Below are 48,321 nucleotides of genomic sequence, written 5' to 3'. Positions count from 1 at the left end.
CCGGTCCGGCAGCAACGGCTCGATCCGCGCCCACTGCGCGTCAGTCAACGACACACATCAACCAACGATCAGATGATCCGAGAGAAACGCCCTAGCCTGCCGTCATGACCGATCTTGAGATACGCCGCGCCACTGCGGACGACATCCCGGCCGTCGTGGCGATGCTCGCCGACGATCCCCTGGGCGCCCTGCGTGAGACCCCGGACGATCTCACCCCGTATCTGGCCGCCTTCGAACGGCTGGCCGGAGACCCCCAGCAGCATCTGATGGTGGCCGTCCGCGACCGGCGGGTCGTGGGGACGCTTCAGCTCACCGTCGTCCCCGGGCTCTCCAGGCAGGGCGCCACCCGGTCGATCATCGAAGGGGTACGGATCCACACCGATGAGCGCGGCGGCGGACTGGGCAGCCTTCTCATCGAGTGGGCCGTCGCGGAATCCCGCCGCCAGGACTGCCGGATGGTTCAGCTGACCTCGGACGTCTCCCGCAAGGACGCCCACCGCTTCTATGAGCGGCTGGGCTTCGAGGCCACCCATCTGGGTTTCAAGCTGGCCCTCTGACGGCACCGGAGGACGGACCCGTACGACGCGGGGTCGTCGTTTCACGTGAAACGACGACCCTGGCCGTCTCATGGCCGACGGCCGGGGAACCGCCGAGCGCGCGTTCCGTCAGGGCGTCCCCCGCCAGCCGCCGGGGTCGACTCCGCCCGGCACTCCCGCGTCCGGCTCGTAGGGCTCCCGGGTGAAGACGAACGACCCGAGGTCGAGATGCCGGACCGAACCGTCCTCCCGGCGGACCACCCGCAAGGTCTCCCCCGCGTAGTAGCCGTTCAGACCGGTCCACGAACCGTCTCCCTCCGCCCGGAAGTACGCCCCCCGACCCGGCCCGTCGACCGGTGCGAGCGACAATCCGCGATCGGGGAGGAGCCGTACGACATGCGCCCGGGGTCCCCAGTACCAGCTCCCGGTGAGCGCCAGCAGCTCCGGATCCACCTCGGGCAGCGGGCGCCAGGCCGGCGGGATCCCCGGCTCGGCCTCGGCCACCGTCCCCAGCAACTGGGCGGCGACCATCCACGGCTGAGGCCCCGCGGTGGCATTGGCCAGGGCCGCCGCCGCCACCCCGTCCGCCGGGCTCACCCAGAGGGCGGCGAGATAGCCGGGCAGGGAACCGCCGTGCCCGATCAGGGTCCGGCCCTGGCCGTTCACCAGCTGGACGCCGAGACCGTAGGTGCCCTCCCACTCCCCGGCCTCCAGCGGGGCCGCCGGGGTCGCCATCTCCTGTACGGTCGCGGCGCTCAGAACCCGGTCGTCGCCCATGGCGAGGAACGAGCCGAACCGGCAGAGGTCCCCGGCGGTCGACCACATCTGCCCCGCCGGGGCCATCAGTCCGAGGTCCTCGACGGGTTCGGGGAGCAGCGCGTCGGCGTGGGGGTGGACGGCCCAGCCCTCCGCGTAGGGAGCCTGCGGCCCCACACTCGTCCGGTCGAGGCCCAGGGGCTGAAGGATCTCGGTCCGCACCATATCGGCCCAGCTCTGCCCGCGGATCGCGGCGACCAGGGATCCGAGCACCGTATAGCCGGGGTTGGAGTAGTGGAAGCGGCGTCCGACGGGGTGCCGGAACGGCTCGTCGCCCAGTACCTCCGCCAGGCCCGGACGGAGTTCGGCGGGGGTCCGCTCCCACCAGGGGCCGGGGGTCTCGGCCGCCAGGCCCGCCGTATGGGCGAGGAGCTGGACGATGGTCGCCTCGCCCAGCTCCGGGACGGGCAGATGCTTCGCCACCGGATCGCCGAGGTCCAGCAAGCCCTCGTCCCGGAGCCGCAGTACCAGAACGGCCGTAAAAGTCTTGGTGATCGAGCCGATGCGGTACTGCGTATCGGCGGCCGGGCCGCCGTCGGCCGGGCCGGGCCTGGTGGCGCTCCAGACGACGCCCCCGTCGCGGGCGACCGCTGCGGAGAAGGAGGGCGCGCGGCCCTCCGACTGGGCCACGGCCAGGGTGCGCAGCAAGGACCTTTCGGTGGTCGGCAGCAGACGTTCCGCCGGAGATGAAGAGATCATGGTTCCAAGGTCTACCCCAGACCGCTCCGCGCGCGGCACCGAGTTACCCCCGATACGACCCCGACTTGATTCCCTGATGCGTCCCGGCCCCCGGCCGTGCTAACTCATGTCCATGAACGATCTCGTGACCGAGCGGCTCGTCCTCCACCCTCTCACCCCCGACGAGGCGGGGCGGTTGGCCGAGGGTGTCCCGGCCGCCGACGCTCCGTGGGGGCCCGGCTATCCGATGGACGACGACCGTGCGGCGGCCCGCCGTTTCCTTGCGACGCATACCCGGGCGACCCCCGGCTCCCCGCATCCCGGTGCCTTCGAGATACGGCTCCGGTCCGACGGGCGGGCCATCGGCGGGGTCGACTTCCACGGGCCGGCCGACGAGACCGGCGGTGCGACCGTCGGCTACGGCCTGATCCCATCGGCCCGTGGCCGGGGCTATGCCACCGAGGCGCTGCGGGCGGTCCTCGCCCATGCACGTGCCATCGGGATCAGCCGCGTCAAGGGCGACGCCGACCACGCCAACATCGCCTCCCAGCAGGTGATGACGGCCGCCGGGATGCGCCTGGTGGGCGAGGACCACCGGGTGCGGTACTACGAGACCACCTGGACCTGACGGCCCCACCGCCCGGGAGACCGCACGAGCGACCCCGGACGAGGACTTCGTCCGGCCTTCGGGGCGTGCCTCGGCCGACGCGCCGTCACCGGCCCTGCGGAGAGGGTCCCGGACGGCTCCGTACCGGTGCCACGCGCTCCAGCCGGGTCCAGCCGGACCAGCCGCGCTCGCGCAGCAGGCCGGCCAGCCGGCGGGCCGGTGGCGCGGTGTCGAAGGCCAGCGTGTCCATCAACGCCGCGACAGGCGGCTCGATATCGGCGTCGTCGACATACTCTTCACCCCGCTCGTCGGCCGTCCGCGTCAGATAGTCGGCCAGCTCGTCCGCCAGCCGTACCAGGGACGGATCGTCGTCGGCGCGGTCGAGGGCCCGGCCCAGGGTGAGATAGAAGTCGCGGACCCGCGGTTCGTCGAGCTGGGCGCGTTTACGGGCCACCAGCCGAGGGATCCGCTGCGGCGCACGGGCGACCAGCGGGATCCAGCCGTCGCGCTCCATCCGGACGATCCGTTCGTCGACCCCCAGCTCCCGCAGCCGGTCGAGGAAGCCGACGACCTCCGGCGGCAGGGTCAGCCGGTCCCCGGCGGCGAGCCGGGCGATCCGCTCCCGGTGCCGCCGCCGTTCCCGGATCTCGGCCAGCAGCCGCCGGTCGATATCGGCGATCGCCGCCGTGAACTCCGCCTCACCGGCGGAGAGCAGCTCCCGTACCCGCGCCAGCGGCACCCCCGCCCCGGCCAGCGTACGGATCCTGATCAGCTCGACGACGGCCCCGCCGCCGTATCGGCGATAGCCGGAGTGGTCCCGCTCCGGCTCCGGGAGCAGGCCCTTGGCGTGGTAGTGCCGTACGGTCCGCACCGTCACGCCCGCGTACGACGCCAGTTCGCCGATGGTCAGCATGCGCTCAGTCTCCCGGGTCGTGCCCACGGTGTCCCGGGGGCCTCAGCGCGACGCGCGCGTCCGGTAGAGACAGCGGGCCCACAACAGACCCGTGCCGCCGATCACCAGGCACCAGACGACCGCCAGGAGCGCGTCCCCGCCGTCCGGCGATCCGGCCAGCAGACCGCGGAAGGCGTCCATCACCGGGGTGAACGGCTGGTGTTCGGCGAAGGTCCGCAGTCCCGCGGGCATCGAATCCACCGGGACGAACCCGCTACCCACGAACGGCAGGACCACGAAGACCATCGGCAGATTGCTCGCGGTCTCCGGATCCGGGCTGGCCAGCCCCAGGGCCACGGTGAACCAGGTCAGCGCCAGGGACAGCAGCGCGAGCAGCCCGGCCAGGGCCAGCCATTGGGCGGCCGACGCGGCGGTCCGCAGACCGAGCAGAAACGCCACCACGAGGACCACCGCCAGCGCGTGCGCGGTCTGGATCATCGCCCCGAGGACATGGCCGGTGAGCACCGAACTTCTGGTGATGTCCATCGTGCGGAACCGGTCGATGATCCCGTCGGTCATATCGTTGGCGACCAGCACGGCGGTGCCGATGGAGACGCTGGCGACCGTCATCATCAGGATCCCGGGAGTGATGTAGGTCAGATAGTCGCCGCGGCCGCCCGCCGGCGCGCCGGGCAGCCCGGCGCCCATGGTGCCACCGAAGACGTAGACGAAGAGCAGCAGGAAGAGCAGCGGCTGCCCGATCAGCATCACGGTCATCGAGGGGTACCGGACCATATGCCGCAGATTGCGGCGCAGCATGGTCGTCGCGTCCCGCACGGCGATGCCGACGGCGCTCATCGGGACACCTCCCCGGCGCCCCGACCCGCCGGGCCGGCGCGGTTCGCCTCTCCGGCGGATCGGCCCGTGAGGGCGAGGAACACCTCGTCGAGATCCGGGGTGTGGACGGCGAGCCCGGTGACCGCGGTGTCGTCGAGACCGCCCAGCAGTCGTCGCAGCCCGCCGACGCTGCCGTCGTGCGGCAGTGTCACGGTGAGCGTCGCGGGGTTCGGGGTCGCCCCGGGCCAGCGGCGCGCGAGTTCGGCCACCCGCTCGCCGTCGGCGGCCCGTAGCTCGATCCGGCCGCCGGGCACGAGCCGCTTCAGCTCGGCCGCGGTGCCCTCGGCGACGAGTCCGCCTCCGTCGAGCACGCCGATCCGGTCGGCGAGCCGGTCGGCCTCCTCCAGATACTGGGTGGTCAGGAAGACGGTGCTGCCTTCCGCCACCAGTTCGCGGACGATGTCCCACAGCGCGCGGCGGCTGCGCGGGTCGAGACCGGTGGTCGGTTCGTCGAGGAAGATCAGCCGAGGCCCGGAGACCAGGGTCATCGCCAGATCCAGCCGCCTTCGCATACCGCCGGAGTACGTCGCGGCGCGGCGTCCGGCCGCCTCGGCCAGGTCGAACCGTTCCAGCAGCCGCTCCACCACCGCCGCGGCGGTGGTCCGGCCGAGGCGGGCGAGATCCGCCATCAGCCGCAGATTCTCCCGCCCGGTGAGCACCCCGTCCACGGCGGAGAACTGCCCGGTCACCCCGATCGAGGCACGGACCCGGTCGGCTTCCCGGCGGATGTCGTACCCGGCGACGCGGGCCTCACCGGCGTCCGCCGGGAGCAGGGTGGACAGGATCCTGACCGTGGAGGTCTTGCCCGCGCCGTTGGGTCCGAGCAGGGCGTAGACGGTGCCCGCGGGGACGGTCAGGTCGATCCCGGCGATCACCTCGCGGCCGCCGTACGCCTTGCGCAACCCGCGGGCCTCGATCGCATGGATCGCACTGGTTGTCGTCGTCATACGGACCATGCTGGAAGGCTGCCCCTGCGTCAGGGTCAACCCGCCCCCGCCCCCGGCCTCCCGCACCACCGGGGTTCCGCCTGCTACGGGTGCCGCCGGCCGAGGACGCAGAACTCGTTCTCCTCGGGGTCCGCCATGACGACCCACGACTGGCCGCCCTGGCCGATATCGGCACGCCGGGCGCCGAGAGCCACCAGACGAGCCACCTCGGCGTCCTGGTCGTCGGGCCTGAAGTCGAGGTGCAGCCGGTTCTTCACCGTCTTTCCGGCCTCGACCCGGACGAAGAGCAGCCCCGGCAGACGGTCCGGCTCCTGCCGGATCTCGAACTCGTCGGCGGAGGAGTCGACCACGACCCAGCCGAGCGCGTCGGCCCACCACTGCCCCAAGGCCACCGGATCCGCCGAATCGACGATTACCTGCTCCCATTCCAAAGTCATCCGCCGAGCCTAGACCGGGTGTGCCGGGCTGTCTCGCGGTATACGGGCTGCTCCGCAGGGCGCACCGATGAGTTTCCCGCGCCGCGCCGGTCCGTACGTATGAGACCGACTCGTGGAAGGCCGACGGCATGCGGAGACTGATCTACGGCATGAACCTGAGTCTGGACGGCTATATCGCCGCGCCCGGCGACGACATCGGCTGGAGCGTGCCGAGCGACGAGCTGTTCCGGTTCTGGTCCGACCAGTTGCGGGCGACCGAGCTGACGCTGTACGGGCGCAGGCTGTGGCAGACGATGAGCGACTACTGGCCGACCGGCGACCAGCGGCCCGACGCCACTCCGGCGGAGATCGAGTTCGCGCGCCGCTGGCGGGACATGTCGAAGGTGGTGTTCTCCTCGACGACCGGCAAGGTCGACTGGAACACCCGCCTGGTCACCGGCGACGCGGTCGCCGAGATCACCCGGCTCAAGGCCCAGGATGGCGGCGCGATGGACATCGGCGGCGCGACGCTCGCCGGGGCCGCCATGCGGGCCGGGCTGATCGACGAGTACATGATCGCCACCCATCCGGTCCTGGTGGGCGGCGGCACGCCGTTCTTCTCCGCGCTGGACAGCCGGGTGGACCTGAACCTGGTGGAGACGCGGACGTTTCCCGGCGGTGTGGTCCTGACCAGGTACGAGACGAGGCGCTGAGCGGCTTCAGAACCCACGGGCTCGTGTAGGTTCTCACTTTCGGTGTCATGTGCCGACGCTCTGACCTGGACGTTCCCCTCCAGTCTCACGACGTGTCGGTAGGCGGCTGTCTCAGATCGATGTCATTTCCTCAGACTGCCCAGCCGGCTGCGCCGGACCTCATGAACCTGCATCGGCGGCCGTCCGTTCCATCCACTCCCGCACCTTCACTGCTTGCTCGATGCGGTTCACGATGTCCTGCTTGGACGCCGTGTCCAAGGTCTCCGGGATCTTGTCGAAGGTGTCGGGAAGGACGTCGAGGAGACCCCAGATCTGCTCGCCGGTGCTGACGGTCAACAGTTGCTGGCACCTCCACTGCAGCGGCACCTCGGGACGGTGCGTGAGCCGCTGCACGAGTGTCGGGAACAGGTAGTGCGTCGCTTCTGCGGCGAGGTGCTCCCGTAGCCAGTCGACCGGGAGCCGCTGGCTGAAGCCATGCATGGCCGCCTCCAGGGCCAGGTCCAGGAGCTGAGCGGTGTCGACGGCTCGGACGGTGCGGGGAAGAGTCGGGGTCATGTCGCGATGATGCCAAGAAGCCCTCGGAACACCGAGAGGTCGGCGGGGGCGGGTTGAAATCTGTCAAGGAACTCGGCCCAGGCTTTCTCGAACTCGCCGGAAGGCACCCTTCCACGGACGGCTCGCCTTTATGCGGATCCATTCGTGGATGGTTTCGATGGCGTCGAGGAGGTCCTGGAAGGTGCAGAGATCCCGGTGCTGTCGTCAGACCTGGCCTGTTGCCATGTCCCCGTAACTCAAGCTCGGCTTCCCCGCTGCTCCAGACGATGAGCACGGCGACGGAGTCATCATTTTCGAGCGTCATCCAGGTGCTGTTCTTGGTTCGGCCGTCCTCGGGCGACTGCTGGACCGCACCCGTGATTCCGCATGCTCGGCGAACCAGGCCTGGAGCCTCTGCGGCAGTTCGACCGAGATGGGATGCTTTTCTTCGCTTTGTCTCATAGCTGGGCGATGAACCCTGCGGATCGGTCGAGCTGGAAGGGAGATCCGGCCTTAGTTGGTTCCCAGCCTTGGTCCCGTGCTTCTCGGATGCTGGCAGCAACCCGGGCTGGGCGGATGGGCACTGCCTCGGCACCCACCCAGTTGCTGGGATGGGCCTGGCCGCTGGTGACGATCAAGGTCGTGCCCGGCTGGCTGTCGCTGGCCGCTTCGACGGCGTAGGTCATCGGTGTCCAGCAGAGTCCCTGCATGTAGGAGGGCTTTCTGCGGATCCGCCAGCGGTACTCGATCCCGTCAACGGTTATGCGCCGGGAACCCTTCTCGTTCAGCGTCATCTTCGCCTCCTGCGCCGTTGGACTCTGATGTGTCGCCGCGGTCGCGAAAAGCAGGTTGCACGCGAACGTACCGAACGTTATCGCCGACAAGCACCTTCGGGATTACGGATGGGTTGATCAGCCCATAAGTTGGTGTCAGTGCCGAGCGACCCGGCGCATCGCACCCGCCCCGGGTGCACTCACCGCGATCGGAGAGCACCGTGAAGAACAGGGCGTTGTGGCGTGTAGTTGACAACGAGAGTGGTAGCCAGTCCATCGTCAGCACGCCCTCCGAGGCGGTCGCGTTCGTCAACAGCCGGTTCGACACCGATGACGACGACGAGCCATTCAGCATCACCGAGGTCGGTCCTCTCCTTCCGAAGCCGCTCGGGGTCATCACCGCATGGGCCGCCGAGAAGGACGGCGAGCGAACCGACGGGCGCACTGCCCCGATCACCATCAGGCCGGTTGTGACGGACAACGCCGGCGAGTGCGATGACGTCGTGCTCTGGGGCGACGTGTACGTCTCCTGGGACCACGACATGTACACCGTCGAAGAGCCGGACAGCTCCGAGTACAGCGAGGCTTACAGCGCAGCCGAGTTGAGCGCAATCCTCGACGAGTACGCCGACGACTACGAGTACGCGCCTGAAGGGCCTGAAGGGCCCGACAGCCACAGGTGGCCGAAACCGGAAGAGTTGATCACCTACGGCGCCCAGGAGTGTGCCAAGCGGTTCGGGCACCTCGACGACGACGCCCTGCTGTGGCTCGCTGCCACCCGCATCACGCTCGCCGTGTGGCGCAACACACCCGTCGAGAACTGGCATGCCGGGAAGAGTCCGCTCCACGACGGCACAATGATGCGGATCAACACGGCAACCACCCGACTCGTGCGCTCGATGCTGTCGTTCGACCATGTCGACTGGATCGGTCTCGGTCTCGCGATCGTCAACCCGTCCCGGGTTCTACCGACCGGGCAGTCCGTACTCGAGCTCGGGCTGGCCTGCCACAACCCTGACGACCCGGCACACGAGGTTGATCCGCGCGTAGAAATCGCGGGGATGGCACAGGCCGCGATCTCATGGGGGCGAGGGTACTGCCTTCACGAGAAGGAGTTCGGCCTGCGAACCCTGATCGAATCCTTCTGTGTGTCCGACAACGGCTGGTTCGGAGCACCGAGTTGGGGGCGCATCGTCGATCGGTTCCTTACGGCTGTCAACGACCGGGAGAATGCGCACTGGCACATATACCAGGACAAGCCTTGGTTCAACGAGTGGTTCACCAACCGGCCGGCCGACATTGCGGACACCGCGGAATTTCGTCGGCTGCTCCTTGCCGGGCCCGACCTGCTTTCCGAGGAGGCCGCCGAATGGTGCGTGGATGGCGCCATCGGCTACGTCTGCCAGGACGACCACGCGAACGACTGCTGGCGGTGCGGTATCCCGCTGGCAACGGAGTCCCCCGACGAGTGAATGCGTACACCAGCGTAGAAAAGCAGCAATCCACTGACCGCACTCTCTCCCGCCTACTCGGCGGCCTCCCCTGCTTGGGGAGCCAGTCGCGGCTCCACTCACTGGAGATGTGCGGGTGCTTCTGACGGATCTGTGGCAGTAACGCCGGCCCGGCTGCCCGCCGGTCGGCCACAAGCTCCGTGAGCCCTACCGGAATGTCTGGGTCCGCTTCCACAGTCCGTCGGGTCTTTGACATCAATATCACCGGCCTGCCGGTTTCTTGATAACCACGGCTTCCACGACACGGAGGTCGAGCAGGTCGCCGGCCCTCCGGGATCATGACGCCATGCAACTCCGATACTTCAATCAAACGATGCTCAGGGGCATGTGGAGGACGCCGACAGCGCCGACGCCTTCATACCTCCGGGTGAGGAGCTTCAGTGACGGCGCCGATGCCGCAACAGGCGGGCCCGGCGTCCGAGGGTCGGGCTTCTGATGCCGACTGGGAGGCTCCCTACTACCGGGTTCGGGCCGCCGGCTTCCAGGTGTTCTTCCTCGTGGAACCGGACGAGGCGATCGAAGAGGTCTGCAACGTCGATGCCGAGGTTCATCTTGCCGACGGGTCGCGCTGGAGTTCCACGATCTTCACTCTCGCCGAAGTGGATCGGCTCATGCGGAGCTGGGAGGCGAGCGGAGAGGCGGTCTCCGGGCAGTGCTTCTTCTGCGCGGACGGGCTGATCGTGCGGAATCCCGGCATCGGCAGCATGGTGCGCGTGATTGCCGGGCTCGTGGCATCCGGCGAGTTCGACGGGGTGTTCCGACGCATTGTCGACCCGTCATGATCATCCCGCGTCTCAGGGCATCGTGTTGTCCTGCATCTTTCGAATGGCCTTGAGCACCTTCTTCCCCAGGGGAGTGAGCGTCATGGGCCTACCGCGTTCCGCCCGGACCAGGAGTGGTCCACTCTCGACACGGGATTTGAGAACCCGCACTCGCGCGTCAGGTCTGGGCCATGTCCACGAAGCGCGAGTAGTGGCCCTGGAAAGCGACGGTGATCGTCGCCGTGGGGCCGTTACGGTGCTTGGCGACGATCAGGTCGGCCTCGCCCGCCCGGGGGGACTCCTTCTCGTAGGCGTCCTCCCGGTGCAGCAGGATCACCATGTCGGCGTCCTGCTCGATGGAGCCGGACTCACGGAGGTCGGAGACCATCGGCTTCTTGTCGGTGCGCTGTTCGGGGCCTCGGTTCAGCTGGGAGAGCGCGATCACCGGGACCTCCAGCTCCTTCGCCAGCAGCTTGAGGTTTCGGGACATGTCGGAGACCTCCTGCTGGCGGCTCTCGGCGCGTTTGGAGCCGCCGGACTGCATCAGCTGGAGGTAGTCGATGACGACCAGCCTCAGATCGTTGCGCTGCTTGAGCCGGCGGCACTTCGCGCGGATCTCCATCATCGACAGATTGGGGGAGTCGTCGATGTAGAGCGGCGCCTGGGAGACATCCGGCATCCGGCGGGCGAGCCGGGTCCAGTCGTCGTCGGTCATCGTGCCGGAGCGCATGTGGTGGAGCGCCACCCGGGCCTCCGCCGACAGCAGTCGCATGGCGATCTCGTTGCGCCCCATCTCCAGGGAGAAGATGACGCTCGGCAGGTTGTTCTTGATCGAGGCGGCGCGGGCGAAGTCCAGCGCCAGGGTGCTGTTGTGCGTCGGCACCATGGAACGGGTGGCCAGATAGAGGTGCGCGGGGTTCTCGACCTGCACACAGCGCACCGGCACGCTCGGCACCTCGCGCACATCCGTGATGAAGCGCCGGAACCCGGTGTCGTCCGTGGTGAAGGCGATGACGTACGGGACCGGAGACGCCCCGGCGGAGTCCCCGGGCCGCCGGGCCGGCGGGCCGCAGCGGTAGCCGAGACCCACCACCAGCTCGCGGACGTCCTCGGCGAGTTCGCGGTCGGCGACGGCGACCTCCGCGGAAGCGGTGTCCGTGGCCGCCGTGCCTGCGGTGTCCAGCAGCCCCGCCAGCAGCGCGCGGCGCTGTGCGACGGACCCCCGCAGATACTCCCGGGGTACGCGCCCGCCGTGACCGGCACCGAGCCGGGCGCCGAGGGTGCGGGGCTCCACGGGGAGGTCGCGGCCGGGGAGGTCGAGGGGAGCGGTGTTGAGGACGCTGTGGTTGAACCCCCGTACGGCGGTCGGGCTCCCGGCTGCGGAGCTCTCCGCGGGGGACGTCTCCGCGCCCGGGCGGAGCAGCGTCCCGGCGATCTCCCGGGTCGTCCTGACGGCCGGACCGGCCCCGGTTCCCGCGCCGGGCGCGGTACCCGGGGAGGCGCACGTCTCCGTGACCCACTGGTGTTCGGCGTCCGCGACGACGGTCGTACCGTCGTCGAAGGTGATCTCGTAACAGGGCCGCCCGGTCATCACCCCGGTCGCGGCGACCACCCGGTTCGGGGTGCCGTCGTGGGCGAGCAGCAGATCGCCGACCCGTACCCCGCCCATCGTCGTCCAGCCGTCGGGCGTGGGCAGCGGGGTGTCCAGGGCGAGGGCCTTGCCCATCGCGGGACGGGCCGCGATGACGATCATCTGCCCGGGGTGCAGCCCGTTCGTCAGCGAGTCGAAGTCGGTGAATCCGGTCGGTACCCCGGTCATCTCCCCGCTGCGGGAGCCGATCGCCTCGATCTCGTCGAGCGCGCCCTCCATGATGTCGCCGAGGGGGAGATAGTCCTCGCTCGTCCGCTGCTCGGTGACGGCGTAGATCTCCGCCTGGGCGGAGTTGACGATCTCGTCGACGTCCCCGTCCGCCGCGTATCCCATCTGGGTGATCTTGGTGCCGGCCTCCACCAGCCGGCGCAGTACCGCCCGCTCGTGGACGATCTCGGCGTAGTACGAGGCGTTGGCGGCGGTCGGGACCGACTGGACCAGGGTGTGCAGATAGGAAGCGCCGCCGACCCGGGTGATCTCGCCCCGTTTGACCAGCTCGGCCGCCACGGTGATCGGGTCCGCGGGCTCGCCCTTGGCGTACAGGTCGAGGATCGCGGTGTAGACGGTCTCGTGGGCGGGCCGGTAGAAGTCGTGGCCCTTGATGATCTCCACGACGTCGGCGATGGCGTCCTTGGAGAGAAGCATGCCGCCGAGGACCGACTGCTCGGCGTCGAGGTCCTGCGGCGGTACCCGCTCGAAGCCCCCGCCGCCGCCGCCGTCCCAGCCGCCGCCGTCCCTTCCGCGGTCGTGCTGGTCCTCCCGGCCGCCGCGGCGGTCACCCCCGCGGTCGTCGCGGCGGGAACGGGAGACGGGCAGACGGTCGCCGGGGATTCCGTCGGCCGCCCACGGGTCGTCCAAGGGCTCGGAAATGCTCACCCGGGCCACCTTCCTCCCGTCCGCGCAGCGGACCTCGCCGTGCCCCTTCTTTCTACGGCACAGCACTGACAAATCGAGTGGCCCGACCCGGCTTCCGGCGCGTCGAGCGACGGTCCACGTTAGGCCGCTCGCCACCGTCAGCCAATCTGGTTATCCACAGGCCATGTGGATGAGCGGCCAGATGCTGTGGAGAACCCGCCGGAACCTGTGCACGGAGCGGGGGACAGTGCTGTGGACAACCTTGGCACCCGACTTACACACAGGACCTGACCTGCACTTTTCCCATCCACCGGCTGTGGGGGAGAAAAAATTTCCCGACTGGAGCACGAACGGAACAAACAACCCGGCCGCCGACCGTCACCCTCCGCATAGGTAAGGATCACAGAAGAGTTGCGTCTATTACCTGTGGACGATTAACCTAGCCCGATGACCCAGGCCCCCGTGTCACCGAAAGCACGACGGCGGCGCCACGACCGAGAGATCGTCGCACTCGCCGTCCCCGCCTTCGGCGCCCTGGTCGCCGAGCCCCTCTTCGTCATCGTCGACAGCGCGATCGTCGGCCATCTCGGCACCCCGCAGCTGGCCGGTCTCGGCATCGCCGCCGCCCTGCTGCTGACGGCCGTCAGCGTCTTCGTCTTCCTCGCCTACGCGACCACGGCGGCCGTCGCCCGCCGGGTCGGCGCGGGCGATCTCCCCGGGGCCATCCGCCAGGGCATGGACGGCATCTGGCTCGCCGTTCTCCTCGGCATCGCGGTGGTCGCCGTCACCCTGCCGTTCGCCCCCTGGGTCGTCGATGCCTTCGGCGCCTCCGACACCGCGGGCCCGTATGCCGTCACCTATCTGAGGATCTCCGCCATCGGCATCCCGGCGATGCTGATCGTGCTGGCCGCCACCGGCGTACTGCGCGGGCTCCAGGACACCCGCACCCCGCTCTATGTCGCCATCGGCGGCTTCACCGCCAACGGCGTACTGAACCTCCTGCTCGTCTACGGCGCCGGATTCGGTATCGCCGGATCCGCCTGGGGCACCGTCATCGCCCAGTACGGCATGGCCGCCGCCTATCTCGTGGTCGTGGTGCGGGGGGCCCGGAAGCACCGGGCGTCCCTCCGTCCCGACGCCGCCGGGATACGCGCCAGCGCCCGGGCCGGGGTCCCCCTGCTGATCCGTACGCTCTCCCTGCGCGCCGTGCTGATGATCGCCACCGCGGTCGCCGCCCGGCTCGGGGACACCGACATAGCCGCCCATCAGATCGCGCTCTCCCTGTGGAGCCTGATGGCCTTCGCCCTCGACGCCATCGCGATAGCGGGCCAGGCCATCATCGGCCGCTATCTGGGGGCGGGCGATACCGAGGGCGCCCGTGAGGCCTGCCGCCGGATGGTGCACTGGGGCATCGCCGCGGGAGTGACCCTCGGACTGCTGCTGGTCGTCAGCAGCCCGCTGTTCCTGCCGCTGTTCAGCAGCGACCCGGCCGTCCACGACGCCCTGCTGCCCGCCCTCCTGGTGGTCGCCGTCACCCAGCCGATCGCCGGGGTCGTCTATGTCCTCGACGGCGTCCTGATGGGCGCGGGCGACGGCCCCTATCTCGCCTGGGCCATGGTGGCCACCCTGGCGCTCTTCGCCCCGGTGGCCCTGTTGATCCCCGCCCTGGGCGGCGGTCTGACGGCCCTCTGGTGGGCCATGACGCTGATGATGACCGTACGGCTCGTCACGCTCTGGCCCCGGACCCGCTCGGGCCGCTGGATCGTCACCGGCGCCACCCGCTGACCGACCGCCGCGGGGGTCACCGTCGCGAGCGCGCACTCGACCGGCGGCGGAAGAGGGTGTTTCACGTGAAACGGTGACCGGTCGATCACCTCGGGTCACCGATGCCGGACGCCACCGGACAGCACGAAGGGCCGTATCCGAGGGATACGGCCCTTCGCCTACTCAGTCGTCAGCTGCCGTCAGGCGGCGACGACCTCGATACCGAGCTTGGCGTCGACCTCGGGGTGCAGACGCACCGAGATCTGGTGCGAGCCCAGGGTCTTGATCGGCGCACCGAGCTCGACCCGACGCTTGTCGACCTCCGGGCCACCGGCGGTCTTGATCGCCACGGCCACGTCGGCCGGGGTCACGGAGCCGAAGAGGCGGCCGGCGTCGCCGGAGCGAACGGCCAGACGGACCTTGACGGCCTCCAGCTTCGCCTTGACCTCGTTGGCCTGCTCGATCGTCGCGATCTCGTGGATCTTGCGGGCGCGGCGGATCTGCGCCACGTCCTTCTCGCCGCCCTTGGTCCAGCGGATCGCGAAACCGCGCGGGACCAGGTAGTTGCGAGCGTATCCGTCCTTGACCTCGACGACGTCGCCCGCGGCACCGAGGCCGGAGACCTCCTGGGTGAGGATGATCTTCATATCGCTGTCACCCTTCCCTTATCGCGCGGTGGACGTGTAGGGCAGCAGCGCCATCTCACGGCTGTTCTTCACGGCCGTGGCGACGTCACGCTGGTGCTGTGTGCAGTTGCCGGTCACGCGGCGGGCACGGATCTTGCCGCGGTCGGAAATGTACTTCCGCAGCATGTTCGTGTCCTTGTAGTCCACGTAAACGGTCTTGTCCTTGCAGAATGCGCAGACCTTCTTCTTAGGCTTGCGCACAGGCGGCTTCGCCATGGTGTTTCTCCTGTGTGATCAAGAAGTGGGGATAACGAACCACCCCGGGGCCCGGAGAGGGCCTAGAAGGGGGGCTCGTCCGAGTAGCCGCCACCGGAGGAGCCGCCGGAACCGCCGGAGCTTCCGCCCCAGCCGCCTCCGCCGCCTCCACCCTGCTGCTGCTGTCCACCGGACGGCGCAGCGGTGGCCCAGGGGTCCTCGGCGGGAGCCCCGCCGCCCTGCTGGCCGCCGGGACCGGAGCCCCAGTTGCCGCCACCACCCTGCTGACCGCCGCCGAAGCCGCCACCGCCACCCTGACCACCGCGACCGGCGGTCTTGGTGACCTTGGCCGTGGCGCTCCTGAGGCTGGGGCCGACTTCCTCGACGTCCAGCTCGAAGACCGTGCGCTTCACACCTTCGCGGTCCTCGTACGACCGCTGCTTGAGCCGGCCCTGCACGACGACACGCATGCCGCGCTGGAGCGACTCGGCGACGTTCTCCGCCGCCTGCCGCCAGACCGAGCAGGTCAGGAACAGGCTCTCGCCGTCCTTCCACTCATTGGTCTGACGATCGAAGGTGCGCGGGGTGGACGCGACACGGAACTTCGCGACCGCCGCACCGGAGTTGGTGAAGCGCAGCTCGGGGTCGTCGACGAGATTGCCGACGACCGTGATGACGGTCTCGCCTGCCATGGGTGAACCTCTCGGCGGGGATTGCTTGGCTGCTTGCTGCTACTCGAACCCGATGACCTCTGAGCGGATGCTCAGTGGGTCTCGGGACGGAGGACCTTGGTCCGGAGGACCGACTCGTTCAGGTTCATCTGGCGGTCGAGCTCCTTGACGACCGCAGGCTCGGCCTGCAGGTCGATGACCGAGTAGATGCCCTCGGGCTTCTTCTTGATCTCGTACGAGAGACGACGACGGCCCCAGGTGTCGACCTTCTCGACCTTTCCGTTGCCCTCACGGACGACGGAGAGGAAGTTCTCGATCAGGGGGGCGACAGCGCGCTCCTCCAGATCGGGGTCGAGGATGACCATCACCTCGTAGTGACGCATGTGGAACCCACCTCCTTTGGACTCAGCGGCCACGGTCGTTCCGTGGCAGGAGGGTCGTGATGCGTGATGCAACGGTGTCGAGTAAAGCAGGGCCCACTGACATTCACCGGCCTACTCGGCGGGATCGGCCCGTGGCCTGGGCAGACACCGGTGCAGACCGTACAGAGTACCCGCCCGGACCCTTCCGGTTGAAATCCGGTGCCCGTCGGGCGCAATCTGTACACATCGGGTGTGCGCGGCACTACCGTGCGCCGCGCGCGGCAACGCCAGGAGGTGCCAGATGGCCCAGGCAGCGCGACGACAGACGTCCCTCTTCGCCACGGACGGCAAACCCCATCCCCTTCAGGACACCCTGGCCGGGACGACGCTGGTCCTCGGCGTCCTCGCCTTTGTGTCGTCCTGGTTCCCGGGGCTCCATCTCCTCAGCTCGTGGGCCGGTCTGATCGGCATCCTCACGGGTGGCTACGGACAGTTCATCTCGGTGACGACCCGAGAGCGCTTCATCCTGATCCTCGGTCTCGGGGCGTCGGCGGCGGGCTTCTACCTCGGCCTGGCCCACGGCGGTCTCTTCGGCGGGGTCATCGGCTGACCCCGGGACGACGGCCACTGGTCCGCCGGCCCCTCCGAGGGGCCGGCGGACCTCGTCGGCGGATCTCGTCGGCGGATGACCTGCGGGTGATCGGCAGGGTGATCGACAAGGTGATCGGCGGGGCCGGGGCCACGGCGAACAGCGGGATCGAACGCGGCCATTCGGGGCACTGCCCCCGCCCAGTAGGCTTTCGGCGCGAGAGCCGGAGCCCCTGACCCATGGGGACACACCTGCCGAGGAGCGCCCCATATGAGCCTGACACTGAGGACCATCAGCCGAGAGCAGCATCTGGCGTACATCCAGTCCCTGCCGTCGGCAAGCCACTGCCAGGTCCCCGCGTGGTCGGACGTGAAGACCGAGTGGCGCTCGGAGAACCTGGGCTGGTTCGACAAGCACGGCCAGCTCGTCGGCGCCGGGCTGGTCCTCTACCGCCAGCTGCCCAAGATCAAGCGGTATCTCGCATATCTCCCCGAGGGCCCGGTGATCAACTGGTACGCCCCCAATCTGGACGACTGGCTCCAGCCGATGCTCGCCCACCTCAAGCAGCAGGGCGCCTTCTCCGTGAAGATGGGTCCCCCGGTGGTGATCCGCCGCTGGGACGCCCCCGCGATCAAGTCCGGCATCCAGGACCCGGACGTCAAGCGGCTGCGGGACGTCGAGGCCACCCATATCGAGCCGCGCGCCTTCGAGGTCGCCGACCGGCTGCGGAAGATGGGCTGGCAGCAGGGTGAGGACGGCGGCGCCGGGTTCGGCGACGTCCAGCCCCGCTACGTCTACCAGGTGCCCCTGGCCAACCGCTCCCTCGACGATGTCCTCAAGGGCTTCAACCAGCTGTGGCGCCGGAACATCAAGAAGGCCGAGAAGGCCGGGGTCGAGGTGGTCCAGGGCGGCTACTACGACCTCGAGGAGTGGCAGCGCCTCTACGAGATCACCGCGATCCGGGACCGCTTCCGCCCGCGCCCCCTCTCGTACTTCCAGCGGATGTGGACCGTCCTCAACAACGAGGACCCCAACCGCATGCGGCTCTATTTCGCCCGCCACAACGGCGTCAACCTCTCCGCGGCCACGATGCTCGTCGTCGGCGGCCACGTCTGGTACTCCTACGGCGCGTCCGACAACATCGGCCGTGAGGTCAGGCCCTCCAACGCGATGCAGTGGCGGATGCTCCGCGACGCCTACGCCATGGGCGCCACCGTCTACGACCTGCGCGGTATCAGCGACTCCCTGGACGAGACCGACCATCTCTTCGGTCTGATCCAGTTCAAGGTCGGCACCGGCGGCGAGGCCGTCGAGTACGTCGGCGAGTGGGACTTCCCGCTGAACAAGCTGCTGCACAAGGCCCTCGACATGTATATGTCGCGCCGCTGACCCCGGCCCGGACGCCGCCGGGCCCGGGCTGCTCCCGCCCCGGCGGCCACCACCCCGTAACCTCGTAGATTCCGCACGCTTTCCCCGTTCTCGTCCCTGTCTTCCCTGTCTTCCATACACCGCAGCCACCAGAAAGGTTCCGGGCCGGCCATGGCGCTCTCCCTGTACGTCGACACCAATCGCTGGCGGGCGCACCAGAAGTCCGTGACCGATCAGTTCCCCGGCCTCGTCCCGGTCTGCAAGGGCAACGGCTACGGCTTCGGCCACGAGCGGCTGGCCGAGGAGGCGATCCGCTTCGGCTCCGACATGCTCGCCGTCGGCACGACCTACGAAGCGGCCCGGATCAAGGACTGGTTCAGCGGCGATCTGCTCGTCCTCACCCCCTTCCGCCGGGGCGAGGAGCCCGTCCCGCTGCCGGACCGGGTGATCCGCTCCGTCTCCTCCGTCGACGGCGTACACGCCCTGGTCGGCGCCCGGGTCGTCATCGAGTGCATGAGCACCATGAAGCGCCACGGCGTCTCCGAGCAGGACCTGGCCCGGCTGACGACCGCCATCGACGACGTCCGGCTGGAGGGCTTCGCGATCCATCTGCCGCTCGACCGCACCGACGGCTCCGACGCCGTCGAGGAGGTCATCGGCTGGATGGACCGGCTGCGGGCCGCCCGGCTGCCGCTGCACACGATGTTCGTCAGCCATCTGCGCGCCGAGGAACTGGCCCGGCTGCGCCAGCAGTTCCCGCAGACCCGGTTCCGGGCCCGGATCGGGACCCGGCTCTGGCTCGGCGACCACGACTCCACCGAGTACCGCGGCTCCGTCCTCGACGTGACCACGGTCGCCAAGGGCGACCGGTTCGGCTACCGCCAGCAGAAGGTGGCGTCCGACGGCTGGCTCGTCGTCGTCGCCGGAGGTACGTCCCACGGAGTCGGCCTGGAGGCGCCCAAGGCGCTGCACGGCATGATGCCGCGGGCCAAGGGCGTGGCGCGGGCCGGTCTCGCGACCGTCAACCGCAATCTGTCGCCGTTCGTCTGGGCGGGCAAGCAGCGCTGGTTCGCCGAGCCGCCGCACATGCAGGTGTCGATCCTCTTCGTGCCGTCGGACGCGCAGGAGCCGCGGGTCGGTGACGAGCTGGTGGCGCATCTGCGCCACACCACGACCCAGTTCGACCGTCTCGTCGACCACGGCTGACCACGGCTGACCACCGGCGGTCTACACACCGTCCGAGCGCTCCGGCGCGTCCTCGTGACGCCCGGGGCGCTCCGTCGTTGCGGACCCGTCCCCGTACGCCCCCCACCGCACCTTCGCGCCCTCCGGCTCGCCGTGCGCCTCCTCGTACGCCTCCGTACGCCCGAGGACGAAGACATCGTCCGCCCGGTCGAGCACACCGCCCGACGGGTCGTCCGTCCCGTCCTGGCGTACGACGTCCCGCTCCGGCCGCAGGATGTCCCGGACGACCACCGCGCAGAGGTAGAGCGTCCCCAGCAGATGCAGGGCGATCGCCAGGTGGTACCCCTCCGGTGGCAGCCCCTGCCGGGCGTCGCCGCTGGTGGTGTAGGCGAGGTACATCCAGATGCCGACGAAGTAGGCCGCCTCGCACGCCTGCCAGATCAGGAAGTCCCGCCAGCGCGGCCGCGCCAGCACGGCGAGCGGAATGAGCCACAGGACGTACTGCGGTGAGTAGACCTTGTTGGTCACGATGAACACCGCGACGACCAGGAAGGCGACCTGGGCGAACCGCGGCCTGCGGGGCGCGGCGAGGATCAGCCAGCCGATTCCGGCGCAGCCCACCACCGCCAGCATCAGGGAGTAGCGGTTGACCTCATCGGGGGTGATCAGGACGTCGAACCGCTGGACGAGGATCATCCAGAAGGAGCCGAAGTCGATGTCCCGTTCCTGGTTGAAGGTGTAGAACTTCTTCCACCCCTCGGGCGCCTCGTACATCACATAGAGGTTGACCACGAGCCAGGAGGCCGCGGCACCCAGGACCGCGGTGCCGTACTCCCGCCATCTCCCGGCCCGCCAGCAGAGCACCAGCAGGGGGCCGAGCAGGAAGAGCGCGTAGAGCTTGGCCGCCGTCGCCAGGCCGATCAGTACGCCGAAGGCCAGTGGCCTGTTCCGGGACCACATCAGCATCGCGGCGGCCGTGAGGGCCACCGCCAGCAGATCCCAGTTGATGGTGGCGTTGAGGGCGAAGGCGGGCGCCAGCGCGACCAGGAGGGCGTCCCAGGGGCGGCGCCGGTGGGTCCGGGAGACGCAGACCGCGATGATCACGGCGCAGATCATCAGCATCAGGGAGTTGGCCATCCAGTACAGCTGCTGCTGTTCCTGGAGCGATCCGCCGTCGGGCGTGAGCCAGGCCGCGATCTGCATGAAGAGCCCGGTCAGTACCGGGTACTCCAGATACTCCATGTCCCCGGGGAGCCGGTCGAAGTACGGGGTCAGCCCGTCCGAGAAGCCGCGGCCCACGAAGAGGTGCGGGATGTCGGAGTAGCAGGCGTGGGTGTACTGGGAGCTGGCGCCCCGGAACCACGCCCATTCGTAACAGGGCATCTTCTGCGCCATGCCCAGCGCGAACATCCCGATGGCGGTCAGCGCGACCACGCGTACGGGCGTGAGATAGCCGCTGCGGACCCGCAGGGCCCAGCGGCCCGCCGGTCCGCCGATCAGCTCGCTGCCGGCCGCCGCGACCGGGTCGCGCCGGGTGGGACGGACGTCGGGCCGGTCGTCGTACCGGTCGCGGCTCGTCGTCTGCGGCCCCTCCCGGGGCACGGTCGTCTCTTCTGCGCTGGGCATGGTGCACATCCTGCCGTACGGCCGTGGTACGCCACGAGGGCCGAGGGATCCGGGGGGCGGCCGTGTACGGGACACGGACCGCGCCGCCGGATGCCTCGGCCCTCGTGCGATACGGGGGTACGGGCGCGGGCGCGCCGGGCGCTACTCCTCCCGGCCCGCGATCACCGCGCCGTTGTCCGCGCCACCGTTGTTGTTGCCGTTGCCGCCGTTGTTGTTGGCGCCGTTGGCTCCATTGCCGCCGTTGGCCGCGTTGCCGCCCGCGCCACCGTTGGCTCCATTGGCCCCGTTGCCGTTGGCGCCGTTGGCTCCATTGGCCCCGTTGCCGTTGGCGCCGTTGGCTCCATTCGCTCCGTTGCCGTTGGCGCCCTCGTTGTCGCCACCGTTATTGGTGCCGCAGGTCCAGTCCTCCCACGGGTTGCAGGAGGCGGACGCGTCGGGGGAGCTTCCGCTGGAGGCGGGGGACTCGGGCTTGTCGGAGGTGGACTCGTCCTCGGACGGCTTCTTCGTCGTCTCGTCGTCCGAGGGCTCCTTCGACTTCGACGGCGGCGGGCTGGAGGCGCCACCGCCCCAGTACGCCTCGCCGACCGGGCCCGGAGCCGTGAACTCGAGCACCTTCTTGCCCTTCATGGCCTTGCCCATGAAGTCGGCGAAGATATCGGACGGGAACGACGAGCCGTGGATCTTGTCCTGGCCACCGGTGCCGAACATCTTCTCGAACTCGCGCTTGGTGTTCTTCTCGTTGTCGTCGAGCCGGTACATATCGATCGCGGTCGACAGCTGCGGGGTGTAGCCGACGAACCACGCCGACCTGTTGCCGTCCGTCGTACCGGTCTTGCCCGCCACATCACGGCCGGGGAGCCTGGCGTTCTTGCCGGTGCCCTTCTCGACGACGTCGACGAGGATGTCCGTGACGTTGTTGGCGACGTTCGGCGGGAAGGCGGTCTGCGGGTCGTCCTCGTGCTGGTAGATCACGCGGCCGTTCTTCTTCACATGGTCGACCGAGTACGGGTCGCGCTGCTTGCCCTCGGCGGCGAAGGTGCCGTACGAGCTGGCCATCCGGATGGCGCTCGGAGTGGAGATACCGATCGAGAACGAGGGGACATTGCCCTTGTCGAGGGAGCTCTCCAGCAGGCCGGCCTTGACGGCAGCCTCACGGACCTGCGGGATGCCGATATCCATACCGAGCTGGACGAACGGGCTGTTCGCCGAGTCGATCATGGCTTCCCGCAGATTGATGTTCTCGTAGTCCGTGTCGCCGTCGTTGACCTGGAGCCACTCGTTGCCCTGCTCGTTGCGCCAGATCGAACCGTCGTAGTTCTTGATCTTGAGCTTGTTCTTGCCGTTGTAGATCGCCCGGTCGGGGTCGAGCCTGGTGCGCTGGGACTGCGGCTGATCCTTGGGGCCGCCGGGGTCGCGGACGCCGTCCGTCATCGCGGCGGCCAGCACGTACGGCTTGAAGGTCGACCCGACCTGGGCGCCGGTGTTGTCGGAGTTGTTGGTGAAGTGCTTGGTCGCGTCGGCCCCGCCGTAGATCGCGCGGATCGCACCGGTCCCGGGCTCCACCGAGGCGCCGCCGAACTGGACGTTCGTATCGGTCTTGGGACGCTTCTCCGGGTCGATGTTCTTGTCGTAGACCTTCTTGACGGACGCTTCCAGATCCTTGACCAGCTTCTTGTCGAAGGTCGTGTGGATCTGGTAGCCGCCGAGGGAGAGATCGGTGACCGAGATGTCCTTGTTGTTGGCGAGGAAGTTGGCCTTGGCCAGGTCGACCAGATAGCCGACCTGCCCACCGAGCTTGGCCTGCTTGGAGGGCGGCTCGACATCGGGGAACTTCAGGTTCTTCCGCTCCGCGGCGTCGAGGTGGCCGTCCTTGACCATCTCGTCGAGGACCCAGTTCCAGCGGTCGGTCACCCGCTTCAGGTTGGCCTCCCGGGTCGCCGCCGGGTCCAGGTCGGTGGCCCCCGCCGGGTCGTAGTAGGTCGCGCCCTTGAGCAGGGTGGTCAGAAACGCGGACTCGGCGACGGTCAGCTTCGAGGCGTCCGTGTCGAGATACGTCCGCGCCGCCGCCTGGATCCCGTAGGCGTTGCGCCCGAAGTACGAGGTGTTCAGATAGCCGGCCATGATCTGCGGCTTCTCGATCTGGTTGCCGACCTTGATCGAGATGAACAGTTCCTTGAACTTCCGGCTGATGGTCTGGGACTGGTCACCGAGCATGGCGTTCTTCACATACTGCTGGGTGATCGTCGAGCCGCCCTGGGTCTGCTGGCCCTTGGCCATGTTCACCAGGGCCCGGCTGATGCCCTTGGGGTCGATGCCGGAGTCGTCGTCGAAGGTCTTGTTCTCCGCGGACTTCACGGCGTTCTGCATATGGTCCGGGATCTGCTCGATCCCGACGTTCTGCCGGTTGACCTCACCGCCGGTCGCGGCCATCTGGGTGCCGTCGGCCCAGAAGTAGACGTTGTTCTCGGCCTCGGCCGCCTTGCGGGGGTCGGGGACGTCCACCCAGGCGTACGCCAGCGCCGCGGCGCCCATCATCACGCCCAGGAACCCCAGCGTGATCCCGCTGACCAGCTTCCACGAGGGCAGCCAGCGGCGCCAGCCGTCCTTGTCGTACCGCGGATAGTCGACCAGCCGCCGCTTGCGGGGGCCGCCGCCGTGGTCGTGGTGCCCCGCACCGCCGCCCCGGCGACCGCCGCGGCCTCCCCGTCCGCCGCCACCGGCGGCGTCGGGTTCCCCGCGGCGGCGGCCGCCGCGCTTCGCGGCCCGCCTGGCCTCGGCTCGGCCCCCGTAGGGCCGCTCCTCACCATGGGAGGCGGCAGGGGAGAACGGCCCGTTCTCCCCGGTGGGTGCCGCGCGGTGGTCGGATGGCTGCGGGGCTGCGCGCCTGGCAGCCGCCCGTCCGCCACCTTGGGGCTGCGGCGGTTTGCGACGGTGCTCGCTCATCGAACGATTACTCCTCGGGCAGGCGAAACGCCTGGAAACGGCATTTGACTTCCGGTCCCCCCGACATGGACACGGACCGGCCACACGAGGGGCTCGTCCGCACTGCATCCACGGCGATGACGACTGAGACCGTCAGGTGGTTCCCGGTGTCTGCATCCGCACAGACTACGCACGTACAAAACCTTCCTGATCCTGAAGTTCACCCCATATCAGGCAAGTTGACCATGACGAATTGGCGATGTGATCCCGTTCACCATGGCCCCCCTTGTCGCCGGCGCCTCACCGCCCTATCGTGCTGATGTATCGACTCGATACATCAGCACGAGATAAGACTCGGGGCGACATGAAGGGAGGCCGGGGTGAGCAGGCGCTCGGGAATTCTTGAGTTCGCCGTACTCGGCCTCCTCCGTGAAGCCCCGATGCACGGGTACGAGCTGCGGAAACGGCTCAATACCTCCTTGGGGATCTTCCGGGCCTTCAGTTACGGGACCCTGTACCCCTGCCTCAAGACGCTGGTCGCCAACGGCTGGTTGATCGAGGAACCGGGAAGCGCCACCGACGACGCCCTGGCCGCTCCGCTCTCAGGGCGTCGCGCCAAGATCGTCTACCGGCTGACCGCGGAGGGGAAAGAGCACTTCGAGGAGCTGCTCTCGCACACCGGCCCCGACAGCTGGGAGGACGAGCACTTCGCGGCTCGGTTCGCCTTCTTCGGGCAGACGGAGCGCGAAGTACGGATGCGGGTGCTGGAAGGCCGCCGCAGCCGGCTGGAGGAGCGTCTGGAGAAGATGCGCGCCTCCCTCGCCCGCACCCGTGAACGCCTCGACGACTACACGCTGGAGCTCCAGCGCCACGGAATGGAGTCCGTGGAGCGCGAAGTGCGCTGGCTGAACGAGCTCATCGAGAGCGAGCGGGCGGGACGGGATCAGCGACGCTCCTCCCCCGACTCCTCGTCTCGGCGGCGGAACACCGCGGCGTCCGAGGACGGCCTGCCCCGGCGTGGGAGCGCGGAGACCTCCGGAGGCACCGCCTCCGGGGCCGCCACCCCGCCGGATCCGTCCGAGGACACCGCCAACTGAGACCCGCGGTCCGCGGGTCTCATCCGGAATACCGAAATCACACAGGGAGCAACCGGAATGGGTTCGGTTCGCGTAGCCATCGTCGGCGTGGGCAACTGCGCCGCCTCGCTGGTGCAGGGCGTCGAGTACTACAAGGACGCCGACCCGGCCGGCAAGGTGCCGGGTCTGATGCACGTCCAGTTCGGGGACTACCACGTCCGGGACGTCGAGTTCGTGGCCGCCTTCGACGTGGACGCCAAGAAGGTCGGTCTCGACCTGGCGGACGCCATCGGCGCCAGCGAGAACAACACCATCAAGATCTGCGACGTGCCGAACACCGGCACCACGGTGCAGCGCGGCCACACCCTCGACGGTCTGGGCAAGTACTACCGCGAGACCATCGAGGAGTCCCCCGAGGCCCCGGTCGACGTCGTCCAGATCCTCAAGGACAAGCAGGTCGACGTTCTGGTCTGCTACCTGCCCGTCGGTTCCGAGGACGCGGCGAAGTTCTACGCCCAGTGCGCGATCGACGCCAAGGTCGGTTTCGTCAACGCCCTTCCCGTCTTCATCGCGGGCACCAAGGAGTGGGCGGACAAGTTCACCGAGGCGGGCGTCCCGATCGTCGGCGACGACATCAAGTCGCAGGTCGGCGCCACCATCACCCACCGGGTGATGGCGAAGCTCTTCGAGGACCGGGGTGTCGTCCTCGACCGCACGATGCAGCTGAACGTCGGCGGCAACATGGACTTCAAGAACATGCTGGAGCGGGACCGGCTGGAGTCCAAGAAGATCTCGAAGACGCAGGCCGTCACCTCGCAGATCCCCGACCGCGAGCTGGGCGAGAAGAACGTCCACATCGGTCCGTCCGACTACGTCGCCTGGCTCGACGACCGCAAGTGGGCCTACGTCCGCCTGGAGGGCCGCGCGTTCGGCGACGTCCCGCTGAACCTGGAGTACAAGCTCGAGGTCTGGGACTCCCCGAACTCGGCCGGTGTCATCATCGACGCGCTGCGCGCCGCGAAGATCGCCAAGGACCGCGGTATCGGCGGCCCGATCCTCTCGGCCAGCAGCTACTTCATGAAGAGCCCGCCGGTCCAGTACTTCGACGACGAGGCCCGCGAGAGCGTCGAGAAGTTCATCAAGGGCGAGGTCGAGCGCTGATCCCGCCGTGGACCGGGCCCGACCGCGGCCCGGTCCACCCGGACGGTGGTCCGGGCGTCATGACCACCGCACCGGCCGTACGCCGCCCCCGTCCGCGCGGGCGGTGAGTGCGGCACGGCGTACCCGTGCGGAGGGCCCCCGGTGGATTACCGGGGGCCCTCCGCGTCCGCGCGGCACTCGTGTGTGACTCTTGTCCGCATGCCCGTCGTACGTGATCTGCGCGTACTCCTGCGCCTGACCGACTTCCGCCGCCTGCTGACGGTCCGGCTGCTCTCCCAGACAGCGGACGGCGTCTACCAGGTGGCGCTCGCCGCGTATGTGGTCTTCTCCCCCGAGAAACAGACCTCGCCCGCCGCCATCGCCTCGGCCATGGCCGTACTGCTGCTGCCGTACTCGTTGATCGGCCCCTTCGCCGGGGTGCTCCTCGACCGCTGGCGGCGCCGCCAGGTCCTGCTCTACGGCAATCTGCTGCGGGCCGTCCTCGCCTGCGGCACCGCCCTGCTGATCCTGGCCTCCGTACCCGACTGGCTCTTCTACGTCTCGGCCCTGTCGGTCACGGCCATCAACCGATTCGTCCTGGCCGGACTCTCCGCCTCGCTGCCGCGGGTCGTCGACGACGAGCGTCTGGTGATCGCCAACGCCCTCTCGCCCACGGCGGGCACCCTGGCCGCCACCGCGGGCGGCGGGCTCGCCTTCGGCGTACGGCTGATCGCCGACGACTCCGACGCCGCCGTCGTCCTGCTGGGGGCGACCCTCTATCTCTGTGCGGCGCTCGCGTCCCTGCGGATGGGACGGGAGCTGCTCGGCCCCGATCCGGACCAGGTCCAGCCCCGACTGTCGGCCGCCGTCGCCTCCACGGCACACGGGCTGGTCTCCGGGGTGCGCCATCTCGCCCGGCGTCCGGCGGCGGCCCGGGCCCTGACCGCGATCACCCTGATGCGCTTCTGCTACGGCGCCCTGCTGGTGACCGTCCTGATGCTCTGCCGGTACGCCTGGTACAGCGACGAACAGGACGGGCTCGCCCTGCTGGGGGTCGCGCTCGCCGTCTCCGGGGCCGGTTTCCTCGTCGCGGCCCTGATCACTCCCTGGACCATCGGCCGGATGGGCCCGTACGGCTGGATGATCTGCTGCGCGGCGACGGCGGCGGTCCTCGTCCCGGCGCTCGGCCTCCCCTTCGCCCCCGGGCCGATACTGGTCGCGGCCTTCGTTCTGGGGCTGGTCACCCAGGGCGCGAAGATCACCACCGATACCGTCGTCCAGACCTCCGTGGACGACGCCTACCGGGGCCGGATCTTCTCCCTCTACGACGTGCTCTTCAATGTGTCCTTTGTCGGGGCGGCGGGCGTCGCCGCGCTGATGCTGCCGCCGGACGGCCGCTCGGCCGTCCTGGTGGTGATGGTGGCGGTGATCTACGCGGGGATCGCCCTCACGCTCTGGAACTGGCACCGCCGCGATCCCGCCCGGATCCCGACAGCCGCCGGATCCGCGGACTGATCGGTCGCGGACGGCCGCGGTGCGGTGTTTCACGTGAAACGTCGCAACGTCGCAACGACGCAACGACGCAGAACGGCCCGCTCCGGCACACGACAACGGGGGCATGTTTCACGTGAAACATGCCCCCGCTCCGATCCGGCTCAGCCCTGAGCGGCCCACCACTCCTTGAGCGCCCCGACCGCGGCGTCGTACTCCATCGGCCCGTGCTCCAGCCGCAGCTCCAGCAGATGCGCGTACGCCTTGCCGATCATCGGCCCGGGACCGATCCCCAGGACCTCCTGGATCTGGTTGCCGTCGAGGTCGGGCCGGATGGCGTCCAGCTCCTCCTGCTGCTGGAGCTGGGCGATCCGCTCCTCAAGACCGTCGTACGTCCGGGAGAGCGTGGCGGCCTTGCGCTTGTTCCGGGTGGTGCAGTCCGAGCGGGTCAGCTGGTGGAGCCGGGTGAGCAGCGGTCCGGCGTCCCGGACGTAGCGGCGCACCGCGGAGTCGGTCCACTCGCCGTCCCCGTACCCGTGGAAGCGCAGATGCAGCTCCACCAGCCGGGAGACGTCCCGGACCAGTTCATTGGAGTACTTGAGCGCCATCATCCGCTTCTTGGTCATCTTCGCGCCGACCACCTCGTGGTGGTGGAAGGAGACCCGGCCGTCCTTCTCGAAGCGGCGGGTGCGCGGCTTGCCGATGTCATGGAGCAGCGCGGAGAGCCGGAGCACCAGGTCCGGTCCGTCCTCCTCCAGATCGATCGCCTGCTCCAGCACGGTGAGGGAGTGCTCGTATACGTCCTTGTGCCGGTGGTGCTCGTCGCTCTCCAGCCGCAGGGCGGGCAGCTCGGGCAGGACATGGCCGGCCAAGCCGGAGTCGACGAGCAGGGCCAGTCCCTGCCGGGGGCGGCCAGAGAGCAGCAGCTTGTTCAGCTCGTCCCGGACCCGCTCGGCGGAGACGATCGTGATCCGCTCGGCCATCTCCTTCATCGCGGCGACGACCTCGGGGGCCACCTCGAAGCCGAGCTGGGCCGCGAAACGGGCGGCGCGCATCATCCGCAGCGGGTCGTCCGAGAAGGACTCCTCGGGGGTGCCCGGGGTTCGCAGCACCCGGGCCGCGAGGTCCTCCAGGCCGTGGTGCGGGTCGATGAACTCCTTCTCCGGGAGCGCGACGGCCATCGCGTTCACGGTGAAGTCGCGGCGGACCAGGTCCTCCTCGATGGAGTCGCCGTACGAGACCTCCGGCTTACGGGACGTCCGGTCGTATGCCTCGGAGCGGTAGGTCGTGATCTCGATCTGGTAGCCGCTCTTCTGCGCCCCGACGGTGCCGAAGGCGATCCCGACGTCCCACACCGAGTCGGCCCAGGGCCGGACGATCGCGAGGACGTCCTCGGGGCGGGCGTCGGTCGTGAAGTCGAGGTCGTTGCCGAGCCGGCCGAGCAGTGCGTCCCGGACCGAGCCGCCGACCAGGGCGAGGCGGAATCCCGCGGCCCGGAACCGGTGGGCGAGATCGTCCGCGACAGGGGCTACTCGCAGTAGCTCGATCACCGCGCGGTGTTGCACCTGACTCAGTGCGGAAGGGGTGTCTTCATTGGCGTTCGGCACAACAGAAGAGGGTACGTCCCCCGGCCCGTGGGGGTCTCCCGGAATAGCGCGACGATCATGTGCGGCGGACCGCGGCACTCAGGCCCCGCGTACCTCGTTACCATGCGTGGACGCAATGAGCGACAGCGACCTGACGGCAACAGACGACGAGGGACGGGCGAGCGCGTGGCCGAGGCGGCAGACTTCCGGAGGACGACCCCCGCGCCCGCCAGCCGCTGGCTGCGCCGCGCGGCTCTCCCCCTTGCCGCCGTCCCCTTGATCGCGGGGCTGCTGGGACCGCTGGCACCGGCCGCGTACGCCGCTCCGGCGGCTTCCGACCCCTCCACCGTCGATGTGACTCTCACCACATTGACCCCGTCGGTGCCGGACGCGGACGGGACCCTGAAGGTGTCCGGGACGGTGGTCAACAAGGGCAGGCATCAGGTCACCGAGCCGGAGATCGACCTCCGGGTGGGCCAGCGGCTGACGAGCCGGACCGCCATCGACCGGACCGCCAAGCGGACCGGCTACGACCCCGCGGCCGACGGACGGTCGCTGGGCGACTCGTACACCGTGAAACTGCCGTCCCTGGCCCCGGGCATCAGCCGGGATTTCACCCTCTCCGTACCGGTCGAGAAGCTGGACCTGGGCGAGGGCGGGGTCTATCCGCTCGGTGTCAGCCTCTCCGGCCGCACCCGGGGCTCCTACGAGCAGGTGCTGGGCATCGAGCGGACCTTCCTGCCCTGGCAGCCGGAGGCCCTGGGGACGAAAACCCGGCTGACCTACATCTGGCCGCTGGTCTCCTCCACACATCTGACGTCCGAGGTCGGCTCGGACGAGCAGCGGACCCCCGTCTTCGAGGACGAGACGCTGGCCAAGGAGATCGCGCCCGACGGGCGGCTCGGGCAGATGGTCTCCCTCGGCCGTGAGCTGCCGGTCACCTGGGTGATCGACCCCGACCTGCTGGCCACCGTGGACGCCATGACCCGGAACTACCGGGTGAAGAGCGGCCCCAGCGGCGAGGAGGCGGAGCGCACCGTCCCCGGCCGGAACCAGGCCGTGGCCAAGCAGTGGCTCAGCTCCCTCCAGACCGCCGTACAGGACCGCAAGGTCGTCGCCCTGCCGTACGCGGACCCGGATCTGGCGTCCCTGGCGCACCGCGGGACCCAGGTCTCCGGCACCCTGGGCCGCCTCCGGGACGCCACCGAGGTGGCCGGGCGGACCGTCGAGTCGATCTTGCACGTCAAGCCGTCCCTGGACTTCGCCTGGCCGGTCGAAGGCGCGATCGACTCCTCGATCGTGAACGTCGCCACCTCCGCGGGCGCCGACCATGTGATCGCCCGGAGCGACAGCCTCGGCGACGATCTGCCGTACACGGTCTCCGCCCCCCGCCCGATCGGCGGCGGTACGACCGCGGTGGTCGCCGACGCCCGGCTGTCGAAGGCGTTCGAGGGCGACATGGTGAACGCCGGTACGGCCACCCTCGCCGTCCAGCGGTTCCTGGCCCAGACCCTGGTGGTTTCCCTCCAGAACGCCCCCGGGCCGCGCAATGTCGTCGTCGCTCCTCAACGGACGCCCACCACCTCCCAGGCGCAGGCCATGGCCCGGGCCCTCCAGGGGCTGTCCGGTGAGCGCTGGACCCAGCCGGTGGACCTGATCGCCGCGGCGGACGCCGAGCCGGACAGCGCGGCGAACCGCCGGGTGCCGTCCGGCTCCCAGTACCCCGACCGGCTCCGTAAGCGCGAGCTTCCCGTGGCGGCCTTCCGGGAGATCCGCGCCGTCCAGGACACTCTGAAGGACTTCGCCGGCATCCTCACCCTCCGGGACCAGGTGGAGGCGACGTTCTCCCGGGCCATCGACCGGGAGATGTCCACCTCGTGGCGGGGCAACGCCAAGGCCGCCGAGAAGTACCGCGCCGGGGTGCGGCAGAACCTCGAACTGCTCGCCGGCGAGGTGCAGCTGATCGACAAGTCCCAGATCACCCTCTCCGGCCGCAGCGCCACGATCCCGGTGACCGTCCAGAACCGTCTGGTGCAGGGCGTCGACAACCTGGTGCTGCGGCTCAGCTCCGACAACGGCGCCCGGCTCAGCCTCGACGACGACAAGGGCGTCGCTGAACGCCCGATCGAGATCAAGGGCGGCCACAGCCAGTCCGTGAAGTTCGACGCCAAGGCCAACGCCAACGGCCAGGTGCGGATGACGGCCCAGCTCTACACCGAGGACGGCACCCCCTACGGGCCGGCGATGCAGTTCACGGTGAAGGTCTCCGAGGCCACCCCCACCGTGCTCCTCGTCATCGCCGGCGGTGTGCTGCTCCTGGTGCTCGCCGGGGTCCGGATGTACACCCAGCGCAAGCGCGCGGCGGCCCGCGACACCCCGGCCGGCGGCACCGGCGGCGGCTCCGGCGGGGACGTCCCGCCCGACGGAACCCCTCCCCCGGGGGACGGCACCGACGGTGCCGAGCCCGGGCAGCCGAGTGACCCGACACCGGACACCCGCCGGGAAAGCGGCGACCGGTCGGGCGCGGGTGAGAAAGTGGACCGTTGAGCGATGTCGTGGCCACCGGCCGGGGACGATGAGGTGGGGTTGCAATGAACGCGCCGTACGACGGTGACCGCGGTCAGGGCGCCGGGAACGACCCGGCGGCCCAGCCGCCACCGCCGCAGCCCCCGTACGCCTACGACCCGGCACAGCACCCGTACGGTTACGACCCCGCGTACCACCCCCAGCAGGAGCCGTATCCGTACGACCCGGCACAGCAGCAGGCCGCCTACGACCCCTCCCAGCAGGCTCCGTACGACCCCGCCCAGCAGCAGGCTCCTTACGACCCGGCTCAGCAGCAGCCCGGCTACGACCCGGCCCGGCACGACCCGTATCTGCGGGACGCCTACACCCAGGACCCGTACCGGGCGCAGGATCTGTCGGCCCAGGACCCGGTGGCCGAGGCGCTGTACGACCGCGCCTCCCACCCACCGCCGCCCCCCGGCACCTATCCGGACCAGCAGCCGCTCTACCAGCAGCCGCCGGCCCAGCAGTACGCGCCCGACCCCCGGGTCTGGGCGCACACCCCGCCGCCGGAGCCCGCGGGCCCGTCGCGTCATCTGCCGTACGGCGACGACGCGCGCACCACCCAGTACACCGGCGTCGACGACCTCGTCACCAACGCGGCCGACGAGCGGCCGCAGCAGGACGCCTTCGCGCATCTCTTCCGGGACCAGCAGAGCACCGGCAAGAGCGTGCCCGCGCCGACGCCCGAGCCGATCCCCGCCCCGGCCGAGCCCAAGCGCTCCGGCGGGCGGGTGTCCAGCATCGCGAAGTCGAGCGCCGTGATGGCGGCGGGCACGATCGTCTCCCGCCTCACCGGCTTCCTGCGCAACCTCGTGATGGCCGCGGCGATCGGTGTCGGTGTCCTCAGCGACACCTACCAGATCGCGAACGTCCTGCCGACGATGATCTACGTCTTGGTCGGCGGCGGCGCGCTGAACGCGGTCTTCATCCCCCAGCTGGTCCGGGCGATGAAGAACGACGACGACGGCGGCGAGGCGTACGCCAACCGGCTGCTCACCCTCGTGGTGGTCCTGCTGGCCGGTGTGACCGTGCTGTGCGTGGTCGCGGCGCCGATGCTCGTCACCATGATGTCGCCGACGATCGCGTCCGACCCGGAGAAGAAGGCGGTGGCCGTCGCCTTCGCCCGCTACTGCGTCCCCACCATCTTCTTCATGGGCATCCATGTGGTGCTCGGGCAGATCCTCAACGCGCGGGGCCGCTTCGGCGCCATGATGTGGACCCCGGTCCTCAACAACATCGTGATCATCGCCTCGTTCGGCGCCTTCATCTGGGCCTTCGGCAGCTTCACCGAGTCCGGTGTCACCACCACGACCATCACCCCGGAAGGCATTCGTCTCCTGGGCGTCGGCACCATGCTCGGACTGGTCGTCCAGGCGCTGGCGATGCTGCCCTATCTGCGGGACGCCGGTTTCCGGATGCGGCTGCGGTTCGACTGGCGCGGACACGGCCTCGGCAAGGCGGCCAAGCTGGCGAAGTGGACGCTCTTCTTCGTCCTCGCCAACCAGCTCGGCATGATCGTCGTGACCCAGCTCGCGACCTCCGCGGGGGCGGCCGCCGAGAAGCACGGCTTCACCGGTACCGGTATCACCGCCTACAACTTCGCCCTGCTGCTGTGGCAGCTGCCGCAGGCCATCATCACCGTCTCGGTGATGACCGCCGTCCTGCCCAGGATCTCCCGCTCGGCCCATGACGGCGACGCCGCCGCGGTCCGGGACGACATCTCGTACGGGCTGCGCACCTCCGCCGTCGCGATCGTGCCGTCGGCGTTCGCCTTCTTCGCCCTCGGTGTGCCGATGGCGGGCCTGATGTACGCCGGATCGGGTGCCGACGGCGCCCGGAACATCGGTTTCACCCTGATGGCCTTCGGCCTCGGACTGATTCCGTACTCCGTGCAGTACGTCGTCCTCCGCGGGTTCTACGCGTACGAGGACACCAGGACGCCCTTCTACAACACCGTGATCGTCGCCGTCGTCAACGCGAGCGCCGCCGGGGTCGCCTTCCTCGTCCTGCCCGCCCGCTGGGCGGTCGTCGGCATGGCCGCCTCGTACGGCCTGGCCTACATGATCGGAGTGGGGGTCGCCTGGAGCAGGCTGCGCAAGCGGCTCGGCGGCGATCTGGACGGCGCCCATGTGATGCGTACCTACACCCGGCTGTGCATGGCGTCGCTGCCCGCCGCGATTCTGGGCGGCGCCGCGGCCTTCGGCATCATCAAGCTTCTCGGCAGCGGCGCGAGCGGCTCCCTGGCCGCTCTCGTCGGCGGCGGCGCGGTACTCGGGGTGGTGTTCTTCCTGGCCGCCCGGCGGATGCGGATCGAGGAGCTGAACTCGATGGTCGGCATGGTCAGGGGACGACTCGGACGCTGACGGGCCGACCGCACAACCATCGCCGGGGGCCGTGTGTCGTGCATAGCGGCGGTCTGTGGGCACAATTGGCATGGCTGTTGGTGAGGCGCAACGACTGGGGAGGCAGGAACGACGGTGGCGGAACGTAGCACGGCTGCCGTCGACGTGGCCGACAACGGCGGGGACGAACCGCCGACCGCTCAGGCGGACAAGGCCACGACCGACGGAGCTGCCGCATCCGAGGCGACGGCCGAATTGCCGGTCGCCCCCGACGACCGGAACGCTCAGGACGGTGGAACCCCGGGTGAGGAGCCCGCGGCCGCCGCGCCCGAGCTGCACAGCGGTCACAAGCTCGCCCAGCGGTACCGCCTGGAGGAGTGCATCACCCGTCTGGACGGTTTCAGCAGCTGGCGGGCCGTGGACGAGAAGCTGCGCCGGGCGGTGGGGGTCCATGTGCTCCCGGCCGACCACCCCAGAGCCCGGTCCGTACTCGCCGCCGCCCGCTCCGCCGCCCTGCTGGGGGACGCCCGGTTCGTGATGGTCCTCGACGCCGTCGAGGAGAACGACCTCGTCTACGTCGTCCACGAATGGCTCCCGGACGCGACCGAGCTGACCACCCTGCTGGCCATGGGGCCGCTGGAGCCGCACGAGGCGTACCGCCTCGTCGACCAGCTCTCCCAGGCCATGGCGGCGGCCCATCGCGAGGGGCTCTCGCACCTCAAGCTGACCCCCTCCGCGATCCTGCGGACCTCCACCGGCCAGTACCGCGTCCGCGGGCTCGCGGTCAACGCCGCCCTGCGCGGTATCACCGCCGAGCGCCCCCAGCGGACCGACACCGAGGCCATCGGCGCGCTGCTGTACGCCGCCCTGACCCAGCGGTGGCCGTACGAGAACGACGCCCATGGACTCTCCGGACTCCCCAAGGGCGTCGGACTGCTCCCGCCGGACCAGGTCCGCGCCGGTGTCCACCGGGGGCTCTCCGAGCTGTCGATGCGCGCCCTGGTGAACGACGGTGCCACGGCCTCCCGCCAGGAGCCGCCCTGCACCACACCGGAGGAGCTGGCGAAGGCCGTGGCGGAGATGCCCCGGATCCGACCGCCGGAGCCCGCGTTCGCCGCCCCGCCGGAGTATCAGCGCACCACCTATCAGCAGGGCAGCTACGGGCGTTCCGGCGCGGGACGGCCCGGGGCCGCGATGCCGACGCGTCCGGTACCGATTCCGCCCCCGCCGATGGAGAGCCGCGCGGGCAAGGCGCTGAAGTGGACCGCGGCGGCGCTGCTCATCGCCGCCCTGGGTCTTGGCAGCTGGCAGATCTCGGAGAAGCTGCTCGACCGCACGAAGGACACTCGCCCCACGCCGGAGGCCCCGGCCGGGGGCGGCGACGAGAAGCCCGCCCCGCCCGCCGATCCGCTGACCGTCGAGCACGTCTCGGAGTTCACGCCCAACGGCTCCGGGATCCAGCGGCAGCAGGTACCCAACACCGTCGACGGCGACCCGGGCACGTCCTGGATCACCCCGGAGTACCGGAACTACCCGAACTTCGGCAATCTCCCCCAGCGCTCCCTGGGAAGCGGCATCGTCGTCGATCTGGGTTCGGTACGGAACGTCTCCGGGCTCGATATCGACCTCTACCGCAGCGGCAACACCGTGGAAGTCCTCGCCGCCGGGGAGAGCGCCGTCGACCCGGCGTCGCTCTCGGACTTCGGCCGGCAACTGGCTCCCAAGCAGGTGACGGGCGACCAGCTGAAGAGCACCTTCGAGCCGGTACGGACCCGCTACGTACTGATCCGGCTCACCTCGTTGCCGCCGGCGGATCTGGCGAACCGCTATCGGGGCGGCATCTCGGAGATCAGGATCCTGGGCAAGTGAGCCCGGTCGGCGGGGGATTCCCCGCCGACCGGCCGCACCGGGGGATTCCCCCGGCTCCCTGCCTCCGTCCGGGGGAATCGTGATAGACAAGCCGGGCCGGAGCTGAAGCGATCAGACGCAGTACGGGACCGACCAGAGGGTGGAGGCCGTGACAACGGGGGCGTCCCACACAGCCAGCGACTCCGAACTCCTCGCCCGCCATGTCGAGGGCCATCCCGACGCCTTCGCCGAACTGGTCCGCCGCCATCGCGACCGGCTCTGGGCCGTCGCCCTGCGCACCCTGGGCGATCGCGAGGAGGCGGCCGACGCGGTCCAGGACGCCCTGGTCTCCGCCTTCCGGGCCGCCCATACCTTCCGCGGCCAGTCCGCCGTCACCACCTGGCTCCACCGGATCACCGTGAACGCCTGTCTCGACCGGGCGCGTAAGGCCGCCTCCCGGAAGACCGCCCCCGTCGACGACACCGAGCGGCTGGAGCAGCTGCTCGAACCGCACGAGTCCGCGGAGGCACCGGCCGAACGCCGGGATCTGAACCGCCAGCTCCTGGCAGCGCTGGCGAAGCTGCCGGTGGAGCAGCGGGCGGCCCTGGTCCTGGTGGATATGCAGGGCTACTCCGTGGCCGAGGCCGCCGAGGCACTCGACGTCCCGCCCGGAACGGTCAAGAGCCGCTGTGCCCGGGGGAGAGCACGGCTCCTGCCCATGGTCACCCATCTGCGCGGGTCTTCCGGGGATAGCGACGATCCCGACAGGGGAAGGAACCGGACGCCGGGGACATCCGTCCCATCGGCGACGGACCAGAGGGACGCAGGGCCGACGGATCCTGCTGCTGTGAAAGGCGGAGGTGGACGCACGTGACATCCACGGCCGACATGACTCAGCACCCGGATGTCTCCGAGATCTCCGATCTCACCGAGGGCCTGCTTCCGCCGTCCCGGAGCGAGTGGCTGCTGGAGCATCTGGCGGACTGCGCCCTGTGCCGGGACGTCCGGTCCTCCTTGGAGGAGATTCGCGAGCTGCTGGGCACCGTCCCCGGTACGCCCCGGATGCCCACCGATATCGCCGAGCGGATCGACGCAGCGCTGGCCGCCGAAGCCCTGCTGGCCGCCGGCCGCCCCGACAACCCCGATGCCACGGGTGCCACGGGTGCCACGGATAGCTTCGATGCCTTCGATGTTTCACGTGAAACATCGAAGGCACTCGTCCCGCCGAGCACGGCCGGGGAGCCTCCGCCCACCGCCACCGGCCCGGCGACTCGGCCCACCGGCCGTGCTCGCGGCACCACCGGACCCGGTCGGAGCCCCGGGCGCCGGCGGCGCCGCGCTGTCGTTCTCGGGGCGGCCTTCGGTGTGGTCGCCGTGGGCGTGAGCGTGCTGTCCTTCCAGGCGCTGACGTCCACGGACGACGACCGGCAGCACGCCAAGACCAGCTCCTCGTACTCCAGCGGCCCGGACGAGTTCTCCGAGGCCACCCTGGAGCAGCGGGTCCGTACCCTGCTCGCCGTCCAGCCCGTCCCAGAAGACGGCGGCACGGCCATGACCACCGAAGAGATGCCGGGTTCGGCGCCCGCGGGCCCGGGCACGGAGATGGGCGGCCCCGGCCCTTCGGTGCCGCCCTGTGTCCAGCGGGGCACCGGGCGTACCGCTCCGCCGATCGCGGTGGAACGGGGCCGGTACCAGGGCTCGGATGCCTATCTGGTGGTGCTGCCGGCCCCCGTGGACGGTCGGCGGGTCGAGGCGTTCGTCGTCGACGCCGGCTGTGTGGACTCCCGCTCCTCGGCCGCCGGAACCGTCCTGCTGACCCACTCCTACCCTCGTCGCTGAGGCTTCGAGCGCGCTGCGCGACGGGGCGGGAATGCATCCCCCGTAGGATCCGTTGGGTGGGGTGAGAGCCATTGCCCCGACCCATCTGTCAGCAGGCAGCCTGCAGAGACGAGGAAGAGACTCGTGAGCGACGTCCGAAACGTCATCATCATCGGCTCCGGACCCGCCGGGTATACGGCGGCGCTCTACACCGCGCGGGCATCGCTGCAGCCGCTGGTGTTCGAGGGAGCCGTGACGGCCGGTGGCGCCCTGATGAACACCACCGACGTCGAGAACTTCCCCGGTTTCCGCGACGGCATCATGGGGCCCGACCTCATGGACAATATGCGGGCCCAGGCCGAGCGCTTCGGCGCCGAGCTGATCCCGGACGACGTTGTCTCCGTCGACCTCACCGGTGAGATCAAGACCGTCACCGACACGGCGGGCACCGTACACCGGGCCAAGGCCGTCATCGTCACGACCGGCTCCCAGCACCGCAAGCTCGGCCTGCCGAACGAGGACGCCCTTTCCGGACGCGGAGTCTCCTGGTGCGCCACCTGTGACGGCTTCTTCTTCAAGGACCAGGACATCGCCGTGGTCGGCGGCGGTGACACCGCGATGGAGGAGGCGACCTTCCTCTCCCGGTTCGCCAAGTCGGTGACGATCGTCCACCGCCGGGACAGCCTGCGGGCGTCGAAGGCCATGCAGGACCGTGCCTTCGCCGATCCGAAGATCTCCTTCGCCTGGGACAGTGAGGTCGCCGAGATCCACGGGGATCAGAAGCTCTCCGCACTGACCCTCCGCAACACGAAGACGGGCGAGACGTCCCAGCTGCCGGCGACGGGGCTCTTCATCGCCGTGGGCCACGACCCGCGCACCGAGCTGTTCAAGGGCCAGCTGGAGCTGGACGACGAGGGCTATCTCAAGGTCGAGGCGCCCTCCACCCGTACCAACCTCACCGGTGTCTTTGCCGCGGGCGATGTCGTCGACCACACCTACCGTCAGGCCATCACGGCCGCCGGTACCGGCTGCTCCGCGGCGCTGGACGCCGAGCGCTTCCTGTCCGGTCTTGCGGACGCCGAGCAGGCCGCCCAGGCCGGTCAGACCGCCGCGGTCTGACCGATCCCACCCCCCTCTCCCCCTGTAGAAGACCCAAAGGAGGCCGCCGTGGCCGGCGCGCTGAAGAACGTAACCGATGCCACCTTCGAGGAGGAGGTCCTCAAGAGCGACAAGCCCGTTCTGGTGGACTTCTGGGCGGCCTGGTGCGGCCCGTGCCGTCAGATCGCGCCGTCCCTTGAGGCCATCGCCGCCGAGCACGGCGACAAGATCGAGGTCGTCAAGCTCAACATCGACGAGAACCCCGCCACGGCCGCCAAGTACGGGGTGATGTCGATCCCGACGCTGAACGTCTACCAGAACGGCGAGGTCGCCAAGACGATCGTCGGCGCCAAGCCGAAGGCCGCCATCGTTCGCGACCTGGATGCCTTCCTGGGTCAGTAGGACAACGGCGCTCAGGCGCCGATGTTTCACGTGAAACACGAAGGGCCCACCCCGAACCGGGGTGGGCCCTTCGTCGTACGCGGCATCACAGCGGGCGGAGAACGGGTTCCTTCTGGACCGCGCCGAGCAGCCGGTCGAGCGCCTGCTCCACGTCCTCCTTCCAGGAGAGCGTATTGCGCAGCTCCAGTCTCAGCCGTGGATAGGAGGGGTGCGGCCGGACCGTCTTGAATCCCACGGCGGTCAGATGGTCGGCCGGAAGAAGGCAGGCGGGCTTCTTCCAGCGGGCGTCGCCGAATGCCTCCATGGCCTTGAAGCCCCGGCGGAGTACGTCCTTGGCCACGGTCTGCACCATGACCCTGCCGAGTCCCTGCCCCTGGTGTTCCGGGGCGATCCACGACGTCATCAGCTGGACGGCGTCCGCCGAGACCGGGCTGGTCGGAAAGGCGAGGGACCGCGGCACATACGCCGGAGGCGCGTAGAGCACAAAGCCGGCCGCCGCCTCGTCGACATAGACGATTCGGCCGCAGGATCCCCACTCCAGCAGTACGGCGGAGATCCAGGCCTCCTTCTCCGGGCCCGGCCGGCCCGCCGCGACGGCGGCCTCCCCGCTGACCGGGTCCAGCTCCCAGAAGACGCAGGACCGGCAGCGCTGGGGGAGGTCCGACAGATTGTCCAGGGTGAGGGGTACCAGCCGTCGCCCCATACGGGCCGATCCTCCTTCGCTCCCCGGCCGCCCGGCGGGCGGCGGACGTCAGCCCGCGGCTTCCTCGTCGTCGTGTCCGCCCCTGGTGAGACCGCGCTCCAGGGCCTGGTCCTCACCGGGGGCCAGCGTGCCCAGGATTCGCTCCAGATCCTCCATCGAGGCGAACTCGACGACGATCTTTCCCTTCTTCTGCCCCAGGTCGACCTTGACCCGGGTCTCGAAGCGGTCGGAGAGCCGGGAGGCCAGATCGGTGAGGGCGGGGGAGACCAGGGCCCCGGCACGGGGGCCCCTCTTCCGGGTGTTCCGCTCGGGCTCGGAGCCGAGGAGCGTCACGATCTCCTCCACCGAACGCACCGACAGGCCCTCGGCCACGATGCGGCGGGCGAGCTGGTCCTGCTCCTCGTGGTCCTCCACCGACAGCAGCGCCCGGGCGTGCCCGGCCGTCAGCACCCCGGCAGCGACCCGCTTCTGGACGGAGGGCGCCAGCCGCAGCAGACGGAGGGTGTTGGAGACCTGGGGACGGGACCGCCCGATCCGGTCCGCCAGCTGGTCATGGGTGCAGTTGAAGTCCCTGAGCAGCTGGTCGTAGGCCGCGGCTTCCTCCAGCGGGTTCAGCTGGGCCCGGTGGAGGTTCTCCAGCAGGGCGTCCAGCAGAAGCTTGTCGTCTTCGGTCTCCCGGACGATCGCGGGAATCCGCTCCAGACCGGCCTCACGGCAGGCCCGCCAGCGGCGCTCCCCCATGACCAGCTCGAAGCGCTCGGGGCCCAGCTGCCGGACGACCACGGGCTGGAGCAGGCCGACCTCCTTGATGGAGGTGACCAGCTCGGCCAGGGCGTCCTCGTCGAAGATCGCACGCGGCTGCTGGGGATTGGGGGTGATCGCGTCCAGCAGCACCTCGGCGAAGTGCGCGCCGGAGGGCGTGACCAGCGCGGGCGCGGTATCCGGCTCGCCGCCACCGATGGTGATATCGGGGGCGACGGCGGCCGACGGAAGCCTGGCCACCTTCGCCGCCGCGATACCGCGATCGTCGGTCATGGTCTGAGCCTGACCGGAGGAACCGGGGCCCCCGGACAGGGTCGGCTTCTCCTGGGGAGCCGCAGGGATCAGGGCACCCAGCCCCCGCCCCAACCCTCTACGTCGCTCGCTCACTGGATCCCCTCCGAGATGTTCTGCCGGCTGTTCTGAGTGCCCTGATGGGCATGGTGCGGGTCGTACTGGAGACCGACTCCGCGCAGGGCGATCTCCCGCGCCGCCTCCAGATACGACAGGGCTCCGCTGGAGCCCGGGTCGTAGGTCAGCACCGTCTGTCCGTAGCTGGGCGCCTCGGAGATCCGGACGGAGCGGGGGATGTTGGTCCGCAGTACCTCTTCGCCGAAGTGGCTGCGGACCTCGTCGGCCACCTGGGAGGCCAGCCGGGTCCGGCCGTCGTACATGGTGAGCAGGATGGTCGAGACGCGCAGGGTGGGATTGAGGTGCCCGCGGACCAGGTCCACATTCCGCAGGAGCTGCCCCAGCCCCTCCAGGGCGTAGTACTCGCACTGAATGGGGATCAGCACCTCTGCCCCGGCCACCAGCGCATTGACCGTCAGCAGACCGAGGGACGGCGGGCAGTCGATGAGGATGTAGTCCAGCGGCTGCTCATATGCCTGGATCGCCCGCTGAAGTCTGCTCTCCCGCGCCACCAGCGACACCAGCTCGATCTCCGCACCGGCGAGATCGATGGTGGCGGGGGCGCAGAAGAGTCCTTCGACGTCCGGGACCGGCTGGACCACTTCGGAGAGCGGCTTGCTCTCCACCAGGACGTCGTAGATCGAGGGGACTTCGGCGTGATGGTCGATGCCGAGTGCCGTGGAGGCATTGCCCTGGGGGTCGAGGTCGACCACCAGAACACGCGCACCGTGCAGCGCGAGGGACGCGGCGAGATTGACCGTGGAGGTGGTCTTTCCCACGCCGCCCTTCTGGTTGGCGACCACCATGACGCGGGTCTGTTCCGGCCGGGGCAGCCCTTCACCGGCCCGTCCCAGCGCCTGTACGGCGAGCTGGGCTGCTCGACCGATGGGGGTGTCGTCCATCGGGGGCGGTGTTTCACGTGAAACATCGTCCCCCGGCGACTCGGTACGGGGGCCGGGGACCGGATCGGTCATCGGTCCCGCGATATTGGCGTCGGACCGCAAGGATTCACTCTCCTCGACTTCAGGCTCGCGATAGACAGAGCCTGCCATGCTTTCGGGTTCATGAACCAGCGAGGCCCGGGCTTCTGTGGATGAATCCATCTCTGTGGACAACTTCGTGACCCCCGCGAGGGGTCTCCGGTTCCGAATCGGGGCGGCGGCACGCCCTCGGCTGATGATTCCGTGCAGCAGTGAGCGACGTTTCACGTGAAACACGATGCCCGGGGCCGCTGAGCGGCACCCGGGCGACACTCCGGCATACGTACGTATGGGACTCAGCGACGTCGCCGGGTACGGCTCGTTCGGGCCGCCTTGGCCCGCTTGGCCGCGAACCGGACACCTCCGGGACTCTCTCCGACCTCCACCCGCACCACGGTGGAGAGGGGGTCGACCAGGCCGTGTCCGACCTGGAGAACCGAGGTCTCCACGACTCCGAGCTTGCTGAGGGCGGCACGGGCTCCGCGGAGTTCCTCCTCCGCGGTATCGCCCTTCAGGGCCAGCATCTCCCCATAGGGGCGGAGCAGGGGCACGCCCCAGCCCGCGAGCCGGTCGAGAGGGGCCACGGCGCGGGCCGTCACCACATGGACCGGCGGCAGCGTGCCGAGCATCTCCTCGGCCCGCCCGCGGGCCACGGTCACATGGTCGAGGCCCAGAAGCTCCACGACCTCCTGGAGGAAGTTGGTCCGCCGCAGCAGCGGCTCCAGCAGGGTGATCTTCAGATCGGGGCGGACCAGGGCCAGCGGGATGCCGGGGAGGCCGGCCCCGGAGCCGACGTCGTAGACCGTGACGCCCTCGGGCACCACCTCGGAGAGGACCGCGCAGTTCAGCAGATGGCGCTCCCAGAGCCGGGGCACCTCCCGGGGACCGATCAGCCCGCGCTTGACCCCGGCGTCGGCCAGCAGCTCGGCATAGCGCACGGCCTCGGGCAAGAACTCGCCGAAGACCGCTCGCGCCGCCTCGGGCGCCTGGGGAAGCTCCGCTGCCTCCGTCACGGGAACCGTCCTTCCGTACTGCCGCTTCATGGACCGTGTGGCTGACTATCAGGCTGACAAAGTTCGGCCCCGCCTGCGCTACAGACGGGGCCGAGGGGGCTGATCGGGATCAGGCCGGGAGGACGACGACGAAGCGCTGCGGCTCCTCGCCCTCCGACTCGCTGCGCAGCCCGGCCGCGGCGACCGCGTCGTGGACGACCTTGCGCTCGAACGGCGTCATCGGCTGGAGCTTCACCGGCTCACCGGTGCTCTTGACCTCGTCGGCGGCCTTGCCGCCCAGCTCGGCCAGCTCGGTGCGCTTCCGGGCCCGGAAGCCTCCGATGTCCAGCATCAGCCGACTGCGATCACCCGTCTCCCGGTGCACGGCGAGCCGGGTCAGCTCCTGAAGGGCCTCCAGAACCTCACCGTCCCGGCCGACCAGCTTCTGCAGATCACGGCTTCCCGACTCGCTGATGATCGAGACAGCTGCCCGGTCCGCCTCGACGTCCATGTCGATATCACCGTCGAGATCGGCGATGTCGAGCAGGCCCTCGAGGTAGTCGGCGGCGATCTCCCCCTCCTGCTCGAGGCGGGTCATGGTGTCGCCTTCCTCGGCGGCGGCGGGGATGGTGCCTTCCGTCACGGATGGACTCCTTCTACTACTTCTTGGACGACGGGTGCTTGGGGCGCTGCGGGCCCTTGCGTCCGGACTTGGGCTGCTGACGGCCCGAGTTGGCCCGGGGGCGCTTGGACTTGGCGGACTGCGCCGTGTCCTTCTCCAGGGAGAGCTTCGGCTCCTCGTCGTCCGAGGTCTCCGACTTGCTCCCGCCGGCGGGCTGCGGCCCGGACTGGCGCTTGGCCTTGGTCTGCCGCTTCGGCTGCTGGCGCCGCGCGGTCCCGCTCTCCTGCTCGGTCGCGATGGTGTCGCTCTTCACGATCGTGCCGTCCGCCTGGGCGGCGAACCCTGCCTTGGCCAGACCGGTGATGAACTTGCGCTCGTTGTCGTTGCGGTCCGGGCCCTTGGCCACGAGCACCTGGACGACCTTGCGCTGACGGCGGGAACGGACCTCACCCCGGTGGGTGGCGCCCTTCAGCAGCCGGGTCAGGTACTGGTCCTGGGCCTTGCTGCCGGGCGTGGGGTTCTGGCTGATCACATACATCTGCTGACCCATGGTCCAGACGTTGGTGGTCAGCCAGTAGACGAGGACGCCGACGGGGAAGTTGATGCCCATGACCGCGAAGATCACCGGGAAGATGTACATCAGCATCTTCTGCTGCTGCATGTACGGGGTCTTCACCGTGAGGTCGACGTTCTTCTGCATCAGCTGGCGCTGGGTGTAGAACTGCGACGCCGACATCATGATGATCATGATCGCGGTGACCACGCGGACGTCGGTCAGCGACGCCTCCAGGGCCGCGACCTTCTCCGGGCTGTCCGTGAACTTGGCCGCGAGCGGGGCACCGAAGATATGGGCCTGCCGGGCGCTGGCCAGCAGCGGCTCGTCGATGTAGCCGACGACGTTACCCGAGGCGATCTTGGAGAGGACGTAGTACAGGGCGAAGAAGAACGGCGACTGCGCGAGGATGGGCAGACACGAGGAGAGCGGGTTGGTACCCGTCTCCTTGTACAGCTTCATCATCTCTTCGGACTGACGCTGCCGGTCGTTCTTGTAGCGCTCCTGGATCGCCTTCATCTTCGGCTGGAGCGCCTGCATGTTCCGCATCGACTTGATCTGCTTCACAAAGAGCGGGATCAGACAGATACGGATGAGGACCACCAGCGACACGATGGACAGTCCCCAGGCCCAGCCCGTGTCGGGACCGAAGATCGCCCCATAGAGCTTGTGGAACTGGACGATGATCCATGAGACAGGCGTGGTGATAAAACTGAAGAGACTGGCAATCGTGTCCACTAATCAGGCTCCTTGAGCATTGGGCGAGGTCTCTGCGGCCGGACTCCCGGGAACGGTGCCCGCTCCCCGTGACGGCACAGAATCTGCGCCGCGCCCGCCCTCCGTGCCGACGTCGGCGTCCTTGCCCCGCAGGGCGTTCCGCAGCATCTCGTGCCACCGTGGACGCTTACGCGGCGGCACATGATCCACTCCCCCCGGCGACCACGGATTGCACCGCAGGATCCGCCAGGCGGTGAGCACCGTGCCTTTCACCGCACCGTGCCGGTCGATGGCCGTGTACCCGTAGTGGGAGCACGACGGGTAGTACCGGCAGACGGGGCCCAGCAGAGGGCTGATCGTCCACTGGTACAGCTTGATCAGAGCCAGCAGCGGGTACTTCATCGCGCGCCCCCTCCCAGGAGCCGCTCCAGGGCGGCGTCCAGGTCTCGGGCCAGCTGAGCGTGGTCGGCGTCGCCCGATCCGGGCAGCGCCCGTACGACCACCAGGCTACCGGCGGGCAGCTCGGCGAGCCGGTCGCGTATCAGGTGACGCAGTCTGCGCTTGACCTTGTTGCGCACGACCGCGCCGCCCACGGCCTTGCTCACGACGAAACCCGCACACGTCGGGGGAGCGCTCTCCCCAGGCGCGTGCGGGTCCGGTGAACCGCTGCGTAGGTGGACGACGAGGAGTGGGCGCCCGGCCCGGCGTCCTCGTCGTACCGCAGTCGCGAAGTCCTCGCGCCGCCTCAGCCGATTCTCGGTAGGCAGCACGTCATGACCTGTGCGCGGTCAGGCGGACAGGCTCGCGCGACCCTTGCCGCGGCGAGACGCGAGAATCGCGCGGCCGGCACGGGTACGCATGCGCAGACGGAAACCGTGGGTCTTCGCCCGGCGACGGTTGTTCGGCTGGAAGGTGCGCTTGCTCACTCGGGGGCTCCAGAAAGAGATTCGTAGGTGGCGGGGCGTCGCCTGGCTGTCACCGTGCGCCCACGAGTAGCTCGCGTTTCGCCCGAGTGCACCGCTTCACGACCACACCAGGTGATCTTTGCCCATCGGAGGCAGGCGGCAGCAGCCATCGACAACTCGACCTCGTTACGGTACGCGCGGCTGCGCCATCCGGTCAAACCAGCCCTCGGGGCCCCGCCCATCCGGCGCCTGGCGCGGCCGTCTGTGCACAGGCTGTGGACAACAACTTGAACCACCCGGGCCGCCCTGACTACCTTGGCTGGACTCCGCATCTTTTCCCTTCTTGTCCTTGACTGTCCTTCCCCCCGCCCCGGAGCCACCCTCCGGGGGACGCGCGGGATCTTCGAGAGAGCGTGGCTCGTGGCTGACGTACCTGCCGATCTTGCCGCAGTGTGGCCACGAGTGCTGGAACAGCTCCTCGCCGAGGGCCAGCAGGGCGTCGAGCCCAAGGACAAGCAGTGGGTCGAGCGCTGCCAGCCACTGGCGCTGGTCGCCGACACCGCCCTGCTCGCCGTCCCCAACGAATGGGGCAAGCGGGTCCTGGAGGGGCGGCTGGCGCCGCTGATCAGTGAGACGCTCAGCCGGGAGTGCGGACGGCCGATCCGGATCGCGATCACGGTGGACGACTCGGCCGCCGGCCCCGCGGCCCCGCAGTCCCAGACCCCGCCGCCGTACGGCGACTCCGGCGAGCAGGACCCGGGCCACTACCAGCACCCGCAGAACGACCCCTACGGCGGCTACGGCCACCGGCCGGCCGAGGACGGGCTCCCGGAGATCCGTCCCGCCTACCCGGACTATCCGCAGTCCCGGCCCGAGCCCGGCGCCTGGCCGCGCACCCAGGAGGACCTGTCCTGGCAGCAGCCGCGCCTCGGCGGGTTCCAGGACCGCGATCCGTACGCCTCCCCCCGGTCGCACCAGCCGCCGCACGACTACCGGTCCCCGCAGCAGTCCGAACGGCAGGGGTACGAGCCCCCGCGGCCCGAGCGGCGGGAGATGCAGGAGCCGCCGCAGGCGCACAGGGGCGGCGGTTCCCAGGGAACCGGCGGCCCGTCCGGCGGCGGCCCGGGCGGTCCCGGGAGGCCGGGCGGCGGGGGAGGGCTGATGGGGGCGTCGCCGTCGTCCGGCGGCGGTCCCGGGGAGCCGCAGGCCCGGCTGAACCCGAAGTACCTCTTCGACACCTTCGTCATCGGCGCCTCCAACCGGTTCGCGCACGCCGCGGCCGTGGCGGTGGCCGAGGCCCCGGCGAAGGCGTACAACCCCCTGTTCATCTACGGGGAGTCCGGACTCGGCAAAACGCATCTGCTGCACGCCATCGGGCACTACGCGCGCAGTCTCTACCCCGGGACGCGGGTGCGGTACGTCAGCTCCGAGGAGTTCACCAACGAGTTCATCAACTCGATCCGCGACGGCAAGGGCGACACCTTCCGCAAGCGCTACCGGGATGTGGACATCCTCCTGGTCGACGACATCCAGTTCCTGGCGAGCAAGGAGTCGACGCAGGAGGAGTTCTTCCACACCTTCAACACCCTCCACAACGCCAACAAGCAGATCGTGCTCTCCTCGGACCGGCCGCCCAAGCAGCTGATGACGCTGGAGGACCGGCTGCGGAACCGCTTCGAGTGGGGGCTGACGACCGATGTCCAGCCGCCCGAGCTGGAGACGCGGATCGCGATCCTGCGGAAGAAGGCGGTCCAGGAGCAGCTGAACGCGCCGCCGGAGGTGCTGGAGTTCATCGCGTCCCGGATCTCGCGGAACATCCGTGAGCTGGAGGGCGCACTGATCCGGGTGACGGCGTTCGCGTCGCTCAACCGTCAGCCCGTCGACCTCGGTCTGACGGAGATCGTGCTGAAGGACCTGATCCCCGGCGGCGAGGACTCGGCTCCCGAGATCACCGCGGGCGCGATCATGGCGGCGACCGCGGACTACTTCGGGCTGACGGTTGAGGACCTGTGCGGCTCCTCCCGCAGCCGGGTCCTGGTGACGGCCCGGCAGATCGCCATGTACCTCTGCCGCGAGCTGACCGATCTGTCACTGCCGAAGATCGGCGCCCAGTTCGGCGGCCGCGACCATACGACGGTGATGCACGCGGACCGCAAGATCCGGGCGCTGATGGCGGAGCGGCGCTCGATCTACAACCAGGTCACCGAGCTGACCAACCGGATCAAGAACGGCTGACGGCCGCCGGGCCCCACGGGGCCGTCCACAGCTGTGGGCGCGAGGGCGCCCCGGGACTCGTCGTGTCCCGGGGCGCCCACCGCGTTTACACGAGCGGCCCGCCCGGGCCCGGGGCGGTGG

Annotated in this window: 44 protein-coding genes; 20 read left to right on the top strand and 24 right to left on the bottom strand. The window is 69.5% G+C overall.

All coding sequences use genetic code 11. From position 1 onward, the window contains the following. Nucleotides 1-104 precede the first annotated feature (104 nt). Complete coding sequence (locus ACFXG1_RS24560) at nt 105-557, top strand: GNAT family N-acetyltransferase (RefSeq protein WP_384711476.1); 453 nt, start codon at nt 105-107, stop codon at nt 555-557. A gap of 108 nt (nt 558-665) precedes the next feature. Here ACFXG1_RS24560 and ACFXG1_RS24555 read toward each other — a convergent pair whose 3' ends face one another. Continuing rightward, a complete protein-coding gene (locus tag ACFXG1_RS24555; RefSeq protein ID WP_384711473.1) occupies nt 666-2,051 on the bottom strand; it encodes a serine hydrolase domain-containing protein in 1,386 nt (461 codons plus the stop codon). Between the two features lie 112 nt (nt 2,052-2,163). On the opposite strand from ACFXG1_RS24555, the gene ACFXG1_RS24550 reads away from it, so the two are divergent. Further along, nucleotides 2,164-2,658, top strand: coding sequence for a GNAT family N-acetyltransferase (locus ACFXG1_RS24550; RefSeq protein WP_384711470.1), 495 nt, complete (start codon nt 2,164-2,166; stop codon nt 2,656-2,658). A gap of 85 nt (nt 2,659-2,743) precedes the next feature. Here ACFXG1_RS24550 and ACFXG1_RS24545 read toward each other — a convergent pair whose 3' ends face one another. From ACFXG1_RS24545 to ACFXG1_RS24530, 4 genes are all read right to left on the bottom strand, one after another. Then, nucleotides 2,744-3,550: a MerR family transcriptional regulator gene (locus tag ACFXG1_RS24545; RefSeq protein WP_384711468.1), complete on the bottom strand. Its 807-nt coding sequence runs from the start codon at nt 3,548-3,550 to the stop codon at nt 2,744-2,746. Nucleotides 3,551-3,592: 42 nt separating this feature from the next. Next, on the bottom strand, nt 3,593-4,387 hold the full coding sequence (locus tag ACFXG1_RS24540) for an ABC transporter permease (protein WP_384711464.1): 795 nt from the start codon (nt 4,385-4,387) through the stop codon (nt 3,593-3,595). Then, entirely contained in the window at nt 4,384-5,373 is a 990-nt protein-coding gene (locus tag ACFXG1_RS24535) for an ABC transporter ATP-binding protein (protein ID WP_384711461.1), read from the bottom strand. The genes ACFXG1_RS24540 and ACFXG1_RS24535 overlap by 4 nt, the downstream gene beginning before the upstream one ends. 83 nt (nt 5,374-5,456) lie before the next feature. Further along, nucleotides 5,457-5,810, bottom strand: a complete 354-nt coding sequence (locus ACFXG1_RS24530; RefSeq protein ID WP_384711457.1) for a VOC family protein — start codon at nt 5,808-5,810, stop codon at nt 5,457-5,459. Nucleotides 5,811-5,938: 128 nt separating this feature from the next. On the opposite strand from ACFXG1_RS24530, the gene ACFXG1_RS24525 reads away from it, so the two are divergent. Beyond that, on the top strand, nt 5,939-6,502 hold the full coding sequence (locus ACFXG1_RS24525) for a dihydrofolate reductase family protein (RefSeq protein WP_384711454.1): 564 nt from the start codon (nt 5,939-5,941) through the stop codon (nt 6,500-6,502). 159 nt (nt 6,503-6,661) lie between these two features. On the opposite strand, the gene ACFXG1_RS24520 is transcribed toward ACFXG1_RS24525, so the two are convergent. Continuing rightward, nucleotides 6,662-7,057: a hypothetical protein gene (locus ACFXG1_RS24520; protein WP_384711451.1), complete on the bottom strand. Its 396-nt coding sequence runs from the start codon at nt 7,055-7,057 to the stop codon at nt 6,662-6,664. A gap of 437 nt (nt 7,058-7,494) precedes the next feature. Further along, nucleotides 7,495-7,830, bottom strand: a complete 336-nt coding sequence (locus ACFXG1_RS24515; RefSeq protein ID WP_384711448.1) for a hypothetical protein — start codon at nt 7,828-7,830, stop codon at nt 7,495-7,497. A gap of 200 nt (nt 7,831-8,030) precedes the next feature. Between ACFXG1_RS24515 and ACFXG1_RS24510 the strand changes: the two genes are divergently transcribed. After that, nucleotides 8,031-9,281, top strand: coding sequence for a hypothetical protein (locus tag ACFXG1_RS24510; RefSeq protein ID WP_384711446.1), 1,251 nt, complete (start codon nt 8,031-8,033; stop codon nt 9,279-9,281). A 419-nt stretch (nt 9,282-9,700) separates the two neighbouring features. Beyond that, on the top strand, nt 9,701-10,102 hold the full coding sequence (locus ACFXG1_RS24505; protein WP_384711443.1) for a hypothetical protein: 402 nt from the start codon (nt 9,701-9,703) through the stop codon (nt 10,100-10,102). Nucleotides 10,103-10,259: 157 nt separating this feature from the next. Here ACFXG1_RS24505 and dnaB read toward each other — a convergent pair whose 3' ends face one another. Next, on the bottom strand, nt 10,260-12,608 hold the full coding sequence (dnaB, locus tag ACFXG1_RS24500) for a replicative DNA helicase (protein ID WP_384711440.1): 2,349 nt from the start codon (nt 12,606-12,608) through the stop codon (nt 10,260-10,262). 426 nt (nt 12,609-13,034) lie between these two features. Here dnaB and ACFXG1_RS24495 point away from each other — a divergent pair, with 426 nt between their 5' ends. Then, complete coding sequence (locus ACFXG1_RS24495; RefSeq protein WP_384744548.1) at nt 13,035-14,372, top strand: MATE family efflux transporter; 1,338 nt, start codon at nt 13,035-13,037, stop codon at nt 14,370-14,372. A 179-nt stretch (nt 14,373-14,551) separates the two neighbouring features. Here the strand turns inward: ACFXG1_RS24495 and rplI are convergent, their stop codons facing one another. The 4 genes from rplI to rpsF all read right to left on the bottom strand — a co-directional run bounded on the left by rplI (nt 14,552) and on the right by rpsF (nt 16,286). Further along, entirely contained in the window at nt 14,552-14,998 is a 447-nt protein-coding gene (rplI, locus tag ACFXG1_RS24490) for a 50S ribosomal protein L9 (RefSeq protein ID WP_384712445.1), read from the bottom strand. 18 nt (nt 14,999-15,016) lie between these two features. Beyond that, nucleotides 15,017-15,253, bottom strand: coding sequence for a 30S ribosomal protein S18 (gene rpsR, locus ACFXG1_RS24485; RefSeq protein WP_006348076.1), 237 nt, complete (start codon nt 15,251-15,253; stop codon nt 15,017-15,019). 62 nt (nt 15,254-15,315) lie between these two features. Further along, entirely contained in the window at nt 15,316-15,924 is a 609-nt protein-coding gene (locus tag ACFXG1_RS24480) for a single-stranded DNA-binding protein (protein WP_384712442.1), read from the bottom strand. Between the two features lie 71 nt (nt 15,925-15,995). Beyond that, a complete protein-coding gene (rpsF, locus tag ACFXG1_RS24475; protein WP_005482942.1) occupies nt 15,996-16,286 on the bottom strand; it encodes a 30S ribosomal protein S6 in 291 nt (96 codons plus the stop codon). A 280-nt stretch (nt 16,287-16,566) separates the two neighbouring features. Between rpsF and ACFXG1_RS24470 the strand changes: the two genes are divergently transcribed. The 3 genes from ACFXG1_RS24470 (at nt 16,567) to ACFXG1_RS24460 (ending at nt 19,428) form a co-directional block, all read left to right on the top strand. Then, nucleotides 16,567-16,875: a hypothetical protein gene (locus ACFXG1_RS24470; protein WP_384712439.1), complete on the top strand. Its 309-nt coding sequence runs from the start codon at nt 16,567-16,569 to the stop codon at nt 16,873-16,875. 249 nt (nt 16,876-17,124) lie between these two features. Further along, nucleotides 17,125-18,243 (top strand): lipid II:glycine glycyltransferase FemX, encoded by a 1,119-nt coding sequence (locus tag ACFXG1_RS24465; protein ID WP_384712436.1) that lies wholly within the window; start codon nt 17,125-17,127, stop codon nt 18,241-18,243. A 150-nt stretch (nt 18,244-18,393) separates the two neighbouring features. Next, complete coding sequence (locus ACFXG1_RS24460; RefSeq protein WP_384712433.1) at nt 18,394-19,428, top strand: alanine racemase; 1,035 nt, start codon at nt 18,394-18,396, stop codon at nt 19,426-19,428. A 21-nt stretch (nt 19,429-19,449) separates the two neighbouring features. Here ACFXG1_RS24460 and ACFXG1_RS24455 read toward each other — a convergent pair whose 3' ends face one another. Together ACFXG1_RS24455 and ACFXG1_RS24450 are read right to left on the bottom strand one after the other, a co-directional pair. Continuing rightward, a complete protein-coding gene (locus ACFXG1_RS24455) occupies nt 19,450-21,033 on the bottom strand; it encodes a glycosyltransferase family 87 protein (protein WP_384712430.1) in 1,584 nt (527 codons plus the stop codon). 141 nt (nt 21,034-21,174) lie between these two features. After that, on the bottom strand, nt 21,175-23,976 hold the full coding sequence (locus tag ACFXG1_RS24450) for a transglycosylase domain-containing protein (protein ID WP_384712427.1): 2,802 nt from the start codon (nt 23,974-23,976) through the stop codon (nt 21,175-21,177). A 359-nt stretch (nt 23,977-24,335) separates the two neighbouring features. Here ACFXG1_RS24450 and ACFXG1_RS24445 point away from each other — a divergent pair, with 359 nt between their 5' ends. The 3 genes from ACFXG1_RS24445 to ACFXG1_RS24435 all read left to right on the top strand — a co-directional run bounded on the left by ACFXG1_RS24445 (nt 24,336) and on the right by ACFXG1_RS24435 (nt 27,686). Beyond that, complete coding sequence (locus ACFXG1_RS24445; RefSeq protein WP_384712424.1) at nt 24,336-25,052, top strand: helix-turn-helix transcriptional regulator; 717 nt, start codon at nt 24,336-24,338, stop codon at nt 25,050-25,052. A 57-nt stretch (nt 25,053-25,109) separates the two neighbouring features. Beyond that, on the top strand, nt 25,110-26,192 hold the full coding sequence (locus ACFXG1_RS24440) for an inositol-3-phosphate synthase (protein ID WP_384712421.1): 1,083 nt from the start codon (nt 25,110-25,112) through the stop codon (nt 26,190-26,192). Between the two features lie 198 nt (nt 26,193-26,390). Further along, nucleotides 26,391-27,686, top strand: a complete 1,296-nt coding sequence (locus ACFXG1_RS24435; protein WP_384744543.1) for an MFS transporter — start codon at nt 26,391-26,393, stop codon at nt 27,684-27,686. Nucleotides 27,687-27,826: 140 nt separating this feature from the next. Here ACFXG1_RS24435 and ACFXG1_RS24430 read toward each other — a convergent pair whose 3' ends face one another. Then, nucleotides 27,827-29,269: a CCA tRNA nucleotidyltransferase gene (locus tag ACFXG1_RS24430; protein ID WP_384715270.1), complete on the bottom strand. Its 1,443-nt coding sequence runs from the start codon at nt 29,267-29,269 to the stop codon at nt 27,827-27,829. 165 nt (nt 29,270-29,434) lie between these two features. Here ACFXG1_RS24430 and ACFXG1_RS24425 point away from each other — a divergent pair, with 165 nt between their 5' ends. The 7 genes from ACFXG1_RS24425 (at nt 29,435) to trxA (ending at nt 39,324) form a co-directional block, all read left to right on the top strand. Beyond that, nucleotides 29,435-31,795, top strand: coding sequence for a DUF6049 family protein (locus ACFXG1_RS24425; RefSeq protein WP_384715274.1), 2,361 nt, complete (start codon nt 29,435-29,437; stop codon nt 31,793-31,795). Between the two features lie 44 nt (nt 31,796-31,839). After that, complete coding sequence (murJ, locus tag ACFXG1_RS24420; RefSeq protein WP_384715277.1) at nt 31,840-34,179, top strand: murein biosynthesis integral membrane protein MurJ; 2,340 nt, start codon at nt 31,840-31,842, stop codon at nt 34,177-34,179. A gap of 114 nt (nt 34,180-34,293) precedes the next feature. Then, on the top strand, nt 34,294-36,027 hold the full coding sequence (locus ACFXG1_RS24415; protein WP_384715280.1) for a serine/threonine protein kinase: 1,734 nt from the start codon (nt 34,294-34,296) through the stop codon (nt 36,025-36,027). 148 nt (nt 36,028-36,175) lie between these two features. Then, nucleotides 36,176-36,880, top strand: a complete 705-nt coding sequence (gene sigM / locus ACFXG1_RS24410; protein WP_384744540.1) for an RNA polymerase sigma factor SigM — start codon at nt 36,176-36,178, stop codon at nt 36,878-36,880. A 14-nt stretch (nt 36,881-36,894) separates the two neighbouring features. Continuing rightward, a complete protein-coding gene (locus ACFXG1_RS24405) occupies nt 36,895-37,845 on the top strand; it encodes a hypothetical protein (RefSeq protein WP_384744538.1) in 951 nt (316 codons plus the stop codon). A 123-nt stretch (nt 37,846-37,968) separates the two neighbouring features. After that, complete coding sequence (gene trxB / locus ACFXG1_RS24400) at nt 37,969-38,943, top strand: thioredoxin-disulfide reductase (RefSeq protein WP_384708597.1); 975 nt, start codon at nt 37,969-37,971, stop codon at nt 38,941-38,943. A 48-nt stretch (nt 38,944-38,991) separates the two neighbouring features. Beyond that, on the top strand, nt 38,992-39,324 hold the full coding sequence (gene trxA, locus ACFXG1_RS24395; RefSeq protein WP_384708600.1) for a thioredoxin: 333 nt from the start codon (nt 38,992-38,994) through the stop codon (nt 39,322-39,324). 85 nt (nt 39,325-39,409) lie between these two features. Here trxA and ACFXG1_RS24390 read toward each other — a convergent pair whose 3' ends face one another. From ACFXG1_RS24390 to rpmH, 9 genes are all read right to left on the bottom strand, one after another. Beyond that, complete coding sequence (locus tag ACFXG1_RS24390; protein ID WP_384708603.1) at nt 39,410-40,027, bottom strand: GNAT family N-acetyltransferase; 618 nt, start codon at nt 40,025-40,027, stop codon at nt 39,410-39,412. 48 nt (nt 40,028-40,075) lie between these two features. Further along, nucleotides 40,076-41,176, bottom strand: coding sequence for a ParB/RepB/Spo0J family partition protein (locus ACFXG1_RS24385; RefSeq protein WP_384708606.1), 1,101 nt, complete (start codon nt 41,174-41,176; stop codon nt 40,076-40,078). Further along, nucleotides 41,173-42,249 (bottom strand): ParA family protein, encoded by a 1,077-nt coding sequence (locus ACFXG1_RS24380; RefSeq protein WP_384708609.1) that lies wholly within the window; start codon nt 42,247-42,249, stop codon nt 41,173-41,175. Before ACFXG1_RS24380 ends, ACFXG1_RS24385 begins: the two co-directional genes overlap by 4 nt. 224 nt (nt 42,250-42,473) lie before the next feature. Continuing rightward, a complete protein-coding gene (gene rsmG, locus ACFXG1_RS24375) occupies nt 42,474-43,190 on the bottom strand; it encodes a 16S rRNA (guanine(527)-N(7))-methyltransferase RsmG (protein ID WP_384708613.1) in 717 nt (238 codons plus the stop codon). A 109-nt stretch (nt 43,191-43,299) separates the two neighbouring features. Then, on the bottom strand, nt 43,300-43,812 hold the full coding sequence (locus tag ACFXG1_RS24370) for a protein jag (RefSeq protein ID WP_384744534.1): 513 nt from the start codon (nt 43,810-43,812) through the stop codon (nt 43,300-43,302). A gap of 16 nt (nt 43,813-43,828) precedes the next feature. Next, nucleotides 43,829-45,082 carry a membrane protein insertase YidC gene (yidC, locus tag ACFXG1_RS24365; protein ID WP_384708619.1) on the bottom strand — a complete coding sequence of 418 codons (1,254 nt, stop codon included), beginning with the start codon at nt 45,080-45,082 and terminating at the stop codon, nt 43,829-43,831. Nucleotides 45,083-45,085: 3 nt separating this feature from the next. Continuing rightward, on the bottom strand, nt 45,086-45,463 hold the full coding sequence (gene yidD, locus ACFXG1_RS24360; protein WP_384708622.1) for a membrane protein insertion efficiency factor YidD: 378 nt from the start codon (nt 45,461-45,463) through the stop codon (nt 45,086-45,088). After that, complete coding sequence (gene rnpA, locus ACFXG1_RS24355; protein WP_384708625.1) at nt 45,460-45,831, bottom strand: ribonuclease P protein component; 372 nt, start codon at nt 45,829-45,831, stop codon at nt 45,460-45,462. Before rnpA ends, yidD begins: the two co-directional genes overlap by 4 nt. A gap of 18 nt (nt 45,832-45,849) precedes the next feature. Next, nucleotides 45,850-45,987, bottom strand: a complete 138-nt coding sequence (gene rpmH / locus ACFXG1_RS24350) for a 50S ribosomal protein L34 (protein WP_010985740.1) — start codon at nt 45,985-45,987, stop codon at nt 45,850-45,852. A gap of 399 nt (nt 45,988-46,386) precedes the next feature. Here rpmH and dnaA point away from each other — a divergent pair, with 399 nt between their 5' ends. Continuing rightward, entirely contained in the window at nt 46,387-48,201 is a 1,815-nt protein-coding gene (gene dnaA, locus ACFXG1_RS24345; protein WP_384708627.1) for a chromosomal replication initiator protein DnaA, read from the top strand. Nucleotides 48,202-48,321 lie beyond the last annotated feature (120 nt).

Origin of the sequence: Streptomyces sp. NPDC059248 (genome assembly GCF_042753905.1) — a bacterium.
In the GTDB taxonomy this organism is placed as follows: Bacteria; Actinomycetota; Actinomycetes; order Streptomycetales; family Streptomycetaceae; genus Streptomyces.
Note: the sequence above shows the minus strand (reverse complement) of the source record. Positions and strands in the feature narration are given on the sequence as shown.

Excerpts from the sequence above, each read along its gene's own strand:
- ACFXG1_RS24560 (WP_384711476.1), top strand. The coding sequence starts at position 105 with ATGACCGATCTTGAGATACGCCGCGCCACTGCGGACGACATCCCGGCC.
- ACFXG1_RS24555 (WP_384711473.1), bottom strand. The coding sequence starts at position 2,051 with ATGATCTCTTCATCTCCGGCGGAACGTCTGCTGCCGACCACCGAAAGG.
- ACFXG1_RS24550 (WP_384711470.1), top strand. The coding sequence starts at position 2,164 with ATGAACGATCTCGTGACCGAGCGGCTCGTCCTCCACCCTCTCACCCCC.
- ACFXG1_RS24545 (WP_384711468.1), bottom strand. The coding sequence starts at position 3,550 with ATGCTGACCATCGGCGAACTGGCGTCGTACGCGGGCGTGACGGTGCGG.
- ACFXG1_RS24540 (WP_384711464.1), bottom strand. The coding sequence starts at position 4,387 with ATGAGCGCCGTCGGCATCGCCGTGCGGGACGCGACGACCATGCTGCGC.
- ACFXG1_RS24535 (WP_384711461.1), bottom strand. The coding sequence starts at position 5,373 with ATGACGACGACAACCAGTGCGATCCATGCGATCGAGGCCCGCGGGTTG.
- ACFXG1_RS24530 (WP_384711457.1), bottom strand. The coding sequence starts at position 5,810 with ATGACTTTGGAATGGGAGCAGGTAATCGTCGATTCGGCGGATCCGGTG.
- ACFXG1_RS24525 (WP_384711454.1), top strand. The coding sequence starts at position 5,939 with ATGCGGAGACTGATCTACGGCATGAACCTGAGTCTGGACGGCTATATC.
- ACFXG1_RS24520 (WP_384711451.1), bottom strand. The coding sequence starts at position 7,057 with ATGACCCCGACTCTTCCCCGCACCGTCCGAGCCGTCGACACCGCTCAG.
- ACFXG1_RS24515 (WP_384711448.1), bottom strand. The coding sequence starts at position 7,830 with ATGACGCTGAACGAGAAGGGTTCCCGGCGCATAACCGTTGACGGGATC.
- ACFXG1_RS24495 (WP_384744548.1), top strand. The coding sequence starts at position 13,035 with ATGACCCAGGCCCCCGTGTCACCGAAAGCACGACGGCGGCGCCACGAC.
- rplI (WP_384712445.1), bottom strand. The coding sequence starts at position 14,998 with ATGAAGATCATCCTCACCCAGGAGGTCTCCGGCCTCGGTGCCGCGGGC.
- rpsR (WP_006348076.1), bottom strand. The coding sequence starts at position 15,253 with ATGGCGAAGCCGCCTGTGCGCAAGCCTAAGAAGAAGGTCTGCGCATTC.
- ACFXG1_RS24480 (WP_384712442.1), bottom strand. The coding sequence starts at position 15,924 with ATGGCAGGCGAGACCGTCATCACGGTCGTCGGCAATCTCGTCGACGAC.
- rpsF (WP_005482942.1), bottom strand. The coding sequence starts at position 16,286 with ATGCGTCACTACGAGGTGATGGTCATCCTCGACCCCGATCTGGAGGAG.
- ACFXG1_RS24470 (WP_384712439.1), top strand. The coding sequence starts at position 16,567 with ATGGCCCAGGCAGCGCGACGACAGACGTCCCTCTTCGCCACGGACGGC.
- ACFXG1_RS24465 (WP_384712436.1), top strand. The coding sequence starts at position 17,125 with ATGAGCCTGACACTGAGGACCATCAGCCGAGAGCAGCATCTGGCGTAC.
- ACFXG1_RS24460 (WP_384712433.1), top strand. The coding sequence starts at position 18,394 with ATGGCGCTCTCCCTGTACGTCGACACCAATCGCTGGCGGGCGCACCAG.
- ACFXG1_RS24455 (WP_384712430.1), bottom strand. The coding sequence starts at position 21,033 with ATGCCCAGCGCAGAAGAGACGACCGTGCCCCGGGAGGGGCCGCAGACG.
- ACFXG1_RS24450 (WP_384712427.1), bottom strand. The coding sequence starts at position 23,976 with ATGAGCGAGCACCGTCGCAAACCGCCGCAGCCCCAAGGTGGCGGACGG.
- ACFXG1_RS24440 (WP_384712421.1), top strand. The coding sequence starts at position 25,110 with ATGGGTTCGGTTCGCGTAGCCATCGTCGGCGTGGGCAACTGCGCCGCC.
- ACFXG1_RS24435 (WP_384744543.1), top strand. The coding sequence starts at position 26,391 with ATGCCCGTCGTACGTGATCTGCGCGTACTCCTGCGCCTGACCGACTTC.
- murJ (WP_384715277.1), top strand. The coding sequence starts at position 31,840 with ATGAACGCGCCGTACGACGGTGACCGCGGTCAGGGCGCCGGGAACGAC.
- ACFXG1_RS24405 (WP_384744538.1), top strand. The coding sequence starts at position 36,895 with ATGACTCAGCACCCGGATGTCTCCGAGATCTCCGATCTCACCGAGGGC.
- ACFXG1_RS24390 (WP_384708603.1), bottom strand. The coding sequence starts at position 40,027 with ATGGGGCGACGGCTGGTACCCCTCACCCTGGACAATCTGTCGGACCTC.
- ACFXG1_RS24380 (WP_384708609.1), bottom strand. The coding sequence starts at position 42,249 with ATGGCAGGCTCTGTCTATCGCGAGCCTGAAGTCGAGGAGAGTGAATCC.
- yidD (WP_384708622.1), bottom strand. The coding sequence starts at position 45,463 with ATGAAGTACCCGCTGCTGGCTCTGATCAAGCTGTACCAGTGGACGATC.